A 57,059-nucleotide genomic window follows, 5' to 3' on the forward strand; every position below is an offset into this window, starting at 1 on the left:
GCCTCGGCGGCGTCGCGGATGCGCTCGGCTTCGGTACGGTTCAGGGCGAAGGGCTTCTCGACGAGCACGTGCTTGCCGGCCTCCAGCGCGGCGACGGCGTTCTCCGCGTGCAGCGGGTGCGGCGTCGCCACGTAGACGACGTCGACCTCCGGGTCCGCGTACAGGGCCTCGTACCCCGCGTGCGCCGTGGGGATGCCGAACTCCTGCGCGAAGGCGGCGGCCGACGCCGCGCTCCGCGAGCCGACGGCGCGCACGTCGAAGCCGGCGAGCTTCAGGTCGGCAGTGAAGAGGCGGGCGATGCCACCCGTCGCGAGGATGCCCCAGCGGAGTCGATCGGTCATGGACAAAGCCTAGGCCCGCCCGCCCTCGGCAGAGCCCACGACCGCCGGCTCCGCCCCTGCCCCCAGATCGGGGAGGCTGCGGATTCGGGCGGGCTCGCCTAGCGTGCAGGGCATTCCCGTCCTCCGCGGGAACGTGCGAACGGCCCGGCGATCCCGGGCCTTTCGTCGTGGCCCCTCGGGTGCGGCAGAGCTCCGCGGAGACGAAACGGCCCTCCCACGTCGTGGGAGGGCCGTTTGCGAGCTGGAGCCGCCTGTGGGAATCGAACCCACGACCTATTCATTACGAGTGAATCGCTCTGCCGACTGAGCTAAGGCGGCGTGACGGCCGCGGCGCGAGCGCTGCGGTGGCACGAGAGTCAATAGTAGCGGATGCCGAGCGCTCCCGATGACCACGGCACGAACCCCGCGGCGGCGCCGCGGGCGCACCCGCGGCACCAGCACCGAGACGTCAGCGCCGAGACCTCAATGCCGCCGGGTTCGCCCGGTCAGCACTTGGGGTCGCTCGCCGGCACCGTGCCGTCGATGAAGTACTGCTCGACGGCGTCGTTCACGCAGGCGTTCGACTTGTTGTACGCCGTGTGCCCCTCGCCCTCGTAGCTCACGAGCACACCGGAGTCGAGCTGCTCGGCGAGCGAGACGGCCCACTCGTACGGGGTGGCCGGGTCGCCGGTCGTGCCGATGACGAGGATCGGGTCGGCCCCTTCGGCGTGGATCTCGGCGCGCGTCGCATCACCCTGCACCGGCCACAAGTCGCAGCCGCCGCCCGTGTCGTAGCCCCAGTACGGACCGATCACCGGCGCCGCCACGGTGATCTCGGCCGCTTCGGCCTCGAGGTCGCCCTCGCCGTCGCGGAGCGGGTAGTCGAGGCAGTTGATCGCCCGGAACGCCTCGGTCGAGTTGTCGCTGTAGGTGCCGTCGGGGTTGCGGCCGTAGTAGAAGTCGGCGAGTGTGAGCGCCATGTCGGCGTCCCCGAGCATGACGGAGTCGAACATCTGCGAGAGGTACGTCCACGAGTCGGGGCTGTACAGCGCCGCGATGATCGCCGTGAGGTAGGTGTCGGCCCCGACCATCCGCCCGTCGCTGCCGCGCAGCGGGCTGGCGTCGAGCGACGCCGCGAGCGCGCCGACCTCGGCCATGCCGGCGTCGACGTCGCCCGAGAACGGGCAGTCGGCGGAGCTCTGGCAGTCGGCCATGTAGGCGCGCAGCGCCTGCTCGAAACCGATCGCCTGCGCCTTCGAGACCTCGAACTCGCTGGCCGCGGGGTCGATCGCGCCGTCGAGCACGAGTCGGCCGACCTTGTCGGGGTAGAGCCCGGCGAACGTCGCGCCGAGGAAGGTGCCGTAGGAGTAGCCGAGGTAGTTCAGCTTCGTGTCGCCGAGGATCGCCCGCAGCAGATCGAGGTCGCGCGCCGCGCTCACCGTGTCGACGTAGCCCAGCAGCTCGCCCGTGTTCTGGGCGCAGGCGGCGCCGAAGTCCTCGAAGTTCTTCGAGGAGGCCGCGATCCACTCGGCGCTGCCGCGCTCGCCCGGCGGGATGGAGAACAGCGCCTCGTCCATGCCTGCGGCGTCGTAGCAGACGACCGAGCTCGACTGGCCGACGCCGCGGGGGTCGAAGCCGACGATGTCGAAGCGCTCCTGCAGCGGCTGGCCGACGGCGAAGTCGAGCGAGTCGGAGACGAGGTCGACGCCGGACGCGCCGGGTCCGCCGGGGTTCACGAGCAGGGAGCCGATGCGCTCGCCCGTGGCACGGTGCCGCACGAGGGCGAGCTCGATCTCGCCCGCCGCCGGGTCGTCCCAGTCGAGCGGCGCCTTCGCGGTCGAGCACTCGAGCTTCTCGCCGCAGCCCTTCCACTCGAGGATCTGCGAATAGAACGGCTGCAGCTCGGCCGAGACCCGCTCGCCCGTCGGCGTCGAGGTGGCCGCTGGCTTCGGGAACAGCCCGCCGAGGTCGGGGAAGCAGCCGCTCAAGAGCAGCGCCACCGCGGCCACGAGGCCGACGGCCCCGATGCGTCTGCGAGCGCGAGCGCCCCCTGTCGTGCCGGTGCGGATCATGCGGCCCCCCGTTCGGTCCCTGGTCGTCTGATGGCGCTCACGAGCATCGCCTCGAGCGCGAGCGCCGGTGCGACGTTGCCCTCGATGCGGGTGCGGGCGAGCTGGATGGCGTCGAGCGTCGCCAGTGTGCGCGCCGGAGTGGCGGCCGCAGCGGCCGCACCGAGCTCGGCCTCGATCTCGCGGTTCACGAGCGGCACTCGGGCGTCGAGCTGCAGCAGCAGCACGTCGCGGTAGAGCGAGGCGAGGTCGACGAGGATGCGGTCGATGCCGTCGCGCAGGCTCCGCGTCGCCCGCCGCTTCTGCTCGTCCTCGAGCGCCTTGATCTGCGAGCGCAGCGCGGGCGGGATGGCTTGCCCGGGCGCCAGGCCGAGTGAGCGCAGCGCGTGCTCGCGCTCCTCCTGGTCGCGCAGCTCGGTGATGGCCTTCGCGTCGTCGCCGGCGATCTCGAGGAGCCGCGCGGCGGTCATCACCGCGGTCGCGGCCGAGCGGACGCCGAGGGCGAGGCGGAGCGTCTCCGCGCGACGGTTGCGCGCCTCCTCGCTGGTGGCGAGCCGGTGCGCCATGCCGATGTGGCTCTGCGCCTCGCGGGCGGCGCGCTCCGCGAGGCCCGGCTCGACGCCGTCGCGGCGCACGAGCAGCTCGGCGACGTCGGCGATGCTCGGCACCTGCAGGCGCACGGACCGCACGCGCGAGCGGATCGTCGGGATGAGGTCGGCCTCGCTCGGGGCGCAGAGGATCCACACGGTGCGCTCCGGCGGCTCCTCGAGCTCCTTCAGGAGCACGTTGGAGGTCTGCTCGGTCATGCGGTCGGCGTCCTCGACGACGATCACCCGGTGCCGGCCGACGGACGGGGCGTAGTGCGAGCGCTTCACGATGTCGCGGACGTCGGCGACCTTGATGATGACGCCCTCGGTCGTGAGCACGTGCAGATCGGGGTGGCTGCGCGCCTCGACCTGGATGCGGGTCGGTTCGTCGCCGTCGGCGTCGCCCGCGATGAGCGCCGTCGCGAAGGCGTAGGCGAGGTTCGAGCGACCGGAGCCCGGCGGGCCGGTGATGAGCCAGGAATGCGTCATGCTGCGCGCGTCCGGCGCGGCGGACGCGTCGTCGCCGTCAGCCGGAGCGCCGGCGCGGACGGTCGACGCCGAGGCGGCCGCGCGGAACACGGCGATGGCGGCGTCCTGCCCCGTCAGTTCGCTCCACACGCTCACCCTGTCACGCTACCTTGCGCCGCCGACGCGGCTCGAGGCATCCGCTCCCCCGCCCGAGCCATCTAGAGCAGCGGCTCGATCCGGGCGCGCAGTTCGGCGGCGATCTGCTCGGCGGGCTGCGCGGCGTCGACGACGACGACCCGCTCCGGCTCGGCCGCCGCGATCTGGAGGTACGCCTCCCGCACGCGTCGGTGGAACTCGGATGCCTCGGCCTCGAGCCGGTCGTAGCGGGTGCGCGAGGCGTCGAGGCGACCGCGGGCGGCCTCGGGGTCGAGATCGAGCAGCACGGTGAGGTCGGGGGCAAGGTCCTCGGTGGCCCACTCCGAGAGGGCGCGGACCTCGCGGCTGTCGAGCACGCGGCCGGCGCCCTGGTACGCGACCGAGGAGTCGATGTATCGGTCCTGCAGCACCACCGCGCCGCGCTCGAGCGCCGGTCGCACGAGGGTCGCGACGTGGTGGGCCCGGTCGGCCGCGTACAGCAGCGCCTCCGCGCGCGGGCTGATGTCGCCGCGGTGGTGCAGCACGATCTCGCGGACCTCGACGCCGACCTCGGTGCCGCCGGGCTCGCGAGTGCGGACCACCTCGCGGCCGAGGCCGCCGAGCCACTCCCGGAGGAGCTCGGCCTGCGTGGTCTTGCCTGCACCGTCGCCGCCCTCGAGGGTGATGAACAGGCCCCGGGTCACGCCTGGCTCTTCTTCGAGGTGCCGGTCTTCTTGGCCGCCGCGGGCTTCTTCGGCGCCGCCTTCTTCGCGGTCGTCGTGCGCTTCGCCTTGGGCTTGGCGGGGCCCTTCTCGCGCTTCAGCTGCAGCAGCTCGACCGCGCGCTCGAAGGTGATGTCCTCGACCGACTCGGCGCGCGGGATCGTCGCGTTCGTCTCGCCGTCGGTGACGTACGGGCCGAAGCGGCCGTCCTTCACCTTGATCGGCTTGCCGCTCACGGGATCGGCGTCGAACTCCTTCAGGGCGCTCGACGCCCGCCGGGCGCCGTACTTTGGCTGGGCGAGCAGCTCGAGCGCGCCGGGCAGGTCGAGGTCGAAGATCGCGTCCTCGCTCGGCAGCGTGCGCGTCTCGGCGCCCTTCTTCAGGTAGGGCCCGTAGCGGCCGTTCTGCGCCGTGATCTCCTCGCCCGACTCGGGGTCGAGGCCGACGACGCGGGGCAGCTCGAGCAGCCGGATCGCCGTGTCGAGGTCGACCTCGGCGGGATCCATCGACTTGAACAGGGAGGCGGTGCGCGGCTTGGCGGCCGCCGCCTTCTTCGCGCCGCGCTTCGGCTTCGCCTCGACGACTTCGCCCGTGGCCTGGTCGACGGTCGCCTCCGCGGCCTGGGGCTCCGGCTCGAGCTCGGTGACGTACGGGCCGAATCGGCCGTCCTTCACGACGATCTGCTTGCCGTTGGCGGGGTTCTGCCCGAGCACCCGGTCGCTCTGCACCGGTGCATCGATGAGCTCGCGGGCCTTCTCGATCGTGAGCTCGTCGGGCGCGAGCTCGGGCGGCAGATTCACGCGGCGCGGGGTCGCGTCGGGCGCCGCGCCCTCCTCGACGACCTCGAGGTAGGGCCCGTACTTGCCGATGCGCAGCGTCACGTCGGGCGCGATCGCCATCGAGTTGATCTCGCGGGCGTCGATCTCGCCGAGGTTGTCGACGACCTGGCGGAGCCCGCGGTGCCGCTCGCTGCCGAAGTAGAACTCGTTCAGCCAGTCGACGCGGTCGGCCTCGCCCGCGGCGATGCGGTCGAGGTCGTCCTCCATCTCGGCGGTGAAGTCGTACTCGACGAGGTCGCCGAAGTGCTCTTCGAGCAGCCGCACGACGGAGAAGGCGGTCCAGCTCGGCACGAGCGCCTGGCCCCGCTGGGTCACGTAGCCGCGGTCGAGGATGGTCGAGATGATCGACACGAAGGTCGAGGGACGGCCGATACCGAGCTCCTCGAGGCGCTTCGTGAGGCTCGCCTCCGTGTAGCGCGGCGGCGGGCTCGTCTCATGGCCCTTGGCCTCGAGTTCGGCGAGTTCGACCGACTGTCCCTCGGTCAGCTGCGGGAGCTTGGCGTCGCCGGAGTCGTCGGCGTTGCGCTCTTCGTCGCGTCCCTCTTCATAGGCGGCGAGGAAGCCGCGGAAGGTGATCACGGTGCCGCTCGCGGTGAATTCCGCGGTGGTCCCGCCGACCGGGGCGGTCGGCTCGGCCGGCGCGGCAGCGGATGCCGCGGTCGGCCCGACCTCGATCGTGACGGTCGCCGTGTGCCCCTTGGCGTCGGCCATCTGCGAGGCGACGGTGCGCTTCCAGATGAGGTCGTAGAGGTCGAACTCGCGCCCGCGCAGCGAGCCCTGCAGCGAGGAGGGCGTGCGGAAGACCTCGCCGGACGGGCGGATCGCCTCGTGCGCCTCCTGGGCGTTCTTCGACTTGCCGGCGTAGACCCGGGGCTTGTCGGGCAGCGAGTCCGCGCCGTAGAGCTTCGTCGCCTGCGCCCGGGCGGCCGCGATCGCCTGCTGCGACAGCGAGTTCGAGTCGGTACGCATATAGGTGATGTAGCCGTTCTCGTAGAGCGACTGCGCCACGCGCATGGTGTCCTTCGCGGAGAGGCGGAGCTTGCGGGCCGCCTCCTGCTGCAGGGTGGAGGTCGTGAACGGCGCGGCCGGACGGCGAGAGTACGGCTTCGACTCGACCTTGGCGACGCGGCGGGCGACGGTGTCGTCGCGGAGGGCCGCCGCGAGTGCCGTCGCGGTGGGCTCGTCCAGCACCACCGCGGAGGACGTCAGCTTGCCGTCGTCGTCGAAGTCGCGACCGGTGGCGATGCGCTTGCCGCCCACACGGACGAGCTTCGCCGCGAAGGCGCTGTTCGGGGCGTCGGTCGCGAAGGTGCCGACGAGGTCCCAGTACCCCGCGGCGACGAACGCGAGGCGCTCCCGCTCGCGGTCGACCACGAGGCGGGTCGCCGCCGACTGCACGCGGCCCGCGGAGAGGCCGGGGCCCACCTTGCGCCAGAGCACGGGCGAAACCTCGTAGCCGTAGAGCCGGTCGAGGATGCGCCGCGTCTCCTGCGCGTCGACGAGCGAGGTGTCGAGCTCGCGGGTGTTGTCCTTCGCCGCGAGGATCGCGTCCTTCGTGATCTCGTGGAAGACCATGCGGCGCACGGGCACCTTCGGCTTCAGCTCCTGCAGCAGGTGCCAGGCGATCGCCTCGCCCTCGCGGTCTTCATCGGTGGCGAGCAGGAGCTCGTCCGCCCCCTTCAGCGCGCGCTTGAGTTCGGCGACGGTCTTCTTCTTCGCGTCGGACACGACGTAGTACGGCTCGAAGCCGTTGTCGACGTCGACGGAGAACTTGCCGAGCGGGCCTTTCTTCAGCTCCGGCGGGAGGTTCTTCGGCTCGACCAGGTCGCGGATGTGCCCGACGGACGACAGCACCTCGTATCCGTCGCCGAGATACGCGGCGATGGACTTCATCTTGGTCGGCGACTCGACGATCACCAACTTCTTGCCTGACACCAGACTCCTCTATTGCTTCGAGACGAGAGTGCAGCGGAACGCCGCGCCCCCGAGCGGTGTGCTGTCCGCCGGCGCCGAGCGCCGACAGCCACACGATACACACCCTGGCCGGGAGCGCACCTCCGCCACGGTGGCGTATCCACCCCTTGCGGTTCGACACGGGCGGAGGAGAATGACCGCATGGACACGTCATCCTCCGGCTCGTACACCGCCAAGCTGATCGACGGGCCACTCGAAGGCAAGACCGTCGCGACCGCCTTCCTCGACAGCGGCGACCCTCGCCCCCGTATCGAGTTGAACGCGGATGCCGGCAAGCGCTATGTCTACGCGCGCGGCGCCGGCCTCGAATTCGACGGGCCGGGCGACGCCCGTCCGACCGCGGTCGACTACCGCTTCATCGAGACCGTCTTCGACTGAGGCGTCCGCGCGCGACGTCGAAGTGCCCGCCGGGGGCGGCCCGGCTTTCGCCCGCGCCCCCACCGAGCCGAGCGGCAGCCCGATCTCGACGGCGACGGTCGCGATCGCCCCATCGGCTTCGCACGCGGTGAGACTCGCCCCGTTGCGGCGAGCGAGTTCGGCGGCCAGCTCGCACGGCACGCCGGGGACCGCACCGCTCACGGCATCGGCCGCGGCGAGCGCTGCGGCGTCCGCCGCGTGCGCGGCGCGCTGATGCTCGACGTGCACGCCGAGCAGCGGCAGCACGACGAGCGCGCTCGCGGCGCACGCGCCGACGACGCCGACCGCGAGCACGGAGCCGGACATCAGCGCCCTCCCGCGAGCGCGCAGGAGGACGCCCGCAGCTCGATGGCGGCGAGGAGCCCGGCGGCGGGAGCGCGCAGCGTCGCGCACACGAAGGTGCCGTCGTCCGTGGAGCCGAGCGACACGGCTCCCCCGGACACCCGCGCGGCGATCGCCGCGGCGGACGAGGCGGACTCGCCGCGTCCGAGCGCCCGGGCCGCGTCGGCGGCGCCGTCGCTCAGGCGCACCTGCTGCGCGGCGAGCAGCACGGCGCCGAGGCAGAGTGCGAGCACCGCCGCGACCGCGGGCAGCGCGACCGCGAGCTCCGCGGTCACGCTGCCGCGCTCGCGCCGCGTCTCAGCCGACGCTGAGCGCATTCCGCACGAGTTCGGTGAGGATGCCGCGCACCTCGTCTCCGCGCAGGATGACGACGAGGAGCCCGGCGAAGCCGACCGCGGCCATGGTGGCGACCGCGTACTCCGCGGTCGCGGCGCCCCGCTCGCCGGCGAGCCGGCGCCGGACGCCCCGCAGACGATGCCGTCGTGCCGGGCCGCCCCCTGCGGCACCGTCGGCCCTCAGCACCCCCGCCTCGGCTGAGCTCCCGTGGGGACGCGTTCGATGATTCATGAGCTACCTCTCTTCTTGTCTGGCCGCAGCGGCGGCCGGCGGTGGCACGAGCGGGACGGTCATCCGGCGCCTGCGAAGGTGCCGGAGACGACCGAGATGACGAGCGGTGCGACGCCCAGCAGGACGAAGGCGGGGAGCACGCAGACGCCGAGCGGGATCATCAGCCGCACCCCGAGGGCCGCGGCCCGGGCCACGCCTCGCGCCCGCGTCGCGCGACGGACCCGGAACGCCTCGGCCCGCAGCAGCTCGGCGACCGGCGCGCCCGCGGCGGCCGCGAGTCCGATGATGCGATCGATCTCGCGGCCGTCACGGCCGCCGTCGTGATCCGGCAGCGCCCCTTCGACGAGCGTTCGCGCCCGATCGAGGGAGACCCCGCCCGTCAGCGCGATCGCCAGCAAGTCGTACTCGAGTCCGGCATCCGCGGCGCCGTGAGCGGCCCGCGCGGCGAGCGCCCGGTTCCACCGCCGCCCGGCCCAGAGCAGGGCGAGCCCGGCGAACAGGCAACCGAGGCCGAGCGGGGAGCCGAGCAGGACCCGAGCGGTATCGAACCCGAGCAGCACGCCGAAGCCGATCGCGACGACGGGGAGCCAGGCCACAAGGCGCGCGCTCGCGTTCGGCCCGGCGAGCGCGGTGCGCACCTCGCGCCGCAGCTGGGCCTCGTCGCGCAGCGCCGCGGCGAGCTCCCGCAGGCTGCCGGCGAGCGGCGCGCCGCACGCGGCGGCGATCTCCCAGGCCGCCGCGAGCGTGCCCCAGGGCCCGCTCGAGCCGCTCCGCCGCAGTGCCTCGTGCACCGGCAGCCCTTCGCGGGCGGCGGCTGCGGCCACCACGACGGGGTCCGGCTCCGGACCGCCGGCGCGGGCGGAGCCGACTGCGCTCGTCGCGCGGCCCGCAGCGGAGCCGGCATCGGGCACGAGGTGCGACCAGGCCGCTCCGACACCGACTCCTGCGGAGAGCAGGGTCGCCAGCTGCTCGGCGACGGCCGCCGCTCGTTCGATCGCCGATTCCTCGGCGGCACCGTTCGGCCGGCGGATGACCGCGAATCGGCGCCTCGCGCAGGTGGTCCACCACCGGGCGGTCATGCGGCCGCCGCCACACTGAGCCGATCGTGGTCGAGGACGAGGCGGCCGATCGCGGCGAGCCTGCGCACCCCGGCGCGTCGCTCGAGGTGCAGCACGAGGTCGAACGCACTCACCGCCTGCCGGGCGACGGCGTCCGCGGAGAGCCCCGCCGACGCGCCGAGCGCCTCGAGGCGGGCCGGCACGTCGGCGAGCGAGTTCGCGTGCATCGTGCCGGCGCCCCCGTCGTGGCCGGTGTTCAGCGCCGAGAGGAGCTCCCGCAACTCGGCGCCGCGGCATTCGCCGACCACGAGCCGATCCGGGCGCATGCGGAGCGCCTCGCGCACCAGCGCATCGAGCCCGATGCGCCCGGCGCCCTCGAGGTTCGGCTGTCGCGCTTCGAGCGAGACGACGTGCGGGTGCTCGATGACCGCCTCGCCCACGTCTTCGATGACGACGATGCGCTCGTGCGGCGGGGCGGAGCCGAGCATCGCGGCCAGGAGCGTCGTCTTGCCGGTGCCGCCCGCGCCGGTGATGAGCAGGTTCTCGCGCTCGGCGACGGCGCGCCGCACTCGGGCCAGCTGGGCGTCGTCGAGCATGCCGAGTCGGGCGAGCCCGCCGAGCGAGTGCCCGGCCGCACGGGGGATGCGCACCGAGAGCAGCGTGCCCGCCGTCGAGATCGGCGGAAGGACCGCGTGGACCCGGATCCCGGAGCCCAGCCGGACGTCGACCGCCGGACTCGCCTCGTCGAGGTGCCGCCCGCCGCGGGCGACGAGGCGCACCGCGAGTGCACGCACCTCGGCCTCGGCGGCGGCCCACGCCGGTTCGTGGACGGCGCCCGCGCCGCGGTCGATCCAGAGCCCCCGCTCGCTGTTGACGAAGAGGTCGGTGACGTCGGAAACGCCCGCGAAGGGCGCGAGCTCGCCGAGGAGGTCGAGCTCGAGCACCCGTGGGAGGGACGGCGGGAGCTCGTGGGGTTCGCTCGGATGCGGAGGATCCGGGCGCTCCCCCGGCGCCACGGCCTCCGCGGCCTCGGCAGCGGCCTCGGGCAGCCACGAGGGGGTGGCGACGAACGGAACGGTCATGCCGGCGAGCGTACGGAGCCTGGCGCGTCCGCGGGACGGCTCGACCGGGGCCGGGGAGAGCGCTCCTCCTCCACGCCGTTGTGGAGGAGGACCGCCGCCCCGGAGCCGATGGCACCGCTCGACAGCACCGCTCAACGGCACTGGCACGGCTTCGGCGCCCGCACCGCTTAAAAGAAGGGGGCGGCACCCATTGGGGGGAACAGGTGCCGCCTCGGCAGCGTACCGATTGGGGGGAATGCGGCACGCTGCAGGCCTCGAAACGAGTGTTCGGGCGGTACCCAGTGTAGGGCTTCTCGATTCATGCGCAAGTACTTTTTGTCCTCATTTGTGCGGACAGACAGAATTCTCTGCGCGAACCCTCAGACAGTTGTAGATGACCCGAGATCGGCCGGCCGCATGACGCCGACCGACACAGTGTACGACGGGCTTCCAGGCTGGCGGTAGGGTGCTGGGTGGGGCAGGCGAACCCATCCGATCCATGCACATCGCGAAGGAGCGACCGAGAACCATGACCGCACAGATCGATCACGCGCTCGAGGAGATCCGGCGTTTCCGCCCGAGCCCCGAGTTCGCCGCCCAGGCCGTCGCCGACGAGAGCCTGTACCGCCGCGCCGCCGAGGACCGCCTGGGCTTCTGGGCCGAGCAGGCCCGTGAGCTCATCCAGTGGGAGACGCCCTTCACCGAGGTGCTCGACTGGACGAACCCGCCCTTCGCGCGCTGGTTCGGCGACGGCCGGCTCAACGTCGCCGCCAACTGCCTCGACCGGCACGTCGACGCCGGCTACGGCGACCGCATCGCCATCCACTGGGAGGGCGAACCGGGCGACAGCCGCAGCATCACCTACGCGCAGCTGACCGACGAGGTCAAGCGTGCGGCGAACGTGCTCGCAGGCCTCGGCGTCGGCCAGGGCGATCGCGTCGCCATCTACCTGCCGATGATCCCCGAGGCGGTCGTGGCGATGCTCGCCGTGGCCCGCCTCGGCGCCATCCACTCCGTCGTCTTCGGCGGCTTCAGCGCCGACAGCCTCGCCTCCCGCATCGACGACGCCGAGGCGAAGCTCGTCATCACGGCCGACGGCGGCTACCGCAAGGGCAAGGTGTTCCCGCTGAAGCCCGTCGTCGACGACGCGCTCGACCGCGCCACCGGCGGCACTGTGCAGAACGTGCTCGTCGTGCAGCGCGGCGGCAACGAGGTCGGCTGGACCGAGGGCCGCGACCAGTGGTGGCACGACACGGTCGCGGCGGCCTCGGCCGAGCACACCGCGGAGGCCTTCGACGCCGAGAACCCGCTGTTCATCCTCTACACCTCGGGCACCACCGGCAAGCCGAAGGGCATCCTGCACACCTCGGGCGGCTACCTCACCCAGGCGGCGTTCACTCACAAGAACGTCTTCGACCTGCACCCCGAGACCGACGTCTACTGGTGCACCGCCGACGTCGGCTGGATCACCGGCCACTCCTACGTCGTCTACGGCCCCCTCGCGAACGGCGCCACCCAGGTGCTCTACGAGGGCACGCCGGACAGCCCGCACCCGGGCCGCTGGTGGGAGATCGTCGAGAAGTACCGGGTCTCGATCCTGTACACGGCGCCCACCGCCATCCGCTCCTTCATGAAGCTCGGCCGGCAGATCCCGCACGAGTTCAACCTGCGCTCGCTGCGGGTGCTCGGCTCGGTCGGCGAGCCGATCAACCCCGAGGCGTGGATCTGGTACCGCCACGTCATCGGCGGCGGCTCGATCCCCGTGGTCGACACCTGGTGGCAGACCGAGACCGGCGCCATCATGATCTCCGCGCTCCCCGGCGTGACCGATCTGAAGCCCGGCAGCGCGCAGGTGCCGGTGCCCGGCATCTCCGTCGACATCCTCGACGACGACGGCAAGCCGGTCGGCGGCGAGGACGGCGGCCTGCTCGTCATCACCGAGCCGTGGCCGTCGATGCTCCGCGGCATCTGGGGCGACCCCGAGCGGTTCAAGGAGACCTACTGGGAGAAGTTCGGCGACAAGTACTTCGCCGGCGACGGCGCCCGCCGCGACGAGGACGGCGACATCTGGCTGCTCGGCCGCGTCGACGACGTCATGAACGTCTCCGGGCACCGGCTCTCGACGGCCGAGATCGAGTCCTCGCTCGTCGCCCACCCGTGGACGGCCGAGGCCGCCGTCGTCGGTGCCGCCGACGAGACGACCGGGCAGGCCGTGGTGGCGTTCGTCATCCTGAAGGCCAGCCAGGCCGACCGGGTGACCGACGTGGCCGAGGCCTCGGAAGAACTGCGCCGCCACGTCGCGACCCAGATCGGCGCGATCGCGCGGCCGCGCCAGGTCTTCATCGTCAACGAGTTGCCGAAGACCCGCTCGGGCAAGATCATGCGCCGACTGCTCCGCGACCTCGCCGAGGGCCGCCAGGTCGGCGACACCACCACGCTCGCCGACACCTCGGTGATGACGGCGATCACCGAGCAGGTGCGCTAGGCCTCGGCTCGGCTCGGAACGACGGATGGCCCGGCGGGAAGCTTCCCGCCGGGGCATCCGTCTGTCCGGTGCGACTCAGGCGAACTCGACCACGAGCTCCAGCTCGACCGGCGCGTCGAGCGGCAGCACGGCGACGCCGACGGCCGAGCGCGCGTGCCGGCCCGCCTCGCCGAAGATCTCGCCGAGCAGCTCCGAGGCGCCGTTGATGACGCCGGGCTGGCCGGAGAACGCGGGGTCCGAGGAGACGAAGCCCACGAGCTTCACGATGCGGGAGATCCGATCGAGCGAGCCGATCTCGGCGCGCACGGCGGCCAGCGCGTTGAGCACCGCAGTGCGGGCGTAGGCCTTCGCGTCGTCGGCCGGCACCAGGCCGTGCCCGTCGCCGACCTTGCCGGTCGCAGGCAGCGCGCCCGAGACGAACGGCAGCTGCCCGCTCGTGTAGACGTAGGAGCCGGTGACGACCGCGGGGACGTAGGCGGCGACGGGCGGTGCGACCTCGGGCAGCTCGATGCCGAGCTCGGTCAGACGTGCTTCGTAGGACATGTTCAGGCCTCTCCCTCGAACTGCTTGGCGGCCTGGGCGGCGGCCGCGGCTCCGGCGCTCGCGGCGGCCGAGGCCTCCCCGCCGACCGGGCGCTTCAGGTAGGCGACGAGCCCGCCCTCGGGGCCCTGCACGATCTGCACGAGCTCCCAGCCCTCCGATCCCCAGTTGTTCAGGATCGCGGCCGTGTTGTGGATCAGCAGCGGGGTGGTGATGTACTCCCAGGTCGTCATAGCGCTCCAGAGCTCGATCTGCGGGGGTGATGGGTGAGAAGGCGCTCCGGGCCGGCATTCCGGCATCCGATCGTGCCGAATCCGGCGTGTCAGCCGCGGAATTCCGGCACACCCGCGTAGCGGGGTTTTGCCAGCCTTCTCCGTTAGGCTCCACTATATGTCTGCCAAAAATCGTACGGCGAGCGGCGCCGCCGGGGGCCTGCTCGGCTTCATCGGCATGAGCGCGCTCGCCGGTGTGCTCGTCACGGCCGCCGTGACGCCGGCGCTCGCCGTGACCGGCATGGCCGCCAATAACAGCATCACGATGTTCGAGAACCTGCCCGGGTACCTCGAGATCGACCCGCTCGCCCAGAAGTCCACCATCTACGCCCTGAAGCCAGACGGCACGCCGTCGGCCATGGCGTACTTCTACGACGACAACCGTGAAGAGGTCGCGTTCGACTACATGTCGCAGTACCTCAAGGACGCGGCCGTCGCCGGCGAGGACCCGCGGTTCTACGAGCACGGCGGCGTCGACGTCGTCGGCACCGTGCGCGGTGCGTTGAGCACCCTCGGCGGCAACACGCAGGGCGGTTCGTCGATCACGCAGCAGTACGTCAAGAACGTGCTCGTGAACAACGACATGTCCAAGGCGAAGACCGAGGAAGAGCGGCAGGCGGCGTGGGAGGAGCACACCAAGACCACCGTCGACCGCAAGCTCAAGGAGATGCGCTACGCGATCTCGGTCGAGAAGAAGTACACCAAGGACGAGATCCTCAGCGGCTACCTGAACATCGCCGGCTTCGGCGGGCAGGTCTACGGAGTGCAGGCGGCCGCGCAGTACTACTTCGGCAGCAACGCCCGTGACCTCTCCCTCGCCCAGGCCGCGAGCCTCATCGCGATCGTCAACTGGCCTGAGAAGTTCCGCCTTGACATGCCCGACAGCGAGACGAACGGCGCGAACAGCGTCGACAAGCAGGGCAACGTCGTGCCGTACCTCGAGAACAAGGAGCGGCGCGACTACATCCTCGGCAAGATGCTCGAGGAGAAGAAGATCACGCAGGAGGAGCACGACGCCGCCGTCGCTGAGCCCGTCGCCCCGAAGATCACGCCGCCCTCGCACGGCTGCCAGGCCTCGCCGAGCTACGCCTACTTCTGCGACTACGTGACGTGGGAGATCAAGAACAAGTTCGACGACCCCGCCACCGATGACGTCAACGAGGGCGCGCGCCTGCTCGCCCGCGGCGGCCTCGACATCTACACGACCATCGACATGGACCTGCAGAACGCCGCGAACTCGGCGATCCACGAGTACGTGCCAGGCAGCATCCCCGAGGCGAACATCGGCAGCTCGGCGGTCTCCGTCGAGGTCGGCACCGGCCGTATCCTCGCGATGGCCCAGAACACCACGTACAACGTCGACCCCGACGTCACGGGCGACCAGTACGACGCGGTGAACTACAACGCGACGATCGACTACGGCAGCTCGCACGGCTTCCAGCCCGGATCGACCTTCAAGATCTTCACGCTCGGCGAGTGGCTCATCGAGGGGCACTCGGTGAACGAGACGGTCGACGCGCGCCGCCGCTCCGATTGGGGCACCTTCAAGAACACCTGCGGTGGCGACATCAACGCCGGCGACTGGAACCCGCGCAACGACGAGGGTGAGCCAGGCGGCAATTGGAGCGCGCTCTACAACACCCAACAGTCAAAGAACACCGGCTTCGTCGCGATGGCCAAGCAGCTCGATCTCTGCGGCATCAAGAACACCGCGACCGCCCTCATGAGCGCTGGCCGCGCCGACGGCAAGCCGCTCGGCGAAGGACTGAACGAGAACGGCGACCAGATCACCTTCGGTCCCTCGGCCGTGCTCGGCACCGAGGAGATCGCCCCCATCTCGATGGCCACGGCCTTCGCCGCGGTCGCCGGCAAGGGCAAGTCCTGCACGCCCATCGCGATCGACCGCATCACCGACGGCAAGGGCGAGGCGGTCGAGGTGCCGAAGTCCACGTGCACCCAGGCCGTGACTGAAGACGTCGCGGCGGGCATGACGTACGCGCTCCAGCGAGTGATGACCGGCGGCACCGGCTCGACGTCGTTGTACCGGATGGACACCTCGGGCACGCCGATGATCGGCAAGACCGGTACCACCGACGACGCCGAGGCGACGTGGATGAGCGGCGCCTCGTCGAAGGTCGCCACGGTGGTCGGCGTCTACAACGTCACCGGCCACACGAACCTGCGTGAGACGTACATCGACGGCACCCAGGCGGCGGGGATCAGACACTACATCTGGCCGCGCATCATGGACGTCGCGAATTCCAAGTACGGCGGCGACGAGTTCCCCGACCCGAAGGACGAGTACCTGGTCACCCCGACCGCGAACGTGCCGAACGTGCTGGGCCTCGCCCCCGACGCGGCACAGAAGGCGCTCGAGGACGCCGGCTTCGCCTGGACGATGGACGGCGAGGTCGACTCCGACCAGCCCAAGGGCACGATCGGTTCGCAGAGCCTCAGCGGCTCGGCCCCGCGCGGCTCGGCGATCTCGCTGAAGATCAGCCGCGGCAATGTCACGGCGGTGCCGAACGTGGTGGGCGCCCAGGCCGATCAGGCCGAGGCGGCGCTCACCGCCGCCGGGTACCGGGTCGACCGCAAGGAGCAGGACGCGACCGACCCGAGCCAGGTGGGCCTCGTGCTCTCGCAGTCGCCGGGTGGCGGCGAGAAGGCGAAGCCGGGCACCAAGGTCACCATCGTGATCGGCAAGGCCAAGGACGGCAACAACGGCAACGGCGAAGGCGGAGGCGACGGTTGACCGGAGCACGCGGGCCGGCGCCCGCCGCGCGGATCGCTCTGGCGGTCGGCGCGGCGGGCGCCGCCGTCTTCGCCTACGGTGCGCTCGTCGAGCGCCGGAACTACACGCTGCGCACCGCCTCGGTGCCCGTGCTGCCGGCCGGTGCCGCGCCGATCAAGGTACTGCACCTGAGCGATCTGCACATGGCCCCGTGGCAGCGCGACAAACAGGCCTGGGTGCGCGAGCTCGCCCGACTGCAGCCCGACCTCATCGTCGACACCGGCGACAACCTCGGCCACCGCGACGGGCTCACCGGCATCCGCGCGGCCTTCGCCCCCTTCGCCGGGGTTCCCGGCGTCTTCGTGAACGGCTCGAACGACTACTTCGGCCCGCAGGCCAAGAACCCCTTCGCCTACTTCGGCGGTCCGAGCCGGCACCGCCGGCGGGCCGAACGGCTCGACATCAGCGCGCTACACGCCTACTTCGCGGAACTCGGCTGGATCGACCTCGACAACGCGGCTGCCGCGCTCGAGATCAACGGCACCCGGCTCGAGTTCTTCGGCGTCGACGACCCGCACCGCGGCTACGACCGGCTCGACGTCATCACCGCCGCGATCGACGAACTCCGCGCCGACGATCCGCTCGGCGACGAGAGCTGGCCCGACGTCGACGCGGACGCGGCCGCGCGCCCCACCGTGACGATCGGGGTGTCGCATGCGCCGTACCAGCGGGTGCTGAACTCCTTCGTGAACCACGGCGCGCAGCTCATCCTGGCCGGCCACACCCACGGCGGGCAGGTCTGCGTTCCCGGCGTCGGCGCGCTCGTCACGAACTGCGACATCCCCCGCGCCCAGGTGAAGGGGCTGAGCGTCTGGCGTCACGGGCTGCGCTCGGCGTATCTCAACGTCTCGGCCGGCCTCGGCACCTCGATCTACGCTCCGGTGCGCTTCGCGTGCCCGCCGGAGGCGACCCTGCTGACGCTCACGCCGGTCGCGTAGCGCAGCGAAACGCGGGCCGATCCGACGCTTCGGATCGGCCCGCGCGGCACGAGTAGGAGTCAGTTCTGGAAGAACCCTACCCGTACGGCCTGGTTGAAATACTTCCAACTGTTGGCACCCATCACGCCATCGATCGGACCCGCGTACCCCTGCGTAGCCGCCCAGCGCTGCATCGCCTTATAGGTGTTCGTTCCCGGCGCACCGTCGACCGGTCCGCCGTACTGCCAGAACCGCTTCAGATACGCCTGGAGGCCCTTCCAGCTGTTTGTCCCCATCACTCCGTCGACGGCGCCGTTGTACTTGTACTCCGGCCCACCCCCTGCGGCCGGCCCGGCTTGGATCCGACACTGGGCGGTCTGGCTAAGGTAGGTGTCGTACGGAACTCCGTCTCGCACGTGGTCGCGACAGTACTGCGTCCACGTCAGCGCACTCGCGGGTGCCGTCACCCCACCGACGGCCAGCGCCACCCCCAGGCCCATGGCCGCAATGCCGCCAATCACCTTTCGCTTCATCATCCCCCTCGTCTCCGGTCGTCGACATCGACGACCACGAGGCCCAGCTTCCAGGGATGTGCATCGCCGCACAATGTGCCAAAGGATGTGTATTTCCCTCCCGCCACGAGTGGTCAGCGGCCCTCGAAATATCGGCTATCCTTGTTGAGGCTCAGCGGGAACGCTCGGCCACCGGGGTGTGGCGCAGCTTGGTAGCGCGCTTCGTTCGGGACGAAGAGGTCGCAGGTTCAAATCCTGTCACCCCGACCAATGCAAGAACCCCCTCCGCGAGGAGGGGGTTCTTCGTTTCTCCGGCTGCCGCAGTGCTCCGGCTGCCGCGCTGCTTCGGCTGCCGCAGTGCTCCGGCTGCCGCGCTGCTCCGGAACTGCCGCGCTAGGGGCGCCCGATCCCCCGGTACGTCCAGCCCGCCTCGCGCCAGCGCGCCGCGTCGAGCACGTTGCGGCCGTCGATGATCGACCGCCCGGCGACGAGCTCGGCCGCCGCCACCGGATCGAGGGCGCGGAACTCGCGCCATTCAGTGACGAGCACCACGAGATCCGCACCGCGCAGTGCCTCGGCCGTCGAGCTCGTGTAGTCGAGCTGCGGATGCCGCATCCTCGCGTTGGCGATGCCTTCCGGATCGGTCGCTACGACCTCGGCGCCGAGGCCCTTCAGGGCGACCGCGACGTCGAGCGCCGGCGAGTCCCGCACGTCGTCGGAGTCGGGCTTGAACGTCACCCCGAGAATGGCGATGCGCCGCTCATGCACCTGTCCGCCGAGCGCTTCGACCGCGAGGTCGACGACGCGCTGCCGCTGCCGCAGGTTCACGGCGTCGACCTCCCGCAGGAAGGCGAGCGCCTCGCCCCGACCGAGCTCCTCGGCGCGCGCGACGAAGCCGCGGATGTCCTTGGGCAGGCACCCGCCACCGAAGCCGACGCCGGCGTTCAGGAAGCGGCGGCCGATGCGCGCGTCGTGCCCGATGGCGTCGGCGAGCGCCGTGACGTCCGCCCCGGTAACCTCGGCGATTTCGCTCATCGCGTTGATGAAGCTGATCTTCGTGGCGAGGAACGCGTTCGCGGACACCTTCACGAGCTCCGCCGTGGCGTAGTCGGTCACGATGCGCGGGGTGCCGGCCTCGACCGCGGCGCGGTACACCTGATCGAGTACGGCGGCCTGCGCCCGCCCGAGCTCGTCGTGCTCACCGCCGGAGACGCCGTAGACGAGCCGGTCGGGCTCGAGCGTGTCCTGCACCGCGAAGCCCTCGCGGAGGAACTCCGGGTTCCAGGCGAGGCTCGCGTGCGGCGCCCGCTGCGCGAGCCGTGCGGCGAGGCCGGCCGCGGTGCCGACCGGCACCGTGCTCTTGCCGACGACGATCGCGCCGGGGGCGAGGTGCGGCAGCAGGGCGTCGAACGCGGCGTCCACGTAGCTGAGGTCGGCGGCGTCCGAGCGCGCCTGCTGGGGGGTGCCGACCGCGAGGAAGTGCACCTCCGCACCGGCCGCGTCAGCGGGGTCGGTGCTGAAGCGCAGCCGGCCGCTCGCGATCGCGGAGCTGAGCAGTTCGCCCAGACGGGGCTCGAAGAAGGGCGGGCGTCCGGCCGCGAGCTCGGCGATCTTGCGCGCGTCGATGTCGATCCCGACGACGGTGTGGCCGAGCTCGGCCATCGCGGCGGCGTGCACGGCGCCGAGGTAGCCGCAGCCGATCACGGAGACGTTCATCTGAGTCCTCCCGCGACCATTCTCGCAGTCGCTCCCGGGCGGCCCGCGCCACCGGGGGTGAACACGGGATGGCGAACCGTGCTCAGCGGACGACCACCGTCGGGGCCTCGAGGTGCGCGAGCACTCCGTGGCTCACCGAGCCGAGCAGGAATCGGGCGATCGCCCCGCGCCCCTGGCTGCCGACGACGAGCAGGCGCGCGTCGTCGGCCGCGTCGGCGAGCGCCTGCACCGGGTCCCCGGCGACGACCTCGCGACGGATCTCGAGCTCGGGGTGCGCCGCCTCGGTGGAGGCGAGCGCCTCGTCGAGCAGTTCGGCGGCCGAGGCCTGCAGGTCGTCGCTCGCGATCATCGCGACCCCGTAGCCGTACTCGCCGCCGACCATGACGGCGACGTCCCACGAGTGGACGGCGATGAGCGGCTCGCCGGTGCGGGTCGCCTCCTCGGCCGCGAACGCCAGGGCGCGGGCGGATGCCTCGGAGCCGTCGACGCCGACCACGACGCCCCGACGGGCGGAGACGTCGATGTCGGGGATCACGGCGACCGGGCTGTGGCTGCCGGCGGCGATGCGCAGGCTGTGCACGCCGCGCCGGCTCGCGCGCTTGCCGCCGTGCCAGTCGCTGCCGACCACGAGCAGGGCGGCCTCCTTCGAGAGCCTGGAGAAGACCTCGACGGGCGAACCCTGTTCGAGCAGCTGAGTGGCGGCGAGGCCCGGCGTCACGCGCTCCACGGTCGCGGCGGCGCTGTCGAGGCATCCCTGTGCGGCCGTCTGCGCGGCCAGCAGCAGCTCCGCGTCACCCGTGGCGGGGATGGCGTCGTCGACGACGTGGACGAGCCGCAGCGCGGCCCCGGTGGCCCTGGCGCGTTCGGCCGCCCAGGCGACCGCGGCGTCCGTGGCGGCTCCGGCGGCGCTCACACCCACGATGATGTCGTTCATTGGGGCCTCCGATCTCGGCGTGCTTCCATCCTGCCGCGGATCGGCCCTCACGTCACGGTCCCGTGCGCGGCCGCTGCGTCAGTGGCGGCCGTTCAGCACGCCCCCGGACTCCTGCAGGTAGCAGACCCCGCACAGCGATTCGTACTCGACCTCGACCTGGACTCCGCCGCCGACGGGGCCCGCCGAGGTGTCGATCGCCACCTGGTCGCCGTCGAAGACGTAGCGACCGCCGATCCGCCGCCCGTTGAAGATGGCCTTGCGGCCGCAGCGGCAGATCGTCTTCAGCTCCTCGAGGCTGTGCGACACCTCGAGGAGGCGGCGGCTGCCGGGGAACGCGACGGTCTGGAAGTCGGTGCGGATGCCGTAGGCGAGCACCGGGATGCCGTCGAGGAGCGCGATGCGGAGCAGGTCATCGACCTGCTCGGAGGTGAGGAACTGCGCCTCGTCGATGAGCAGGCAACTGACGTCGCGGCCCGCCCGATCGACCTTGCCGCTGCGCACCCGGTGCTGCTCGAAGACCTCGCGCACCGCTTCGGTGGGCGAGATCGTGAAGTCGACCTCGCGGGTCACCCCGAGCCGGGAGATGATCTCGCGATCCCCCTTCGTGTCCACCGCGGGCTTCGCGAGCAGCACCCGATGGCCTCGCTCCTCGTAGTTGAAGGCGGCCTGCAGCAGCGCCGTCGACTTGCCCGAATTCATGGCGCCGTAGCGGAAATAGAGCTTGGCCACGGGGCTGCCTCCAGGAGGGACGGGCCGGCATCGCCGGCGACTCGGGGTTCGGCGCTCAGCCGACGGGGTAGTTCAACTCGACGATCGTACGCTCCCGCGAGATCGTCGACTCGGTGCGGAAGCCGACGGCGCGGGCGATGGCCACGATCCGCTCGAGATCGCGGTGTCGCGGCGGACCCTGCGCGGGGATCGCGGTGACCTCGATGCGTCCGGAGCCGGCCCCCTCGACGACGGCGACGCGCACCTCGGACGAGCGGGTGCTGCCGCCGAGCCAGGAGATGATCGCGGTGAGTGCGGTGCGCTGATCGCTCGAGAGCCGGGCCGCGGCGCCGCTCGGGTCGTCGACGAGCATCTCGATGCCCGGTCCGGCGCCGCCGGAGCGCAGCGCGTCGGCGAGATCGTCGAGCCAGGTCGCCTCGATGCCGGCCTTCATCGCGGCCTGCACCCCTTCGGCGAGCTCTCGGGCGCGATCGACGTCGGCGACTGAGAGGCGCTCGGCGGCGACCACCGAGGCGAGGAAGGGCAGCACCTCGCGGGCCACGAGGGCGACGCGCGGCGAGCCGCCGATGGTCGGCCCCGGGAACGGGGCGGCATCCCCCGGCTCCTCGGCGACCTCCTGCTCCAGCGCCTCCCGGTTGACCTCGCGCTGCCAGCGCAGGATCGAGCCGACGATCGAGTAGGAGTACGAGGCGCCCGCCGCCGCGAGCGCGACGATGGCGACCGAGCCGACGAGCACCAGGGAGGCGACGGGCTGCGAGACGCTCGCGGCCGCGGCGTTGCCGGCGACGAGGATCGCGAGCACGCCCGAGGAGAGCCCGGCGGCGATGAGCAGCGCCGCCCAGCTCGCATAGGGGGCCATGCAGAGCAGGAGCACGCCGATGGTGATCGGCCCGTAGTCGTCGTAGAGCACGGCGTCGTTGCCCATGGTGCTGACGTACTCGGCGACCGCGGCGGCCGTCGCGATCGTCACGACGAGCCAGACGCGTTCGCTCGCGAAGCTGCCCCGCGACGGGAGGATGCCGGTCACGAGCGCGATCGCGGCCGCGACGAGGAGCAGGATGCCGAGGACCGCCGCGAATGGCGAGACGATCTCGGCGCGATGGGCGAAGGTCGACACGACGGAGATGGCGACGGCGGTGCCGGCGCCGATCGCGACGAGCGGGGCCGCCGTGCTGCCGCCGATCGGATCGGCCTCCTGTTGGGTGAGGCTGAATCTGCCGCTCATCGCTCCGTCCTCGGCATGGTGAGCACGATGGTGGTGCCGACGCCGGGTTTCGACCAGAGCCGCACCGTGCCGCCCTCGTGCTCGACCCGGGCTCGGATCGAGGTGCGCAGGCCGATGCGGTCGGCGGGGACGCGCGACTCGTCGAACCCGACGCCGGTGTCGATGACGGCGACGGTGAGCTCGTCGGCCCCTCCGCCGATCATGACCTCGGCCGAGGACACGCCGGCGTGCCGCACGACGTTCACGAGGCATTGGGCGACGGCGGAGTCGAGCGCGTCGAGCCGGGAGGGTGCGAGCTGGGCGAGCTGCGCCAGCGCACCGCTCACCCGCACCGCGAGGCCGCCGTTGCTCGCGGCCTCGTGCGCGGTCGGCAGCACCTGGGCGAATCCGCCGGGTGCCGTGCTCCGTGCGCCGTCGGCCGCTGCGCCCGTCTGGGGTTCGTTGCGCGCCCCGCTCGGGCCACCGCTCGGCGGCACCGCCGATGGCACGGCCGCCTCCGCCCGGTGGGCCGGCGAACTCGGCGCGAGCGCCTCGGCGGGCCCCGCGCCGGCTTCGGGCGCGTTGGCCGGAGCTCCGGCGGTGCCACTCCGTGCGCCGCCGCGCTCGGCGATCGAGGCCGCCCAGTCGGGCCCGATCGCGAGGCTCAGCTCGCGGTCGATCTCCTGGCGCAGACGGTCGTCGATCGTGCCGGAGCCGGCCTCGGCGACCCTGGTCAGGTGCTGCAGCGCGAGCTCGTTCAGCCGCACGGAGGCGCGGAGCGCGAAGTCCCGGCGCATGGCGGCGGCTGTCGGCTCCCCGCCTGCGGCCGGACCGGGCCGGGCGCGGCCGTTGAACCGCCGGTTGAGCCCGTCGAAGCCGCGGACGAGGACGACGATGGCGAGTGCGAACGCGGCGGCGAGGTTGGGGACCCACATCGTGCCGACCATCGCGGCACCGACGACCGTGGCGAGCTCGCCGAAGAGCCAGCCGGCACCGGCCCAGCCGATCGCCCACCAGGTGCCGCTGGCCGCCCCGCCGATGAGCACGAGGGCGACCCTCGGGAGCGCCGAGATGCTGTTGTTCGTCGTCTCGAAGGCGCCCGAGCCGCTCAGGATCGGCACGAGCAGGAACACGCTCGCCGTGCCGACTGCGAGCGCGAGGAGCGCGGTGAAGAGGTTCGGCCGCACGGCGTGCACCGCGAGCGCGGCGGCCTGCGCGGCGACGAGCCCCGCGCCGATCCAGCCGTTCGTCGCGCCCAGGTACAACCCGGCGAGGATGCCGATGGCGATGCCCACGGACAGGCAGACGAAGGCGGCGGCATGGCCTGCGTTGATGAGCGCCCGATGTTCGGCCGCGCGCGTCAATGGTGCGGGCAAGCCATGGGTCATCGCCGCACCTCCCGAACGCACCGCCGAGCGCAGGGAAAATCGACGGGCTGCAGCGAGAGTACCGCAGGGCGCGGGCGCGATGTCGCGCATCCGGGGCTCAGAACAGCGTGTCGCCGAGCGGAGTCGGAAGCGCCGCCGCGCCGCCCGCCGACGAGGCTCCGGCGAACTGCGGACCGGCGAAGCGACCGGGCACGCCGTGCCCGGCGGCGGCGGACGCAGAACGAGCCGCCGCCAAGGCGGAGGAGCGCACGCCCCCGGTGACCGGGTCTTCGCTGCCGTAGCGCAATCCGTGCGCGCGGATCATCGGCCTGATGCGCGCCGTGAGCCACTGCCGGTACGCCTTCGGCGCGTAGCTGTTCGTGCCGTAGTACATCGAACGGTACTTCGGCACGAGCTCGGGGTGGTGCGCCTCGAGCCACTGCATGAACCAGGGCTTGACTCCGGGCCGGAGGTGCAGCGCCCCGTGCAGTACCGAGGTGGCCCCGGCCGCCTTGATCTGCCGCAGCGCCTCGTCGAGGTGGGCCCGGGTGTCGGTGAGGTCGGGCAGGATCGGCATGAGGAACACGGTGCAGTCGAAGCCCGCCTCGCGGATCGCCGTGACCGTGGCCAGCCTCGCCTTCGTGCTGGGTGTGCCGGGCTCGACGGCCTGCTGCAGCTCGTGGTCGTACACGGCGATCGACATCGCGAGGTCGACGGGGACCCGTTCGGCGGCGCGGGCGAGCAGCGGCAGATCGCGGCGCAGCAGCGTGCCCTTCGTCAGCACGCTGATCGGGGTGCCGCTGTCGGCGAGCGCCTCGATGATGCCCGGCATGAGCTCGTAGCGCCCCTCGGCCCGTTGATAGGGATCGGTGTTCGTGCCGAGGGCGACCGGCTCGTGCCGCCAGGAGGGCCGCGCCAGCTCTTTGCGCAGCACCTCGGCGACGTTCACCTTGACGACGATCTGCCGGTCGAAGTCGTCGCCGGCGTCGAGATCGAGGTAGGTGTGCGTCGGCCTCGCGAAGCAGTAGACGCACGCGTGCGAGCAGCCGCGGTAGGGATTGATGGTCCACCCGAACGGCATCGACGACGACCCCGGCACCTTGTTCAGCGCGGACTTCGCGAGCACCTCGTGGAAGGTCACCCCCGCGAACTCGGGCGTCTGCACCGATCGCACGAGGCTGCTCAGTTTGGCGAGCCCCGGCAGCGTCGAGCCCTGCTCGACCTCGAGTTCCTGCCCGCTCCACCGCATGCTCATATTCGAACATACCTTCGATACATCCGCAACCCGCCCACCCAACCCAGGGTTGCCCGACTTTCATGAAAGTCGGGCAACCCTGGGGTGGAGGCGGGTGGGGCGCCGCGCCGTCAGGCGGCGGTGCGGGCGAGCGGGCGGCCGGCGGCGAGCCGCAGCTCCTCCCCCGCCCAGCGCCGGCGCATCCAGCGGTCATGGCTCGCGATGAGCACGGCCCCCGGATACCCGCCGAGCGCCGCCTCGAGTTCCGTCGCGAGCGCGAGCGAGAGGTGGTTCGTCGGCTCGTCGAGCAGGAACACGTGCGGCGGCTTCGCGATCACGAGGGCGAGCGCGAGCCGCCGCTGCTGCCCGACGGACAGGCCGCCGAGCGGACGGTCCAGGTCCCGCCTGGGCATGAGACCGAGGCTCGGCAGCGGCACGAGCGCCGCGCGCTGCTCCCCCAGCACCCGCTCGTAGAGCGCCCGCGGCGAGGCATCCGGGTCCTCGAAACGGACGTCCTGCTCGAGGAGTCCGACCCGGAGCCCACGGCGACGGCGCACCGTGCCGGCGTCCGGTGCGATGCGACCGGCGAGCAGGCCGAGCAGCGTCGACTTGCCGGCGCCGTTCGCCCCGGTGATCAGCACCCGGTCGAGCGCCTCCACCCGGAAGGTCTCGAGCCGCAGCCGCTCGCCGACCGCCGCCCCGGCGAGCTGGATGAGCGGTCCGCCCTCCTCGCCGAGCGCCTGGGCTCCGGTCGGGATGCCGGTGAACTCCAGCGCGGCGGGCGGCTTGCGCAGCTGCTCGCGCTCGAGCGTCTCGAGCCGGAGCTCCGCATTGTGCACCCGCCGCGCGATCGCCTGATCGGTGCGCCCCTGCTTGAACTTGGTGATGAACTTGTCGTTGTCGCTCGGGCCCCTCCGGTGCGACACGTTCCGCGCGGTCTCGCGCACGGCCTCGCGGAGCGCCCGCAGCTCGCCCTGCTCCGCCTCGTACTGCCGCTGCCAACGCGCTCGCGCGTCGGCCTTGGCCTCGAGGTACTCGCTGAACGAGCCGCCGAAGACCGTGCCGCCCGAGGCATCGAGCGGCACGCCGGCGGCGGACTGCGCCGGGTCGAGGTCGAGCAGGCCCGTCGCGACCCGGTCGAGGAACTCCCGGTCGTGGCTGGCGAAGACGACCGGGCCCCGCCAGGCACGCAGGCGCGCCTCCAGGAACTCGGCCGCGGCGTCGTCGAGGTGGTTCGTCGGCTCGTCGAGCAGCAGCGCGTCGGGTGCGCCGAGCAGCAGCGCCGCGAGGGCGAAGCGGCTGCGCTGCCCTCCCGACATCTCGCCGATGCGGCGGTCGAGGCCGATGCCGGACACGCCGAGCCCGTCGAGGAGCTCGTCGCGCCGGGCCTCGACCGACCAGACCTCGGCCCGTTCGGCCGCATCGAGCGCGGCGGCGTAGCGCTCCTCGGCCTCCGGCGTGGCCTCGACGAGCGCCGCGGCCGCGGCATCCAGCTCGCGCTCGATGCCGCGCACCTCGGCGATGCGCGCCTCGATGACGTCGTCGATGCGCTCGTCGTCGGCGAAGGGCAGCTCCTGCAGGAGGAGCCCGATCCGGGCCGGGCGGGTGAGTCGGCCGTCGGCCTGCAGCCGCGCGGGCGCCTCGCCGGCGAGCACCCGCAGCAGGGCGGACTTGCCGACGCCGTTCTCGCCGATGAGGCCGAGCCGCTGCCCGGGAGAGACGGTGAAGTCGAGATCGCGCAGCACGTCGCGATCCGCGTAGCCGGCCGAGAGGTGCTCGGCGCGGAGATAGGAGTTGGTGGAGTGATGGACGGTCAAGGGGGACCCCCGTTCGCGAAGATGCCCGGGGTCGCCGCTGACGCGGCGGCGACACCGCACGCGCGTCGGCGCGGTGCGGCGATCGGCGCGGTGCGGACGCGTCGACCCCGGGACGAAGGGATGACTCCCGCCGGGCATCTGCCGAGACAGTGGGGGTGCGCGAGACGCTGTCGCGATCAACGAAAAGAGCACACCCGATGTCGACGGCGCCTCAGGCGCGGGACGAAGGGATGTGCTCAGATCATTGCGGGTCGAGGCTAGCAGGCTCGACCCGCACGGCGCAAGACGCAGTCGGGGTGGCGGGCGCGGCGACGCTCAGGCGCTGAGGTGCAGCGCCTTCGCCGTCGCCGCGAGGCTGGCGGCGGCGACCTCGGGGTCGTCCGACAGCCGGGTGCCGTAGCTCGGCACCATCTCGCGGATCTTCGGCTCCCACTCGGCCATGCGCTCGGGGAAGCAGCGCCCGAGCAGGTCGAGCATGATCGGCGCGGCGGTCGAGGCGCCGGGCGAGGCGCCGAGCAGGCCGGCGATCGTGCCGTCGGCGCCCGTGATGACCTCGGTGCCGAACTGCAGCACGCCGCCCTTCGCGCCGTCCTTCTTCATGACCTGCACGCGCTGACCGGCCGTGATGAGCTCCCAGTCGCCCGTCTTCGCGGTCGGCATGAACTCGCGCAGCGCCTGCATCTTCTTCTCGCGGTTGGCGAGTAGCTCGCCGACGAGGTACTTCACGAGATCGAAGTTGCGTGCGGCGACCTGCAGCATCGGCCACAGGTTGTGCAGCCGCACCGAGAAGGGCAGGTCGAACCAGGTCGAGGTCTTCAGGAACTTCGGCGTGAAGCCGGCGTAGGGGCCGAACAGCAGCGCCGTCTCGCCGTCGACGACGCGGGTGTCGAGGTGCGGCACCGACATCGGCGGGGCGCCGACCGCGGCCTTGCCGTAGACCTTGGCCTGGTGCTGCGCGACGATCTTGGGATCGGTGGTGCGCAGGAACTGGCCGGAGATGGGGAAGCCGCCGAAGCCCTTGATCTCGGGGATGCCGGAGTGCTGCAGCAGCGCGAGCGCGCCGCCGCCGGCTCCGACGAAGACGAAGCGGGCGTTGACGGTCTTCGGGGTGCCGCCGACGAGGTGGCGGAGCTTCAGGTGCCAGCTGCCGTCCTTGCGGCGCTTCAGCCGGGTGACCTGGTGGTTCACGTTGACCTCGCCGCCGCGGCGCTCGAGGTCGTCGAAGAGGTAGCGGGTCAGGGCGCCGAAGTCGACGTCGGTGCCGGCGGCGATGCGCGTCGCGGCGACCTTCTGCTTCGGGTTGCGCTTCTTCGCGAGCAGCGGGGTCCACTCGGCGATGCGCTCGAGGTCCTCGGTGTACTCCAGGTCGGCGAACAGCGGCTGGTCGGCGAGTGCGGCGACGCGCTTGCGCAGGTACTCGATGTTCGCCGCCCCGTGCACGAAGGTCATGTGCGGGGTCGAGTTGATGAAGTTGTGCGGCTCGGGCAGCTCGCCCTGCTCGACGAGGTGGGCCCAGTACTGCCGGCTGATCTGGAACTGCTCGTTGATGGAGACGGCCTTCTCGGCCGTGACCGTGCCGTCGGCCGCCTCGGGCATGTAGTTCAGCTCGCAGAGCGCCGCATGGCCGGTGCCCGCGTTGTTCCACGCGTTGGAGGACTCTTGCGCGACCTCGCCGAGGCGTTCGTACACGCGGATGCTCCAGTCCGGCTGGAGCCGGGAGATGAGGGAGCCGAGCGTCGCGCTCATGATGCCCCCGCCGATGAGCACGACGTCGACGGTTTCCTCTGAAGTCACGCCCACAGTCTATGACCGCTCAGCAGGCCTCCTTGACCATCGTCCAGGCGTCGGCTATACGCGGTGTCCAGCCGGGTCATCCTGCCAGCGCCGTCCGCGCCCTCGCGAGCGCCTCCTCCCCCGCCCCGGCGCTCGCGAGCGCGAGCAGCGCGGCGCCCACGATGGGCGGCTGCTCGACGATCGCGAGCGTCGCCAGCGGGGCGATCTCGGCGACGCCGCGCTCGATCGGTTCGAGCAGCAGCGGGTCCCGCGCCGCGAGGATGCCGCCGCCGAGCACGATCGGAACCGGCCGGTCGAGGAGTTCGAGGCGCACGAGGCACGCCCGGGCGAACGCGACGATCTCCTCGGCCTGCCGGGCGACGAGCGACGCGCCGACCGCGTCACCGCGGCGGGCCGCCTCGAAGACGAGCGGCGCGAGCACGGCGAGCGAGCTCTCCTGGCGCCGGCCGAAGTGCAGCTGTTCGATGAGCTCCTGCACCGAGTCGAGCTGCAGCAGCTCGAGGATCGCGCCGGTGAGCCAGGTCGCGGGCCCCCGTCCGTCGGCGTCGCGGGCGGCGTGCCAGAGCGCCTCGGCCCCGAGCCCCGAGCCGCCGCCCCAGTCGCCGGAGATCGCGCCCAAGGAGGGGAATCGCACGACCCGTCCGTCGGCGCGCACCCCGGCCGCGTTCACGCCGGTGCCGCAGACGATGACGACCGCGTCCGGCTCGTCGGTGCCGGCCCGCAGCAGCGCGAAGAGGTCGTTCGCCACGACCGTCGAGGGGCCCGCCCATCGGCGCCCGGCGAGCTCCGCGCGGAACTCGTCGAGCTCGCGGTCGAGGTCGAGCCCCGAGAGGTACAGGTTCGCCTGCGCGACCGGCGCACCCCCGGACACCTCGCCGACGAGCGCGTCGATCGTCTCGACCGAGCTGGCGAGGCCGTCGAAGTGCGGGCTCGACCCCCCGCCGCGACGGCGGGCGACAACCCGGCCGTCGAGTGAGAGGGCGATGGCGTCGGTCTTCGAGCCGCCGCCGTCGACCGCGACGACGACCGCGGGCGCTGCGGTGCCGTCGGCGGCCGCGGGGTCCGGCGGGATCACGGTGCGTCCCGGCCGCGCGCCGGTCACGCCCACTCCAGGAAGCGCGCGTTCTCGGCGAGCAGCAGCTCGGTGAGCCGTTCGGCCCGCTCGTGCTGCAGCACGAGCGGGTGGGCCCGCATCGCGCGCAGCACCCGGTCGCGGCCGCCGTGCACGGCCGCGTCGAGCGCGAGCCGCTCGTAGCCGGCGACCGCGGCGACGAGGCCGGCGAAGTCGTCCGGCAGCGCCGCCACCTCCTCCGCGACGAAGCGGCCGTCGACGTAGCGGGCCGGCACCTCGATGACGTGGTCGTCGGGGAGGAACGGCAGCACGCCGTCGTTGCGCAGGTTCACGACCCGCGGCACCGCGTCGCCGCCCTGCATCGCGGCGAGCAGCTCGATGGCGGCCTCCGAGTAGAACGCGCCACCGCGCCCCTCGAGGGCCTCCGGCTTGGTGTCGACGTGCGGATCGGCGTAGAGCTCGAGCAGTTCGTGCTCGATCGCCCGCACCGCCTCCGCGCGGGTCGGCTCGGCGAGCTGCTCGGCGAGCACCTCGTCGTGCGCGTAGTAGTAGCGCAGGTAGTACGAGGGCAGCGCGCCGAGCTGCGCGACGAGCGCGGGCGCGAGGTGCACCTCCTCGGCGAGCTCGCCGAGGCGGGCGTCGATGAGCTCGGGCAGGCGGTCGCGGCCGTCGATGGTCACGCTCCGCTCCCACGTGAGGTGGTTGAGCCCGACGTGGCCGAGGCGCACCTCGTCGTGGCCGACGTCGAGGAGCCGCGCGAATCGGCGTTGGAAGCCGATCGCGACGTTGCAGAGCCCGACCGCGCGATGACCGTGCTCGAGCAGCGCCCGGGTCACGATGCCGACGGGGTTCGTGAAGTCGACGATCCAGGCGTCGGGCTTCGCGTGGCGGCGCACGGCCTCCGCGATCCGCAGCACGACCGGCACGGTGCGCAGCGCCTTCGCGAGGCCGCCCGGTCCCGTCGTCTCCTGCCCGATGCAGCCCGCCTCGTGCGGCCAGGTCTCGTCGGCCTGCCTCGCGTCCTGCCCGCCGACGCGCAGCTGCACGAGCACCGCGTCGGCGTCCGAGACGCCGGCGACGAGGTCGCTCGTGCCGACGACGCGGGCGGGGTGGCCCGCCCGCGCGAGCATCCTGGCCGCCATCCCGGCGACGAGCCGCAGGCGGTCCGGGTCCGGGTCGACGAGGTGGATCTCGGTGAGCGGCAGCTGCGCGCGGAGGCGCGCGAAGCCGTCGATGAGTTCTGGGGTGTAGGTCGATCCGCCGCCGACGATGGTGAGCTTCATGGGGTCCTTCTCTCGAGCACGGCGGGGATGCCCCGGCCGGAGTGCTGGTCAGTGGGGTCGCGGCACGCCGCCCGATCCGGGCGTCGTTCGCGGGAGGAGGTGGGTGGCGCGCTCAGACGAGCGGCAGGATGTCGGCCTCGAGCCGGTCGCGGATCTGCTGCACGAGCTGCTGTCTGGCGCCGAGCAGCACCGGCTGCGGGCCGGTGCCGCTCGAGCGCACGACGAGCTTCGGGTGCGCCGCCCGGTCGATCCGCTCGGCGACGAGCTCGGCGAGGGCGTCGCCGCCCGCGCTGCCGCTCGGCCCGCCGAGCACGAGCATCGCCGGATCGAGCAGGGCGAGCACCGGGTGGGCGGCCATCGCGATGCGCTCGGCGAGCGCGTCGAGCAGGGCCGGGTCGCCGTCGAGCCGCTCCAGCGCGGACGCGAGCGGTTCGCTCGGTGCGCCGCCGAGCAGCCGGACGATCGCCGGACCACCGAGGAGGTCGGTGAAGTCGTTCGCCTCCGGGGCGAAGGCCGCCGCCGTCTTCGGCACCGGCAGGTAGCCGATCTCGCCCGCGCCGCCCGAGGCGCCGCGGTGGACGGCACCGCCGAGGTCGATGCCGACGCCGAGGCCGTCGCCGATCCAGAAGAGCGCGAAGCTCGAGGCGTCCTTGGCCACGCCCGCCGCCCGCTCGGCCATCGCCGCAAGGTTCACGTCGTTGCCGAGCGTGACATCGATGCCGAGCTCGCGGGTGATCCGCGCCTCCGAGCCGACCGCGGGCCAGCCGGGGAGGGTGTCGGTGAGGGAGAGCTCGTCCTCCTCGCCGAAGAAGGCCGCCTGCACGCCGATGACGACGCGGCTGACGCCGGCCGGATCGGCCCCGGCGGCCGCGCAGGCCGCCTGGATCGCCGCCTGCACGTCTCCCTCCGGGGAGCGATCCCCCGGCGGGACGATCTCGGCCACCGGGTGCTCGCCGCCGAGCGCGTCCACGACGACCGCCTGGATCGAGTGCGCGAGCACCGAGATCGCGACGCCGGTGATGCGGTCGACGCGGACGCCGTAGCTCACGGCGTTCGGGCCGCGGCCTCCGGAGACCTCGCCGACGGGGTGGATGAGCCCGAGCCGCTCGAGGCGCTGCAGCATCTGCGTCGCGGTCGGCTTGGAGAGGCCGGAGAGGGCGCCGAGCCGCGAGCGCGTGAGCGGGCCGTGCTCGAGCAGGAGCCGGAAGGCGGTGCGGTCGTTGCGCGCCGCCAGCCAGGCCGGTGTACCGGGATCGATCGCGCTCATCTCCACCTCCTCCCCTGGGGTCGCGCTGGTCACTCTAGTCGAGCGGATTCGCTCTCGAACGCTCATCCCGCCTCCCGCCGTACCTCGTCGCGGAGCTGTCCGAGGCGGTCGGGATCGGCCGCCGCGTCGAGCAGGGTCTTCGTGTAGTCGTGCTGCGGATCGAGGATGACCCGCTCGCTCGGCCCGCGCTCAACGATCTCCCCGCGGTACATCACGAGGATCTCGTCGGAGAAGTGCCGCGCGGTCGCCAGATCGTGCGTGATGTACAGCACGCCGAGCCGTTCCTGGCGCTGCAGCTCGGCGAGCAGGTTCAGCACGCCGAGGCGGATCGAGACGTCGAGCATCGACACCGGCTCGTCGGCGATGATGAACCGCGCCCCGGGGGCGAGCGCCCGGGCGATCGCGACCCGCTGACGCTGCCCGCCGGACAGCTCGTGCGGGCGGCGGTCGGCGAACTTCGCCGCGGGCGAGAGCCGCACGCGCTCGAGCAGCTCTTCGGCCCGCTCGCGCACCTCGGCGCCCGAGAGGCCGGGGTGGTGCAGCCGGATCGGCCGCTCCAGGTGGTGCACGATCGAGTGGAACGGGTTCAGCGAGCCGAACGGGTCCTGGAACACCATCTGCACGTCGCGCCGGTATGCGGCGAGCCCGCGCCCCCGGGTCGCGCTCGGTGCGCCGTCGAGCAGGATCCGCCCGCCCGTCGGGGTCTCGAGCTTCGCGAACATCCGCGCGATCGTCGACTTGCCGGAGCCGCTCTCGCCGACGAGGGCCACGGTGCGTCCCGGCTCGAGCTCGAGCGAGACGCCGCGCACCGCGTGCAGCGTGCGCACCTTCAGGCCGCTGCGCAGCCGGAAGTCCTTCTGCAGCCCCTCGGCGCGGAGCGAGCCGGCCTCCACGGCGGGCCGCGTCGCCTGGGCGGTCATGCGGCGCCTCCCTCGCCTGCGGCGAGCGCCGCGTCGGGCTCCGTGACGGCGGCGGTCGCCCCCGTCAGCCCGGTGCGGATGAACGCGCCGCCTTCGCCGCGCAGGCTCGGGAAGCTCTGCAGCAGACGCCTGGTGTAGGGATGCCTCGGATCGCGGAAGATGCTCGCGGCATCCCCCTGCTCGACGATCTCGCCCTCCAGCATGATCGCGATGCGGTCGCTGATCTCGATGAGCAGCGGCAGGTCGTGCGTGATGAAGATCACCGCGAAGCCGAGCCGTTCGCGCAGCCGCATGATCTCCCGCACGATGCCGCGCTGCACGACGACGTCGAGCGCGGTGGTCGGTTCGTCCATGATCATCACCTGCGGGTCGAGCGCGAGCGCCATGGCGATCATGACGCGCTGGCGCATCCCGCCGGACAGCTCGTGCGGGAAGCTCGACAGCCGCGCCGGGTCGACGCCGACGAGGGAGAGCAGCTCGGCGCTGCGCGCCTCGCGATCCGCCTTCGGCATCCCCTTGCGGTGCGTCGTGAAGACGTCGTGGAGCTGCGTGCGCACGTTCATCACCGGGTTCAGGGAGTTCATCGAGCCCTGGAACACCATCGACACCTTGTCCCAGCGATACGAGCGCAGCGCCTCCCCGTCCAGCTGCACGACGTCGACGTCGCGGCCGCTCGCGTCGTGGAACACGACGTCGCCGCCCGTCATCACCGCCGGCGCCTTCAGCAGCCGATTGAGCCCGTAGGCGAGGGTCGTCTTGCCGCAGCCCGACTCCCCCGCGAGTCCCAGGATCTCGCCGCGGTGCAGGGTGAGCGAGGCGCCGCGCACCGCCTGCACGGGCGGGTCGACCTCGTAGTCGATCGAGACGTTCGTGGCGGTGAGGACCGCCTGGCCGAGTGCCGTCATGCGAATGCTCCTGTGTCCGCGACGCCCTTGCCCGCCTTGGTCGCCTTGCGCTGCCGCTTGGCGTTCTCCGGTGCGAGCCTGAGCTTGGGGTTCACGACCTCGTCGATCGCGAAGTTGATGAGCGAGAGCCCGGCGCCGAGCGCCGCGATGATCGCCCCTGGCGGCACGAACCACCACCAGGCGCCCGTGCCGACGGCCTGCCCGGTCTGTGCGTCGTTCAGCATGGTGCCGAGCGTGATCGAACCGGTCGGGCCGAGGCCCAGGTAGGAGAGGCCGGCTTCGCCGAGCACCGCGAGGATGACGCCGAAGATGAACTGCGCGGCGAGCAGCGGCACGAGGTTCGGCAGGATCTCGACGAAGATGATCCGCGCCGGCCGCTCGCCGGCGACCCGGGCGGCGGCGACGTACTCGCGGGTGCGGAGCGAGCGGGCCTGCGCGCGCAGCACGACCGCCGATCCCGCCCAGCTCGTGATGCCGAGCACGAGGGCGACGAGCAGCGAGCTGCGGGCGAGCGGCCCGAGGCCGTCCGCGTTCTGCACGTAGGCGGCGATCACCATGACGACGGGCAGCCCCGGGATGACGAGCACGATGTTCGTGATGAGGGTCAGCACCTCGTCCGCGATGCCGCCGAAATATCCGGCGAAGACGCCGAACAGCACCCCGAGCACGAGCGCCACGAGCCCGGCGACGAGGCCGATGAACAGCGAGCCCTGGGTGCCGTAGGCGAGTTGGGAGAACACGTCGTAGCCGAGCTTCGTGGTGCCGAGCCAGTGCTCGGGCCCGGGCGGCAGCAGCGCGGGGTTGTTCGAGTCCCGCGGCGGCTGCGCGATGAGCGGGCCGAGCAGACCGAACAGGGTGATCGCCCCGACGATGACGAGGCCCGTCACGAGCTTGCCCGAGCGCCGCGGCAGGAGCCCGCGGAAGCGCCCGCCCCGCCGCACGGCGGCGGCGCTCGCGGCGGCGACGGCCGCGGTGGCCGTCGCCTCCCTGGCGCTCTCCCGCGAGGCCTCCGCGCCGATCGGGGCGCCGAAGGGCAGGTCGGGGGCGGTCTCGGCGCCGGCGCCGGGCAGTTCGCCGCCGGAGCCGGACTCGGTGAGGGTCTGCCGGTCAGCCATTGTGCCGCACTCTCGGGTCGATGAAGCCGTAGATGAGGTCCATGACGAAGTTCGCCGCGAGCACCGTGAGGGTGATCACGAGGAACACGCCCTGCATGAGCGCGTAGTCGAGGCCCTGCACGGCCTGGATCATGAGCTTGCCGATGCCGGGGTAGCTGAACACCTGCTCCATCACGATCGAACCGGCGACGACGAAGCCGAGCGCGATGCCGAAGCCCGCGAGACTCGGGATCGCCGCGTTCCGCGAGGCGTACTTCGTGCGGATCCGGCGCGGCGTGAGGCCCTTGGCCTCGGCGGTCACGATGAAGTCCTCCGACATCGTCGACACCATCATGTTGCGCATGCCGAGCAGCCAGCCGCCGATCGAGGAGAGCACGATCGTCGTCGCCGGCAGGATCGCGTGCCAGATCGCGCTGCCGAGGAACGCCCAGCTCCACTCCGGCCCGGCGGGGAAGTCGAAGACGTCGTACCCGCCGATGATCGGGAATATCCCGAGCTGCACGGAGAAGACGGCGACGAGCACGAGGGCGAGCCAGAAGTACGGGATCGACTGGAACACCGTCGTGATCGGCACGAGGTGGTCGAGCCAGGTGCCGCGCCGCCAGCCGACCCAGGCGCCGACGACGATGCCGAGCACGAAGGAGATGACGGTCGCGGTGCCGACCAGGATGATCGTCCACGGCAGCGCCGCGGCGATGAGGTCGGCGACCGGGGCCGGATACCTCGTGGAGGAGACGCCGAGGTCTCCCTGAAGCAGCCGGCCCCAGTACGCCAGGTACTGGTCCCAGAGACTCATCCCCTTCTCCGCGCCGAGGATCGAGGTGATCGCCTGCACCGTCTCCTCGGAGAGCGGCCGTCCGCCGTTCGCGCGGCGGAGCTTGCCGAGCATGATCGCGGCGGGATCGCCGGGCAGGAGCCGGGGCAGCAGGAAGTTGAGCGAGATCGCCGCCCAGAAGGTCACCAGGTAGAAGGCGACCCGTCGGAGGTAGAAGCTCATTCCTGCACCGCCCGGGGGAAGGGGTGTCGTCTCATCGGGACCACGCGCCTACTCGGTCGGCTTCAGGTGCGTGAGCACGACCGCGTTCGCCACCGAGAGGTAGGGCAGCGGCGCCGCGTAGAGGTCGTCCTCGGACGGCCATCCGCTGAACTTCTTCGTGTTGAAGAAGGACTGCGAGGCGTTCAGCACGACCGGGATGTACGGCAGGTCGCGGGCGATCTCCGTCTGGATCGTCGCGTAGGCGGCCTGCTTCGTCGGCACGTCCTCCGTGCCGCCCGCGGCGAGCACCGCGGCATCGACCTTCGGGTTCGAGTAGCGCGAGTAGTTCTGCCCGACGAGCGGGGTCTCGCCGACCTTCGCGGTCGAGGTGCCGGCGAAGTACTCGTGGTAGTTCGAGTAGGGGTCGGCGACGAGGCTCTGCGTGAGGCCGTAGAGCGTCATCTGGAAGTCACCCGACTGGATCGGGGTCCAGTACTCGGCGTCCGAGACGGTGCGGGCGTTGATCCGGATGCCGGCTTCCGCCGCCTGCTCGGAGATGAGCTTCGCGGCGTCGTTGTAGTCGGTCCAGCCGTCGGGCGAGAAGAGGTCGATCTCGAAGGAGGCGCCGTCCTTGCCGTAGAAGCCGTCGGACTGCTTCGTGTAGCCCGCCGCCTCGAGGATCTGCTGCGCCTTCGCGACGTCGGGGTCCTGCGGGCTCGTGGTGAGAGCGGGGTCGCTCAGCCACTGCTCGTCGCGCGGCAGCAGCATGAAGGAGGGCGAGGACTCGCCGGCGAGCCCGGCGAAGGCCTTCTCACGGATGGTGGAGCGGTTGATCGCGACGTCGATCGCCTGGCGCACCGCGGGGTCGGTCTGCGGGCCGGTGCAGCCGAGCGCGGCGTTCGCGCAGGTCGTGATCGTCGTCGGGTCCTGCTGCAGGTTGAGCGTGGCGATCTTGCCCGAGCCGGTGACGGCGTCGGGGTTCGCGATGAACTGGCCGACCCAGTCGATCTTGCCGGTGGTGAGCAGGTCCTGCGCGGACTGGTTCGAGTCGAGGCCGAGGTACTGCACCTGCTTCACGGCGGGGGCGCCGTCGCGGAACAGCTCGTTGGCCTCGACGGTGTAGGCGGCCTCGGTGAAGCTCTTGAGCTTGTAGGGGCCGGAGCCGACCGGCTCGGGGTTCGTCTCCGCCATGAAGTCGTCGATCTTCTCCCACACGTGCTTGGGGATGATCCAGGTCGAGCCGAGGGTGAGCGAGGCGCTCGTGAACTGCGGTTCGGTGTACGTGAGCACGACGGTGGTGTCATCGGTGGCCTCGGCCGAGACGAACTGCTCGCTGACGTTCGAGCCGTAGCCGAAGGTGAAGGCGACGTCCTCGGCGGTGAGGGGCTCGCCGTCGTTCCACTTGAGATCGGGCTTGATCTTCACGGTGAGGGTCTTGCCGTCTTCGCTGTACTCGTAGCTGTCGCCGATCATGCCGGTGGGCGGGTCGGCGGAGAGCTGGTTGAAGAAGAACAGCGGCTCGTAGATGGCGCCGAAGGTCGCGTGCACGGCGGTGTCGACGGCGAAGGGGTTGAAGTTGTTGTTGATCGGGGTAGCGCTGCCGGCCCAGACCCGCAGGATCGCGTCGTCGCCGCCCGAGGAGCCGCCCGAGGAGCCGCCCGAGGGCGAGCAGCCGGACAGCCCGAGGGCGAGGGCCGAGGCGCCCGCGGCGAGCGCGAGCACCAGTCGGCGCTTGGTTCGAATCATCGTTCGTGTTTCCTCTCTGGCTTCATTGCGTGGAAGAACAGCGACGTCGCGCAGGATCTCGGTGGCGAGCGTTACCGGAAACGAAGCTAACAGAAAACCTTCTATCCGGAAAGAACCAATTCAGTTAATTCCGACTCAGGACCGTCGCGCCGGCATCCCCGTCGTTCCGCGCCCCTCGTCCGGGGTCGGACCCCATATCCGCCGGATGTTCCTGAAGAGTCGGGGCCCTAGACTGACCGAACCGGGGGAAGGACGCGGCGATGACGGCATCGGGAGTCGGCGAGCGGTCGCGCGCCCGCCGCGCCGTGCTCGCGAGCGGCGCGATCGCGCTCCTCGCCCTGCTCACCGCCTGCGCCCCGGCCGCCGCCGGCTCCCCCTTCGCCGGTCGCACGCTCTACCGCTCCCCCGACTCCTCGGCCGCGATCGCCGCCCGCACCGGCGCCACCGCCGCCGAACGCGAGGCCGCCGCCCGGCTCGCCGCGCGCCCCACCGCCACCTGGCTCGTCCCCGAGCGCCTGCCCGCCGGCGAGGTCGGCCCCGCCGTCGACGCGCTCCTCGACGACGCCGCCGGCGCCGCAGCGCTGCCGGTGCTCGTCGTCTACGGCATCCCCGACCGCGACTGCGGCGGCCACAGCGCCGGCGGCCTCGCCCGCACGCCCTACCTCGCCTGGATCGACGAGATCGCGGCCGCCATCGGCGAGCAGTCCGCCGTCGTCGTCCTCGAACCGGACGCGCTCGCGCTCGCCGAGGCCTGCCCCGACGCGGCCACCCGGCCGGCCCTCGTCCGCGAGGCGGCCGCCCGCCTTCCGGCGACCACCGCCGTCTACCTCGACGGCGGCCACTCCGCCTGGCTGCCGGCCGAGCGCATGGCCGAGCTGCTGCGGGCCGCCGGCGTCGACCGCGTGCGCGGCTTCGCCACGAACGTCTCGAACACGCGCACGACGAGCGAGGAGCGCGACTACGCGCACCGCGTCGCCGCGGCCCTCGGCGGCGGCCACGCCGTCATCGACGTCTCGCGCAACGGCTCGGGACCGCCGGCGGATGCCTCCTGGTGCAACGTGCCCGGGCGCACGGTCGGCGAGGACCCGGGCCCGCTCGACGACGAGGTCGTCGACGCGGTGCTGTGGCTGAAGCCCCCGGGCGAGAGCGACGGCACCTGCAACGGCGGCCCGACCGCCGGACAGTGGTGGCCGGAGGCGGCGATCGCCCTCACGGGCGGCGGCTGACGAGTGGTGCCGCGGGCGACGGGACGCCCGGCGGCGGCAGCAGACGACGGGCGACGGGACGCCCGGAACGAAGGAAGATCGGGGAACATGACGGCGAACCAGGCGAACGGCGAACGCACCGCGGTGATCATCGAGGACGACCTCGACATCCGGCAGCTGCTCGTGGAGGTGCTCGAACAGGGCGGCTTCGAGACGCACAGCGCGGGCAACGGGCTCGACGGCATCGAGCTCGTGCGCCGCCACGACCCCATCGTGACGACGCTCGACGTCAGCATGCCGGGCATCGACGGCTTCGAGGCCGCCCGGCGCATCCGGGCGTTCAGCGGCACCTACCTCATCATGCTGACCGCGCTGGGCGAGGAGGCCGACACACTGATCGGCCTGCAGTCCGGCGCCGACGACTACCTCGTGAAGCCCTTCCGCCCGCGGGAGCTGCGCGCCCGCATCGACGCGATGCTGCGCCGGCGCGAGCGGGAACGGGAGAGCGCCGACGCGACCCCCGCAGCCGTCGCGACGGCGGATGCCTCGGCCGCAGCCGGCATCCGGGCGACCACGGCTGCGGCCGAGGCATCCGCTCCGACCGCGCCGGAGCCGCTCGCCGCAGAGCCCGCCCTGCCCGAGCCCACCGCACCCGAGGAGGCGACCGCTCCCGCCCCCGTCGCGGCAGCCGCCGACGGACACGACGGCTGGTACGAGCACCGCGGCCTCCGGCTGCAGCCCGAGATGCACCTCGCCTCGCTCGACGGCGAGCAGCTCGAGCTCACCCGCAGCGAGTTCGAGCTGCTGCGGTTGCTGATGGACTCCGGACGGCGGGTGCGCAGCAAGGCCGATCTGGCGCTCTCGCTCCGAGGGGAGAGCTACGTCACCTCGTACTACGTGAGCGACGCCGACAAGCGGGCGATCGAGGTGCACCTCGCGAACCTGCGGCGCAAGCTCGGCGAGAGCGCCACGCAGCCGAACTGGATCGAGACGGTGCGCGGCGTCGGCTATCGGATGACCGCCGAGGACTGACCGCGCGCCCGCCGGCCCGCCCGTCGGCGCGCTCCGCTCGGACCGGGCGAGCCTCAGACGCGGTAGCCGTGCTGGCGACGAACGAGCTTGCCGAACATGCCGAGCGTCTGCAGCACCGTGATCGTGCCGAGCACGGGCCAGCCGATCCAGAGGATCGAGGACTGCACGACGGGGCTCAGCTGCGTCCAGATCGCGACCATCGCGATGACGATCGCGAGGCCGACGAGGAGCGGGGTCAGGTATGCGTGGCCGCCGCCGCGCTCGGCCTTCGCCTGCTCGGCCCAGTTGTCGACCTGCTTGCGCGAGGCGAACTTGACCCAGGCACGGGCGAAGTGGCCGAGCCGGATCCACATGTAGACCTCGGCGGGCACGAGGAGCGCCGCGAACAGGATGTCCTTCGCCGTGCGGTGCTTCATCGAGAGCGCGATGCGCACGTTCAGCAGGATCGCGACCACGGGCGGGATCAGCCAGATCGGGCTGAACACGAAGGCGTTGATCGAGAGCGAGCCGGCGAGCAGCACGAGGAACAGGATGCGCGTGATCGCGTTCGTCGCCATCGAGAGGTTCTCGAGCCAGCGCAGGCGCAGGTTCGGGTGGAACGGCTGCCCCTTGGTGTCGCCGCGCTGGCCGGGCCACATGAGCTCGATGGCGCCGTAGTTCCACTTCACCTGCTGCGCGTCGAGCGAGCGGAGGGTGGTCATGCCGCCGACGTCGGCGCGGGCGCGGGCGGAGATCTTCGTCAGGTAGCCGGCGCTCTTGATCTGCAGCGAGAGCAGGGAGTCCTCGACCTCGCTGTCCTTCACCCAGGGGGTGACCTGGCGGTTCGCGGTCATCGCGTCGCGCAGGGCCTTGGTGGAGAAGATCGAGTACTGACCGCCGAGCACGGCCATGTTGCGGCCGCGCAGCATGTTCTGCATGTTGAAGGCCGCGAACTGGGCGCGCTGGCCGGCGATGAGGAACGGCGCGACGACGCCGGAGAAGGGGCGGTCGTCGATCGAGTAGATCGCCGAGATGCCGCCGATGCGGCTGTCCGAGGCGATCTCGGCCTCGAGGAACTCGACGGCCTGCGGGTCGGCGACGGTGTCGCCGTCGACGCCGAGCATGAAGTCCATGCCCTCGACGAGCGAGTAGCCGTAGTTCAGCGCGCCGACCTTCTTGTCGGGGTTCTCGCCGATGTCGTGGATGAACACCTCGGTGAACTGCTCCACGCCATCGTCCTCGCGGACGTGCAGGCCGGCGTAGGCGGCGGCTCGCTCGACCGTGCGGTCGGTCGAGTTGTTCACCACGACGTGGATGACGTCGGGCAGTCGGGTCTGCCCGAGGAGCGACTCGAGCACCTGCCCGATCGACTCCTCCTCGTTGTAGGCGGGGACGATGCAGCCGATGCTCGCCCGTGACACCGTGATGGTGTCGACGACGGCGGCGAAGTCATCGAACTGCGGAGCGACTTCGGGTGTGTCGGTGTGCAGCGGCCGCGCTCGGGTCGCCGACACCGCGGCATCGGCCCCGGGGGTGGGCCGGTGGAGTGCGGTGTCGGTCATGACGTGGCCTTTCGTTCGACTTCGTGGGTATTCATCGGCTGCAGCGTCCCCGCTCCAACAGGATCGAGTCTGGCGGGCCGACCGCAGCGGGACCCTTGGGATGCGATAGCGTCGCCTCAAGATCTGCTCAAGATTCGGGACTCTGGGGGACGGATGCGATCGAGCGCGCGCGAATTCGGCCGGGCACGGCGGGCGTCCGCCGTCGTCGCGATCTCGGCGGCGGCCCTCGTCACCGCGGGCTGCCAGGCCCCGCCCTGGCTGGACCCCACGGATGCCCCGGCCTCGACGCCACCCGCGACAACCGCGCCGCCCGCACCGATCCAGAACGACCTCGCCTCCGGTTCGGCGACGCGCACGATGGAGGTCGGCGCGATCACCCTGACCGCGGACTACTGGTCGACGCTCTCGATGGACCGCTGGACCGCGGCGGCGCAGAAGCCGCTGACCTTCTCGCTGCGCTCGACGGTGACCCCGTCCGACGGGCAGAAGGTGTACCTGTCGCGCGTCACGGCGACGCCGGTGGTGCGCGCCGCCGACGGCAGTGAGCTGCCCGGCTTCGACCCCATCGTCGACCAGGCGACGGTCGCGCCGGGCTACCTCGTGCTCGATCCCTACACCTACAGCCAGACCTTCACGCTGCCGCCGCTCGACCCGCAGGCCGCGAGTGTCGAGCTCTCGATGCGCTACGAGCTGCTGCTGCAGTCGACGCCGACCTCGAGCGACTACGCGAAGCAGACGGCGGTGGACACGCTCGTCATCGCGATCGCCGGCGAGGACGCAGCGGCCGAGCCGTCGGCGACGCCCGCGCCTTAGTCGGCGATCGCGTCGCCGCCGGACTCGCGGGCCCGTTCGACCGCATCCCCCGACGCCGCCAGCAGCCGGTCGAAGTCGTAGCCCACGGCGTCGCTGCCGGCCATCCCGATGCTCGCCGAGAGCCGCAGCCCGTCCGCCTCGACCATGGTCTGCTCGCCGATGCCCGCCTGCAGGGCGATCGCGGCCCGCCGTGCGTCGGCCATCCGCGGGAACGGGGCGACCACCAGCAGCTCGCCGCTCCCGTCGAAGGTGCCGATCGCGGCCGTCGGCGGGGCGTAGCGCCGCACGGCCGCGGTGAAGCGGTCCGCGAGGGCCGCGCCGGCCGAACGCCCGAAGGCCGTGTAGATCGACTCGACCTCGTCGAGGCCGACCCGGAGGAAGACGAGCTGCTCGTCGTGGAAGTTCGCCCGCTCGAGCTGGTCCTCGACCACGCGCCGCAGCGCAGACGCGGCGAGCACCTCGCCGTCGGACCAGTGCGAGGCGCCCTCCCCGCCGGAGCCGGCAACCCGGTCGGAGCGGAGGATGACGAGGCTCACCGTCATCACGATGATGAGCGTCATCATGACGAACGCCGCGGCCTCGCTGCCGAAGAAGGTGCGGAACAGCGGAGCCTCGGAGCCGAGCGTGAAGTACGCCACGGTGCGGAAGGCGTAGAAGAGCGCGACGACGATGAACGAGACGGTGAGCCCCCGAGCGGCCCAGTGGCTGCGCATCGGCTTGCGGAGCGACTCGGCGGCGCCCAGGCCCGAGAACGCCGCGAGCGAGAGGAAGAGCACGGGCGCCCCCGCCCAGTCGCCGCCGTCGGGCCCCTCGGCGAGCACCGCGACACCGGCCCCCGTGGCGACGACGAGCGGCACCCAGAGCAGGTCGTTGCGCGCGTTGAAGGCGCGCGCGCCGCACCACAGCAGCCCGGCGGTCAGCACCATCGCCCCGTTGCCGACGGCGACCGCCCACCAGGCGCCCGGCACGAGGATCCACACGGCGTACGAGATCGAGGTGAGCATCCCGCCCATGAAGGAGACCGCCCAGAGCCGGCCGGCGGTGTCGGGGCGGCGCAGCACCGTCTCGAGGATGAACATCAGCCCCGCGATGATCGTCACCGTGCTCGTCGCGAGCTGCACCGTGTACAGGTCGATCGTCATGCGTCCTCCGGGCCCGCGACGGGCAGGGTCACGATGACGGTCGTGCCGCTGCCCTCCTCGCTGTCGATGTGGATCTCCCCGCCGTGGCGTTCGACGAGCTCGCGCGCGATGCCGAGGCCGAGGCCGCTGCCGTGCACGGTGCCCTGCCGAACGCCGCCCGAGCGGAAGAAGCGCTCGAACACCTTCGGCAGCTCCACCTCGGGGATGCCGATGCCGGTGTCGCGGACGACCACCCACGCCATCCCCTCGTCGACGGTCGCGCCGACCATGACCTCACCGCCCTGGCGGTTGTACTTCACGGCGTTGGAGACGAGGTTGTCGACGACCTGCCGCAGCCGGAAGCCGTCGGCGCGCACCACCGCGGGTTCGCTCGTCGTGATGGTGAGTCGGATGTCGCGCTCGTCGGCGCGGGCCTGGGCGGCTTCGACGGCGTCGCGGAGGATCTCGCGCAGGTCCACCTCGGCCAGGGCGAGCGGGACCGGCGCCTCCGCGTGCTTCGCCGACTGCAGGATCGAGGCGATCAGCTCGAGCATGCGATCGCCGTTGCGCTGCATGATCTCGAGGTTGCGGACGACGTTCGGCGGCAGCCCCTCGGCGTCGAGCGAGAGGTCGATGTAGCCGAGCACCGAGGTCATGGGCGTGCGCAACTCGTGCGAGACCGAGGCGACGAGGTCGTCGCGGGCACGCACCGCGTTGCGCTCCTCGGTGATGTCGCGCGCGACGAGCACGCTGCCCTCGTGGCCGCCGTCCTCGTCGTAGAGCCGCCGGGCGGTGACCGAGACGGCGCGCAGCTCGCTGCCCTCGGCCGGGATCCAGGTGACCTCGTCGTCGAACTCCTCGCCGGCGGCGGCCCGGTTGAACGGCAACTCGCCCCGGCTGAGCGGGGTCGCCCGGTCCGCGGCGAAGGCGACGCCGTCGCGGGCGGCGTCGGGGTCGGCGACGTCGAGGCCGTAGAGCCTCGCGTACGCGGTGTTCATGACGCCGCCTCGGCCGTCGCGATCGAGGCGCACGACGCCGAAGTCGACGGCGTTCAGCACCTCGGCGAGCCGCTCCTCCTGCTTGTTGGCGCGGCGGAGCGCCCGCTCCAGCTGCTTCGCCTGCGTGCGCAGCAGCACCCGCTGCGCACCGGCCCGGCGCGAGCTCAGCACCGTGCTCGTGGCGATGAAGCTGAGCGCGATTGGCAGCAGCACCACCGAGGGGACGCTGATCGGGGTGAACGCCCGTTCGCTCACGAGCTCGGAGATCCAGACGAGCACCGAGGAGGAGCTCACGGCGATGATCGCCCCGGTGAGCCCGAAGTAGCTCGCGAGCCAGATCGTGGGGAAGAACCAGAGCAGGCCGACGCCCGCGGCCGGCTCGGCGATGCGGATGAGGCCGATCGCGAGGATGTCGACGATCGGCAGCGCCATGACGAACGCGCGCGGGAAGCGGTGCCACGGCAGGATGATCGCGACGCCGGTCGCCGTGAAGACGATCGCGACGGCGACGATCGCGATCGGCTTCGTGAGCGCCGAGGGCGAGAACAGCAGCAGGGTGAACACGGCGGTCACGAGGACCGCGCCGAAGAGCAGCTGCGAGAGGACGACGGAGCGGTCGAACGTGGCGCCGGCGCGCCGCGAGTCCCCCGGTCCCGACATGCTCAGAGCCTAGCGCCCCGGATGCGCGCAGACGCGCGCATCCGGGGCCGCGCCTCAGGCGATCCCGGGGCCGCGCCTCAGGCGATCCCGCCGCCGTCGACGACGAGCGCGGAGCCCGTCACGTAGCTCGACTCGTCGCTCGCGAGCCAGACCACCGCCGAGGCGATCTCGCGGGGTTCGCCCATGCGGCGCAGCGGCCGGTCGGCGGCCTCGGCGAGGAAGCCGTCCTCGGCCTGGCCGAGCTGGCGCGCCTCATCGCGGAGCATGCCGGTGTTCACATCGCCCGGGTTCACCGAGTTCACCCGGATGCCCTGCGGACCGTGGTCGATCGCGAGCGCCCGGGTCATGTTCACGACCGCCCCCTTCGAGGCGCAGTACGAGATCGCCTGCCCGCCGCCCTTCAGCCCCCAGCCGGAACCGGTGTTCACGATCGAGCCGCCACCCGCCGCGGCCATGACGGGGACGACGTGCTTGCACATGAGGAAGATCGATCGCACGTTCACCCCGAACACCCGGTCCCACTCCTCGACCGTCGTCTCGACGGCGGTGGTGCGGCGGATGATGCCGGCGTTGTTGAAGACGACGTCGATGCCGCCGAACGCCGCCTGCGTCTCGCGCACGACCCGCTCGATGTCAGGCTCGCTCGACACGTCGGCGGCGATCGCGATGGCCTCGCCGCCCGCTGCGCGGATCTCCTCGGCGACGCGCTCGGCGGCGGCGCCGTCGAGGTCGACGACGGCGACCCTCGCCCCCTCCGCCGCGAGGGCGAGCGAGGAGGCGCGGCCGATGCCGCCCGCGCCGCCCGTGACGATGGCCTGCTTGTTCTCAAGGCGCATGGCCTTCTCCTTCGGTTCGCGAGGCGGAGGATGCCTCGGCGTCTGGTGCGTTGACAGGGTAGATGCTGCTGGTGCCCGGCCCGGTGACGACGCGGACCAAGCCCGCGAGGGCGCGGTCGACGACCGGGTCGCCGGTGTCGACGAGCAACGGCTGCCCGCCGAGCTCGACGAGCTTCTGCTCGGGGGCGACGACGAGCAGGGGCTCCTCGCCGAGGGCGCGGAGCACACGCGCGGAGAGCTGCTGGTTGCCGCGTCCGAGCAGGAAGCCCTGCCCGCCGATGATCGAGACGACCGCCCGGGCGGGCCCGGCGGCGACCTCGTCGAGGAGCTCCGACTCGCTCGCAGCGGCGCGGACGACCCGGCCGTCGAGCACGACGTCGACCCCGAGCCGGGTCTTCGGCAGGCCGAGCCGACGCGCGAGCTCCGCAGTCGTGCCGCCGGGGCCGAGCAGGTACCGCACTCCCGGCCGCAGCAGCCGGAGCACGCCGTCGACCGCCGCCGAGACGGCCGCCGCCTCGCTCGCCGGGGTCGCCGCTTTGCGCGCCTGCGTCCGGCCCTGGCGTACCGGCACCGGCATGGCGGCGTGCAGTCGCGGCTCGACCCGGCCGAGACGCAGCGCGTCCTCGTCGAGGTCGAGCACCTCGCGCTCCTCGACCGGCAGCCCGCCGTCGAGCCACGCCGCGGCGAGCGCGCCCGCCGCCCGCGGACTCACGGCGAAGACCGGCGAGTACATCTTGACCCCGGCGGGGATGCCGAGCGCGGCGACGCGGGCGCCTCCGCCGGCGCCGACCGCGTCGAGGCCCCTGGCGACGTCACGGGCCGTGCCGTCGCCGCCAGCGAAGAGCACGAGCGTGGCGCCCGCTTCCACGAGGGCACGCACGGCCGCCACGGTGTCGGCCGCGCTCGTCGCGGCGCCCAGTCGCACGACGATCCGCGGCACGAGGCGGGCCGCGCGAACGGCCTCCTCTCCCATCGGCCCGGCCGCCGTCAGCACTTCGAGCGGCCCGCCGATGGCCTCGCGGACGAGCTCGAGGGCGCACCGCGCACGCTCCCCCGCCCGCGGCTGCGCGCCGCGCTCGACCGCGCCGGCCTGCGCGGCCGCCCCGTCGGAGCCGCCGAGCCCTGCCGGGCCGCCGACCCCCGCGACGGGGTTCACCACGAGGCCGAGCACGGTCAGGCCGCTGAGGCGTCGGCCGCCGACTCGGGCTCACCCGCCAGACGGGCGGCCACCTCGGGATACTTCCGCAGGTACGCACGCCACGTCACGGCCCAGCGCTCGGGGTCGTCGAGATCGTCGTGGTGGGTGTGGTGCACGCTCTGCCGGTGGGGGGCGGTGCGCACGATCTCCGGGCTCTCCCGGGCCTCGCGGGCCACCTCGGCGAGCGCGGCGACGTACTCGTCGAGCTCAGCCTTCGAGTACGACTCGGTCGGCTCGAGAGTGAACGGCTGGGGCACCACGTAGGGGTGGTGGCTGGTCCAGTAGTGCATGCCGAAGTCCGACATCCGCACTCCGATCTCCTCCGAGGTGATGCCCGTCTCCTCGTACAGCTCCTGCCAGGAGTAGCGCACCTGCTCGATGCGACGGCGACCGCTCGCGTACGGCGCCGAGGCCCCCGGGATCTCGAGCACCTTGGCGAGCAGGTAGTTGTTGTTCAGCACGGCGGTCTCGGCGGCGGCGAGGAGCCCCTCCGCACCGAGCGCCATGATCCAGGCGTACGCGCGGACCAGGTTCGGCACGACGCCGAAGAACGGCGCGACCGTGCCGATCGACTGCGGGCCGGCGTCGCGCACCTCGAAGCGCACGTCGTCGCCCTCGCCGATCCGCACGATCCGCGGGCCGGGCAGGAACGGCGCCAGCGCCGCGCTCACCGCGTTCGCGCCGGAGCCGGGGCCGCCGCAGCCGTGCGGGGTCGAGAAGGTCTTGTGCAGGTTGAAGTGGCAGACGTCGAAGCCGGCGTCGCGGGCGCGGGTGATGCCGAGGATGCCGTTGGCGTTCGCCTGGTCGTAGGAGGCGAGGGCGCCCACGGCGTGCGCGGCATCCACCCACTCAGTGATCGCCGGGTTGTAGATGCCGGTGTCCTCGGGGTTCGTGACCATGATCGCCGCGGTCCGCGGCGAGAGCGCCGCCTTCAGGGCAGCGAGGTCCGGGTAGCCGTCGGCGTCGGGGTGGACGGTGATGACCTCGTAGCCGGCGGCCTTCGCGGCGGCGGCGTTCGAGGGGTGGCTGAAGATGGTGGTGATGACCTCGCGGCGCTGCTCGCCCTCGCCGTTCGCCTCGTGGTAGGCGCGGATCATGGCGATGTTCGCCCAGATCGCGGCGGAACCGCCCTGGGTCTGCAGCGAGACCTCGTCCATGCCGGAGATCTCCGCGAGCATCCGTTCGAGCCGCCACACGATCTCGAGCACGCCCTGCGCGTCGGCCGGGTCCTGCAGCGGGTGCATCGCGGTGAGCTGCGGGGTGGCGACGAGCTGGTCGTTGATCTTGGGCGAGTACTTCATGGTGCAGGTGCCCTGGCCGATATCGACGTTCAGGTCGGCGCCGAGGTTCTCCTGCGAGAGCCGCAGGTAGTGCTTCAGCACCCGCATCTGCGCCATCTCGGGCAGCGCCGGCGGAGCCGCCCGGCGGAGGCCGGCGGGAAGCTCGGCGAGCACGTCGCCGACGGCGTCGCGGACACCGGGCTCGACTGCCGGCACGAGCACGCCGCGCTCGCCGGGTGTCGACAGCTCGAAGATGACGGGTTCGTCCCAGCGGGCCTGGTGGAACCGACGGATGGCGGGCTTCGGGGCGAGAGGGAGGCTCATGCGCGCTGCTCCTGGGGGATCTGACGGTCGGATGCGGTGCCGCAGGCGGCGGCGAGGGAGGTCGCGAGGCGGTCGATGTCGGCCTGGCCGGTGAGCTCGGTGACGCAGACGAGCAGCAGCTGCTCGCCGACGACGACGCCCGGCTCGATGCCCTCGGCGCGCAGCGCGGCGACGAGCTCGGCGGCGGTGCGCCCCGTGCCGGACACGTCGATGGTGAACTCCCGCAGGTGCAACGCCTCGTCGCCGAGGCGCACGCCGGGCACGGCGGCGAGTCGCTGCTGGGCGTAGCGGGTACGGGCGAGCAGCAGTTCGCCGAGATCGGCCATGCCGGCCGGGCCCATCAGCGCGAGGTAGACGCCCGCGGCGATGCCCCAGAGGGCGGCAGCGGTGCCGACCCACTCCTTGCCCTCCTCGCGGCGGGCGAACGAGGTGCGCTCGTACGCGACGTCGCCGAAGCCGACCTCGCCGGGCACGTCGGTGCTCGCGAGCCCGAACAGTCGCGAGGGCAGCTCCATGACGAGGGCTTCGTCGTCGGCGACGGCGATGAAGCCGCCGTGCGCGCCGCCGAACCACTGGTGCAGACCGAGCGACTGGATGTCGCCGCAGACGAGATCGGCCCCCTGCTCCGCGGGCGGGGTCAGCACGCCGTAGCCGATCGGGTCGGTGCCGACGACGAGCAGCGCGCCCGCCGCGTGCGCCGCGGTCGCAAGGGCGGGCAGCGCCGCTTCCACCGCGCCCGTCGCGCTCGGCGTCTCGACCCAGATCGCGGCGACGTCGTCGCCGAGCCGGGCGGCGGCGGCCGCGACATCGGCGGTGCCGCCCGAGGTCGGGACGAGCTCGAGCTCGAGGTGCACGCGCACGAAGTCGTGCACCTTCGAGTGCTTCTCGGGCAGCACGTCGCTCACGACGAGCACCCGGCGGCGGCCCGTGAGCCGCCCGGCCATGGCGAGCGCGGTCGCGGTCGCCTGGTAGCCGTCGTAGGTCGGCACGTTGACGACGTCCATGGCGAGCAGCTCGGCCATGAGCGACTGGTACTGGAACAGCGCCTGGAAGCGGCCGTGATCCTCGTAGGGCTCCCCCGCGTACGCGGTGAGGAACTCGCTGCGGTTGATCACCTCGTCGACGACGGCGGGCACATAGTGCCGGTAGGTGCCGTGGCCGAGGAAGCTCAGCCGCTCCTCGGTGGAGCGGTTCTTCGCGAGGAGGCCGCGCACGTGCCGGGCGAGGTCCTGCTCGGCGAGCAGCGGCGCGGGCAGCTCGAGCGGGCGAGCGAGGCGGAGCGCCTCCGGCACGTCGGCGTAGAACTCGTCGACGGATGCCGCGCCGACGGCGTCGAGCATCTCGCGACGCACCTCGGGGGCGGAGTTGGGCAGGTACGGGTGCACGAAGGCAGCCGATGGCTCGGTCATGTGGGTCCTCAGTCCTCGGGGGCGGAGATGGTGATGAACGGCGGCTCGGCCGCACGCGGGGTGGCGAGCACGGCGGCGCCGAAGCGGGGCAGGGTGAGCGTCGTGCCGAGCGCGGCGCCGTCGCCGAGCAGGTCGTGCGCGCCCTGGGGCACGTCGACCGTGAGCTCGCCGCGCCCGTGGTTCAGCACGAAGGTGTAGTCGGTGTCGTCGCCGGCGCGGGTGACGGCCTCGAGCATCGGCTCGGTGCGCTCGCGGGCAGGCAGCCCGGCCGCCGCGAGCACCTGCCGGAAGAGGGCGACGAGCCCTCGGGGCTCGAGCACGCAGCTCACGTACCAGGCCGAGCCGGCCGAGGCATCCGCTCCGCGTCGAGTGACGGCCGGCCGCCCGGCGAGCTCGCCCGAGTCGTACACCGCGACCGTCTCGGCGCCCGCCGCTTCGAGCCACTCGCCCCAGACCGGCGAGTCGAACGTGGCGCCGCCGGCGAGGGCGACGCGCTCGGCGCGGCCGTCGGCCACGGGCCAGACCTCGTCGACCTCGACGCCGAGGAGTTCGCGCAAGGGGCCGGGGGCTCCCCCGTCGTGCACGTGCTCGTTCGCGTCGACCACGCCGGAGAACGGCCCGACGACGAGCTGCCCGCCGCGAGCGACGAACGCGCTGAGCGCTGCGGCCTGCGTGGCGTCGGCGACATAGAGGTTCGGGGCGACGACGAGTTCGTAGCCGTCGAACGGCCCGCTCGCAGGCACGGTGTCGACGGGGTGGCCGAGTTCGTGCAGAGCCGCGTGCCAGGCGCGGGCCTGGGCGAGCCAGTTCAGCCGCTGCGAGGGCAGCGACTCGGCCGCCGAGCTGCCCCACCAGGAGTCGTAGTCGACGACGAGCGCGATCCGGGAGCGCACCCTGGTGCCGCGCACCGGCTCGAGTCGGCGAAGCTCGGCGCCGAAGGCCTTCGCCTCCTGGAAGGTGCGGGAGGCCTCGCCGCGGTGGCCGAGCATCGCGGAGTGGAACTTCTCCTGGCCGTACTTCGCCTGCCGCCATTGGAAGCACATCGCCCCGTCGGAGCCGTGCGCGATCGCCTGCAGGCTCCCGATGCGCATCTGGCCGGGCGCCTTCGGCACGTTGACGTCGCGCCAGCTGACGCCGCTGGGCGCCTGCTCGAGCAGCAGCCAGGGCCGCCCACCCTTCAGCGAGCGCATCGAGCCGTAGTTCAGCGCGGCGGGCACATGCGCGAGCGGATCGGCGGGGTCGGGGTAGGCGTCGTCGGTGACGAGGTCCTCGACGGCGGCGAAGTCCCAGTAGTCGAGGTCGCGCAGCAGGCTCATGAAGTTCGTCGTGACCGCGACCTCGGGCGTGACCTCGCGCAGCACGTCGATCTCGAGCTGGAAGAGCTCCAGCAGCGCGTCGGAGGAGAAGCGCTCAAAGTCGAGCAGCTGGGTGGGGTTCACCGGCCCGGTCGCGCGTCGCGGTGGCTCGATCTGCTCCCATGCGGTGTAACGCTGGCCCCAGACGTTCACGCCCCAGGCCGCGTTCAGCCCGTCGAGCCCGCCGTAGCGGGCTTCGAGCCAGCGGCGGAAGTGCCGGGCCGACTCGGGGCACCAGCAGCGCGCGACGTGGTCACCGTACTCGTTCGAGATGTGCCACAGGGCGAGGCCGGGGTACTCGCCATAGCGTTCGGCCATCGCCCGGGCCATCCGGGCGACGTGCTCGCGCCAGACCGGCGAGCTCGGGCAGTACGCCTGCCGGGAGCCGAACTCGAGGCGCTGGCCGTCCTCGTTCCAGGGCAGCATCTCGGGATGGCTGCGCACGAGCCACGCGGGCGGGGTGGCGGTCGCTGTGGCGAGGTCGATGCGGATGCCGGCGTCGCTCAGGATCTCGAGCACGCGATCGAGCCAGCCCCACTCGTACACCCCGGGTGCGACCTCGAGCTGCGGCCAGCTGAACACCGGGAGGCTGACGAGGTTGACGCCCGCCTCCCGCATGAGCCGGGCGTCCTCGAGCCAGACCTCCTCCGACCACTGGTCGGGGTTGTAGTCGCCACCGTAGGCGAGGGCATCGAGTCGGATGCCGCGGGGCGCGTCGTCTGCCACACCTGCTCCTCTCTGAGTGGGTCGGTTCGGGTTCGCGGGCCACCGCCTCGATGGGTGTACACCGCGAGCTGCAGAATGTATTCTGTATACACACCGTAAACCGGATGCCGGAACCGGTCAAGCCCCGCGCCACCCCCTAGGCTTGCCCGCGACGGCCGAACGGCCCGGAGGGCGAAGATGGCGATCGAACGCAAGAACCTGCGCTCACAGGTGCGCGAGGAGCTGCTCACGCGCATGCGGGCAGGAGCCGTGCAGCCCGGCGAGGGCATCAACGAGGTGCAGCTCGCCGCGGAGCTCGGCGTCAGCCGCACCCCGCTCCGCGAGGCGCTCATCGCGCTCGAGAGCGAGGGCCAGATCACGAGCGAGAACGGCAAGGGCTTCCGCTTCATGCCGCTGAGCGCGAGCGAGTTCGAAGATCTCGCCCCCGTGCTCGCCGCCCTCGAGAGCCTCGCGCTCGAACTCAGCCCGGTCGAGGAGCTGCAGCGCATCGGCGTGCGCCTCGCCGCCCTCGCGGCGGAGTTCGACCAGGAGCTCGTCGAGCACGCCTTCATCGTCGCGAAGGACGACGAGTGGCACGGCCTCATGCTCTCGGCCTGCCCGAACCAGCGACTGCTCGACGTCATCGCGAGCGTGCGCGGCTCCTTCCACCGGTACGAATCGCTGCTCGTGCCGAACGACGCCATGGTCGAGCGGGTCGCCGCCGAGCACGCCGCGGTCGCCGCCCGTCTCGTCGAGGGTGACGTGCCCGGCGCGATCGTCGCACTCAAGGTGAACTGGATGCACGGCATGCGCCGCATCCTCGACAACGCCTCCAGCCCGTACTTCACCGCCTGAGCCCCACCGCCGCCTCTCGGCCGGGCGGAGATCGGCACGCTCGGAGGTCACCCCGCCGAGTCCGCTCCTCCCGCGCCGCGATCCTCCTCCGCATCCGCGCCGAGCTCGACGGCGAGGTCGAGGAACAGGGCCGCCGACCATCCGAAGGCCGTCGTCGCCGTGCGGGCCTTCCGCCCGGTCTCCGGGTTGAAGTACTCGTGCGGACCGCCGCCGTGCACCACGAGGGCCACCGTGCGTTCAGCGAGCTCGCGAGCGAGCTCCGGCCGCTCGGAGCGGCGCAATCCTTCCACGATGAGCCGGTTCGTGTTCACCCAGACGGGCCCGCGCCACATCCGCTCCGGCGAGAAGTCCGGATCGGCGGCCGAGACCGTCGGCACCGCCCACGGTGTCGCGTAGCGCGCAGGATCGCTGAGCGCCGCCTCGAGTGCGGCGAGCACCGGCGCGGGCAGTTCGCCCGTGAGCAGCGGCATGAAGCCCACAATGGCGTCGCTGACGACCCGTTCACCCGCCGCCCGTGCCGTGAAGCGGCCGCGCTCGGCGTCCCAGAGTTCGAGCAGGCGCTCCATCGTCGCCGCGGCGCGCTCACGATGCGCCGCGGGTTCGCCCGCGGCATCCGCGCCGTAGCGCTCCGCCAGCCGGGCGAGCTCGAGGTCCTGCAGCACGAGGTAGGCGCCGAGATCGGGCGCCGTCGTCGGCAGCGGTCCGTCGAAGATCGGGCTGTCGTCGAGCCCCGAGGAGTACGGGTGCCCGTACTCGGGCAGACCGTCGCCGTCGAGGTCACTTCCTGCGAACCACCAGTCCTGCGAACGGCGGATGACCGCGAGCTGCTCGCGCGCCCACTCCGGGCGGTCCTCGACCTCGAGCACCTTCGCGAGCGCCCAGGCCGCGAGCGGCGGCTTCGTGAGCGGCACGGGCGCGGCCGGGTCGGCGATGTCGGAGCCCGCGCGGCGGAGCCGGTCGCGATCGGCCTGCGGCAGATCGTCGCTCGTGGCGAGCACGCCCTCCTCGTGCACGACGTCCGGCAGCTGGCCGTCGGGGCTCGGGAAGCGGAACGCGATCTCGAGCTGCTCGCGCGCGAGCGCCGGGTCGCCGTGCCGCAGGCCCAGCGCGATGAAGTACGCATCCCACTGCCAGACGCCGACGTAGCCGATCTTCGAGGGCACGACGCCCCGCGCCGCGCCGAGCGCGGGCAGCTCCACGATGTTCGCACCGAGCACCCACCAGCAGAAGGCCGCCATCGGCTGCAGCTCCGGGCGCACGATGGGACACTTCGCGAACCAGTCGAGCCAGACCGTCTCGCTCTCGGCGAGCTCGGCGAGGTGCGCGGCGGACGCCTCGGCGCGCACGCCGCGGTCCGCGCCGACCGTCAGCCGGACGGCGTCGCCCGGCCCGCCGAGCCTGCGCCGCTCTCGGACGCCGTCGGGGAGCCGCCACTCGACGGACAACGGAGCATCGCCCGAGGCCTCGACCGTGAGCGCCGCGGCGCCCGCGAAACCGAGCGCCGCCGCTCCCCCGCCGAACTCGATCGCGTGCGGCAGCACCCCGGTGACGGGGAGCGCTTCGCCCGCGGCATCCAGCACGCGCAGCTCGTCGAGCACCCGGCACTCGTCGAGGCCGCGCTCGTACTCCGAGGTGTGCACCCGCAGCGCGGTCGCGGGGACGGGCGCCGCGCCCGCACCGAGCAGTTCCGCAGCGGCCTCGCGGTCGGCCCGGAACACGAGCACCCGCGAGCGCGGCAGCGTAAACGGCGCCCGCGCCAGGTCGAGGTGCCCGCCGGCGAGGCCGGCCAGGGCCGCGGCATCCGGCCGTGCGGTCATCGTCCCCCCAACCCCGAGGCGGCCATGCTGTTCAGGATGCGGCGCTGCCCGATGACGAACACGATGAGCATCGGGATCGTCGAGATCGCGCTGGCCGCCATCACGAGGCCGTAGTTGATCGAGCCGAACTGCCCCTGGAACGCCGAGAGCAGCAGCGGAACCGTGAAGAGATCGGGCGTGTTCAGCAGCACGAGCGGGAACAGGAAGGCGTTCCACACGTCGAGCGCGACGATGATGCTGAGCGCCGCGAGCCCGGGCTTCAGGTTCGGCAGGATGATGCTCCAGAAAATCCGCCAGCGGCCGGCCCCGTCGACGATCGCGGCCTCCTCGAGCTCCTTCGGCAGCGAGAGCACGAACTGCCGCATGAGGAACACCGCGAAGGGGTTCGCCAGCAGCCCCGGCACGATCAGTGCGAGGTGCGAGTCGACCCAGCCGAGCTGCGTCATCAGCAGGTAGAACGGGATCAGCGTCACCTGCTTCGGGATCATCTGCGTCGCGAGGAACAGGATGAAGATCACCTTCGCCCCGCGGAAGCGGATCCGCGCGAAGGCGTAGCCCGCCATCGACGCCGTGAGCAGGGTGCCCGCGACGACGAGCGCCGCGATGTAGAGGCTGTTGAGGTACGCCTGGCCGAATGGCACCGCGTTCCACGCATCGGCGTAGTTGTCGAAGGTCCACGGCTGCGGCAGCACCGACAGCGGGTCCTTCAGCAACTGCGGCAGCGTCTTGAACGAGGTGAGCAGCATCCAGAGGAACGGGAACACCATGGCGAGCCCGCCGACGACGAGCAGCGCGTGCAGCATCGTCTGACCGAGCCGCCGCTTGCCCTTGCCGGTGCGCGGCGCGCGGGGCCGGTACCCCGGGGCGCTCAGCGCGATGGTCGAGTCGGTCGGCGGCAGCTGGGTGCCGTCGATGAGGCTGGGGTTCGTGAGACTCATGCGGCGTCGTCCTCGTAGTGCACGAACTTCTTCTGGGCCCCGAACTGGATCGCCGTGATGACGAGGGTCAGCAGGAGCAGGATCACGCTCGCCGCGCTCGACGGGCCGATCTGGAACTTGCCGAAGCCGAGATCGTAGATGTGGTAGACGATCGTGCGGGTCGCGTTGTCGGGGCCCGCGTTCGAAACCAGCACGTACACCGTGTCGAAGGTCTGCAGCGAGGAGATGAAGGCGACGACCGAGGAGAAGAACACGATCGGCGAGAGCAGCGGCAGGCGGATGCTGCGGAACAGCCGCCAGGCGCCGGCGCCGTCGATGCGGGCCGCCTCGATCACCGAGGGCGAGATGTTCTGCAGCCCGGCAAGGAAGATGACGACGTTCAGGCCGAGCGAGGACCAGATCGTCACGATGCACACGGCGAGGAGGGCGAGCTTCGGGTCACCCAGCCAATCCGGCGGGTCGATGCCGAAGACGTTCGCGATCGTCGTGGAGAGCACGCCGTCGGCGCGGAACATCTGCTGCCAGATCATCGCCACCGCGACCGTCGAGGTGACGACCGGGGCGAAGAACAGCACGAGGTAGAGGGTGCGGGTCTTCAGGCGCTCGAGCGCGACCGCGATGACGACCGCGAGGCCGAGGCCGATCGGCACCGTGACGACGGCGATGATCAGCGTGTTCACGATCGAGCGCCAGAGGAGCTCGTCCTGGAACTGGGCGGTGAAGTTCTCGAAGCCGACCCAGCTGAGCTCGCCGAGGCCGTCCCAGCTCGCGAAGGCGAGCACGAGGCTCGCGGCGAACGGCAGCACGACGAAGACCG

At 72.2% G+C, this 57,059-nt stretch carries 46 protein-coding genes, 2 tRNA genes and 1 pseudogene (2 of these 49 running past the window's edge); 8 read left to right on the top strand and 41 right to left on the bottom strand.

The window, feature by feature from the left end:
- The 11 genes and pseudogenes from ACFWE1_RS03370 to ACFWE1_RS03420 form a co-directional block, all read right to left on the bottom strand.
- Positions 1–341: the 5' portion of a Gfo/Idh/MocA family protein gene (locus ACFWE1_RS03370; RefSeq protein WP_376932122.1), read on the bottom strand. It extends 646 nt beyond the left edge of the window; only the first 341 of its 987 coding nucleotides appear in the window; it begins with the start codon at positions 339–341; its stop codon lies beyond the left edge, outside the window.
- Between the two features lie 242 nt (positions 342–583).
- Positions 584–659: transfer RNA gene (locus tag ACFWE1_RS03375), tRNA-Thr, on the bottom strand.
- A 167-nt stretch (positions 660–826) separates the two neighbouring features.
- Positions 827–2,392: an alpha/beta hydrolase gene (locus ACFWE1_RS03380; protein ID WP_376932123.1), complete on the bottom strand. Its 1,566-nt coding sequence runs from the start codon at positions 2,390–2,392 to the stop codon at positions 827–829.
- The gene (locus ACFWE1_RS03385; RefSeq protein WP_376932124.1) at positions 2,389–3,600 is read right to left on the bottom strand and encodes a DNA polymerase III subunit delta'; all 1,212 of its coding nucleotides are present in this window, start codon (positions 3,598–3,600) and stop codon (positions 2,389–2,391) included. The genes ACFWE1_RS03380 and ACFWE1_RS03385 overlap by 4 nt, the downstream gene beginning before the upstream one ends.
- 62 nt (positions 3,601–3,662) lie before the next feature.
- Positions 3,663–4,283 (bottom strand): dTMP kinase, encoded by a 621-nt coding sequence (gene tmk / locus ACFWE1_RS03390; RefSeq protein WP_376932125.1) that lies wholly within the window; start codon positions 4,281–4,283, stop codon positions 3,663–3,665.
- A pseudogene (gene topA / locus ACFWE1_RS03395) lies at positions 4,283–7,078 on the bottom strand (type I DNA topoisomerase); the annotation flags it as partial. The gene tmk and the pseudogene topA, both read right to left, overlap by 1 nt.
- Positions 7,079–7,264: 186 nt before the next feature.
- Entirely contained in the window at positions 7,265–7,837 is a 573-nt protein-coding gene (locus tag ACFWE1_RS03400; protein WP_376932126.1) for an Rv3654c family TadE-like protein, read from the bottom strand.
- Positions 7,837–8,148: a TadE family type IV pilus minor pilin gene (locus ACFWE1_RS03405; RefSeq protein ID WP_376932127.1), complete on the bottom strand. Its 312-nt coding sequence runs from the start codon at positions 8,146–8,148 to the stop codon at positions 7,837–7,839. The genes ACFWE1_RS03400 and ACFWE1_RS03405 overlap by 1 nt, the downstream gene beginning before the upstream one ends.
- 22 nt (positions 8,149–8,170) lie before the next feature.
- The gene (locus ACFWE1_RS03410) at positions 8,171–8,395 is read right to left on the bottom strand and encodes a DUF4244 domain-containing protein (RefSeq protein ID WP_376932128.1); all 225 of its coding nucleotides are present in this window, start codon (positions 8,393–8,395) and stop codon (positions 8,171–8,173) included.
- A gap of 104 nt (positions 8,396–8,499) precedes the next feature.
- Positions 8,500–9,519, bottom strand: coding sequence for a type II secretion system F family protein (locus tag ACFWE1_RS03415; RefSeq protein ID WP_376932129.1), 1,020 nt, complete (start codon positions 9,517–9,519; stop codon positions 8,500–8,502).
- Positions 9,516–10,580, bottom strand: coding sequence for a TadA family conjugal transfer-associated ATPase (locus ACFWE1_RS03420; RefSeq protein ID WP_376932130.1), 1,065 nt, complete (start codon positions 10,578–10,580; stop codon positions 9,516–9,518). The genes ACFWE1_RS03415 and ACFWE1_RS03420 overlap by 4 nt, the downstream gene beginning before the upstream one ends.
- A 508-nt stretch (positions 10,581–11,088) precedes the next feature.
- Between ACFWE1_RS03420 and acs the strand changes: the two genes are divergently transcribed.
- On the top strand, positions 11,089–13,044 hold the full coding sequence (acs, locus tag ACFWE1_RS03425) for an acetate--CoA ligase (protein ID WP_376932131.1): 1,956 nt from the start codon (positions 11,089–11,091) through the stop codon (positions 13,042–13,044).
- Between the two features lie 75 nt (positions 13,045–13,119).
- Here acs and ACFWE1_RS03430 read toward each other — a convergent pair whose 3' ends face one another.
- Both ACFWE1_RS03430 and ACFWE1_RS03435 read right to left on the bottom strand, forming a co-directional pair.
- On the bottom strand, positions 13,120–13,587 hold the full coding sequence (locus ACFWE1_RS03430) for a RidA family protein (RefSeq protein WP_376932132.1): 468 nt from the start codon (positions 13,585–13,587) through the stop codon (positions 13,120–13,122).
- A 2-nt stretch (positions 13,588–13,589) separates the two neighbouring features.
- Complete coding sequence (locus ACFWE1_RS03435) at positions 13,590–13,817, bottom strand: hypothetical protein (RefSeq protein WP_376932133.1); 228 nt, start codon at positions 13,815–13,817, stop codon at positions 13,590–13,592.
- Positions 13,818–13,974: 157 nt separating this feature from the next.
- Here ACFWE1_RS03435 and ACFWE1_RS03440 point away from each other — a divergent pair, with 157 nt between their 5' ends.
- Both ACFWE1_RS03440 and ACFWE1_RS03445 read left to right on the top strand, forming a co-directional pair.
- Positions 13,975–16,608 carry a transglycosylase domain-containing protein gene (locus ACFWE1_RS03440; RefSeq protein WP_376932134.1) on the top strand — a complete coding sequence of 878 codons (2,634 nt, stop codon included), beginning with the start codon at positions 13,975–13,977 and terminating at the stop codon, positions 16,606–16,608.
- Complete coding sequence (locus tag ACFWE1_RS03445; RefSeq protein WP_376932135.1) at positions 16,605–17,585, top strand: metallophosphoesterase; 981 nt, start codon at positions 16,605–16,607, stop codon at positions 17,583–17,585. The genes ACFWE1_RS03440 and ACFWE1_RS03445 overlap by 4 nt, the downstream gene beginning before the upstream one ends.
- Before the next feature lie 59 nt (positions 17,586–17,644).
- Here the strand turns inward: ACFWE1_RS03445 and ACFWE1_RS03450 are convergent, their stop codons facing one another.
- Positions 17,645–18,100 (bottom strand): peptidoglycan-binding domain-containing protein, encoded by a 456-nt coding sequence (locus ACFWE1_RS03450; protein ID WP_376932136.1) that lies wholly within the window; start codon positions 18,098–18,100, stop codon positions 17,645–17,647.
- A 169-nt stretch (positions 18,101–18,269) separates the two neighbouring features.
- Here ACFWE1_RS03450 and ACFWE1_RS03455 point away from each other — a divergent pair.
- Positions 18,270–18,346, top strand: a tRNA-Pro gene (locus tag ACFWE1_RS03455).
- A gap of 123 nt (positions 18,347–18,469) precedes the next feature.
- Here ACFWE1_RS03455 and ACFWE1_RS03460 read toward each other — a convergent pair.
- The 16 genes from ACFWE1_RS03460 to ACFWE1_RS03535 all read right to left on the bottom strand — a co-directional run bounded on the left by ACFWE1_RS03460 (position 18,470) and on the right by ACFWE1_RS03535 (position 38,155).
- Positions 18,470–19,792: a UDP-glucose dehydrogenase family protein gene (locus ACFWE1_RS03460; protein WP_376932137.1), complete on the bottom strand. Its 1,323-nt coding sequence runs from the start codon at positions 19,790–19,792 to the stop codon at positions 18,470–18,472.
- Between the two features lie 82 nt (positions 19,793–19,874).
- Positions 19,875–20,726 (bottom strand): universal stress protein, encoded by an 852-nt coding sequence (locus ACFWE1_RS03465; RefSeq protein WP_376932138.1) that lies wholly within the window; start codon positions 20,724–20,726, stop codon positions 19,875–19,877.
- 78 nt (positions 20,727–20,804) lie between these two features.
- Complete coding sequence (locus ACFWE1_RS03470; RefSeq protein WP_376932139.1) at positions 20,805–21,455, bottom strand: thymidine kinase; 651 nt, start codon at positions 21,453–21,455, stop codon at positions 20,805–20,807.
- A gap of 55 nt (positions 21,456–21,510) precedes the next feature.
- On the bottom strand, positions 21,511–22,680 hold the full coding sequence (locus ACFWE1_RS03475) for a hypothetical protein (protein ID WP_376932140.1): 1,170 nt from the start codon (positions 22,678–22,680) through the stop codon (positions 21,511–21,513).
- Complete coding sequence (locus ACFWE1_RS03480) at positions 22,677–24,047, bottom strand: ATP-binding protein (RefSeq protein ID WP_376932141.1); 1,371 nt, start codon at positions 24,045–24,047, stop codon at positions 22,677–22,679. Before ACFWE1_RS03480 ends, ACFWE1_RS03475 begins: the two co-directional genes overlap by 4 nt.
- A 97-nt stretch (positions 24,048–24,144) precedes the next feature.
- Entirely contained in the window at positions 24,145–25,275 is a 1,131-nt protein-coding gene (locus ACFWE1_RS03485; protein WP_376932142.1) for an Rv2578c family radical SAM protein, read from the bottom strand.
- Positions 25,276–25,391: 116 nt separating this feature from the next.
- Entirely contained in the window at positions 25,392–27,077 is a 1,686-nt protein-coding gene (locus ACFWE1_RS03490) for an ABC-F family ATP-binding cassette domain-containing protein (protein ID WP_376932143.1), read from the bottom strand.
- A 315-nt stretch (positions 27,078–27,392) separates the two neighbouring features.
- Positions 27,393–28,877, bottom strand: coding sequence for a malate:quinone oxidoreductase (locus ACFWE1_RS03495; RefSeq protein WP_376932144.1), 1,485 nt, complete (start codon positions 28,875–28,877; stop codon positions 27,393–27,395).
- Between the two features lie 70 nt (positions 28,878–28,947).
- The gene (locus ACFWE1_RS03500) at positions 28,948–29,973 is read right to left on the bottom strand and encodes an N-acetylglucosamine kinase (protein WP_376932145.1); all 1,026 of its coding nucleotides are present in this window, start codon (positions 29,971–29,973) and stop codon (positions 28,948–28,950) included.
- Complete coding sequence (locus tag ACFWE1_RS03505) at positions 29,970–31,226, bottom strand: 6-phospho-beta-glucosidase (protein ID WP_376932146.1); 1,257 nt, start codon at positions 31,224–31,226, stop codon at positions 29,970–29,972. The genes ACFWE1_RS03500 and ACFWE1_RS03505 overlap by 4 nt, the downstream gene beginning before the upstream one ends.
- A gap of 112 nt (positions 31,227–31,338) precedes the next feature.
- On the bottom strand, positions 31,339–32,493 hold the full coding sequence (locus tag ACFWE1_RS03510; protein WP_376932147.1) for an ROK family protein: 1,155 nt from the start codon (positions 32,491–32,493) through the stop codon (positions 31,339–31,341).
- Between the two features lie 62 nt (positions 32,494–32,555).
- Positions 32,556–33,413, bottom strand: a complete 858-nt coding sequence (locus ACFWE1_RS03515; protein ID WP_376932148.1) for an ABC transporter ATP-binding protein — start codon at positions 33,411–33,413, stop codon at positions 32,556–32,558.
- On the bottom strand, positions 33,410–34,318 hold the full coding sequence (locus tag ACFWE1_RS03520; RefSeq protein ID WP_376932149.1) for an ABC transporter ATP-binding protein: 909 nt from the start codon (positions 34,316–34,318) through the stop codon (positions 33,410–33,412). The genes ACFWE1_RS03515 and ACFWE1_RS03520 overlap by 4 nt, the downstream gene beginning before the upstream one ends.
- A complete protein-coding gene (locus ACFWE1_RS03525) occupies positions 34,315–35,433 on the bottom strand; it encodes an ABC transporter permease (protein WP_376932150.1) in 1,119 nt (372 codons plus the stop codon). The genes ACFWE1_RS03520 and ACFWE1_RS03525 overlap by 4 nt, the downstream gene beginning before the upstream one ends.
- A complete protein-coding gene (locus ACFWE1_RS03530) occupies positions 35,426–36,430 on the bottom strand; it encodes an ABC transporter permease (RefSeq protein WP_376932151.1) in 1,005 nt (334 codons plus the stop codon). Before ACFWE1_RS03530 ends, ACFWE1_RS03525 begins: the two co-directional genes overlap by 8 nt.
- 48 nt (positions 36,431–36,478) lie before the next feature.
- Entirely contained in the window at positions 36,479–38,155 is a 1,677-nt protein-coding gene (locus tag ACFWE1_RS03535) for an ABC transporter substrate-binding protein (protein WP_376932152.1), read from the bottom strand.
- A 260-nt stretch (positions 38,156–38,415) separates the two neighbouring features.
- On the opposite strand from ACFWE1_RS03535, the gene ACFWE1_RS03540 reads away from it, so the two are divergent.
- Both ACFWE1_RS03540 and ACFWE1_RS03545 read left to right on the top strand, forming a co-directional pair.
- The gene (locus tag ACFWE1_RS03540) at positions 38,416–39,381 is read left to right on the top strand and encodes a glycoside hydrolase family 6 protein (RefSeq protein WP_376932153.1); all 966 of its coding nucleotides are present in this window, start codon (positions 38,416–38,418) and stop codon (positions 39,379–39,381) included.
- A gap of 87 nt (positions 39,382–39,468) precedes the next feature.
- Complete coding sequence (locus tag ACFWE1_RS03545; protein WP_376932154.1) at positions 39,469–40,392, top strand: response regulator transcription factor; 924 nt, start codon at positions 39,469–39,471, stop codon at positions 40,390–40,392.
- 53 nt (positions 40,393–40,445) lie between these two features.
- Here the strand turns inward: ACFWE1_RS03545 and ACFWE1_RS03550 are convergent, their stop codons facing one another.
- Complete coding sequence (locus ACFWE1_RS03550) at positions 40,446–41,933, bottom strand: glycosyltransferase family 2 protein (RefSeq protein WP_189084412.1); 1,488 nt, start codon at positions 41,931–41,933, stop codon at positions 40,446–40,448.
- Between the two features lie 153 nt (positions 41,934–42,086).
- Here ACFWE1_RS03550 and ACFWE1_RS03555 point away from each other — a divergent pair, with 153 nt between their 5' ends.
- Positions 42,087–42,746: a hypothetical protein gene (locus ACFWE1_RS03555; protein WP_376932155.1), complete on the top strand. Its 660-nt coding sequence runs from the start codon at positions 42,087–42,089 to the stop codon at positions 42,744–42,746.
- On the opposite strand, the gene ACFWE1_RS03560 is transcribed toward ACFWE1_RS03555, so the two are convergent.
- The 7 genes from ACFWE1_RS03560 to ACFWE1_RS03590 form a co-directional block, all read right to left on the bottom strand.
- On the bottom strand, positions 42,743–43,888 hold the full coding sequence (locus tag ACFWE1_RS03560) for a hypothetical protein (protein ID WP_376932156.1): 1,146 nt from the start codon (positions 43,886–43,888) through the stop codon (positions 42,743–42,745). The genes ACFWE1_RS03555 and ACFWE1_RS03560 overlap by 4 nt on opposite strands.
- A complete protein-coding gene (locus tag ACFWE1_RS03565) occupies positions 43,885–45,525 on the bottom strand; it encodes a sensor histidine kinase (RefSeq protein ID WP_376932157.1) in 1,641 nt (546 codons plus the stop codon). The genes ACFWE1_RS03560 and ACFWE1_RS03565 overlap by 4 nt, the downstream gene beginning before the upstream one ends.
- Positions 45,526–45,602: 77 nt before the next feature.
- Positions 45,603–46,361 carry an SDR family NAD(P)-dependent oxidoreductase gene (locus ACFWE1_RS03570; RefSeq protein WP_376932158.1) on the bottom strand — a complete coding sequence of 253 codons (759 nt, stop codon included), beginning with the start codon at positions 46,359–46,361 and terminating at the stop codon, positions 45,603–45,605.
- Positions 46,351–47,532 carry an ATP-NAD kinase family protein gene (locus ACFWE1_RS03575; protein ID WP_376932159.1) on the bottom strand — a complete coding sequence of 394 codons (1,182 nt, stop codon included), beginning with the start codon at positions 47,530–47,532 and terminating at the stop codon, positions 46,351–46,353. Before ACFWE1_RS03575 ends, ACFWE1_RS03570 begins: the two co-directional genes overlap by 11 nt.
- Before the next feature lie 2 nt (positions 47,533–47,534).
- Positions 47,535–49,163, bottom strand: a complete 1,629-nt coding sequence (gene gcvPB, locus ACFWE1_RS03580; RefSeq protein WP_376932160.1) for an aminomethyl-transferring glycine dehydrogenase subunit GcvPB — start codon at positions 49,161–49,163, stop codon at positions 47,535–47,537.
- Positions 49,160–50,572 (bottom strand): aminomethyl-transferring glycine dehydrogenase subunit GcvPA, encoded by a 1,413-nt coding sequence (gene gcvPA, locus ACFWE1_RS03585; RefSeq protein ID WP_376932161.1) that lies wholly within the window; start codon positions 50,570–50,572, stop codon positions 49,160–49,162. The genes gcvPB and gcvPA overlap by 4 nt, the downstream gene beginning before the upstream one ends.
- A gap of 8 nt (positions 50,573–50,580) precedes the next feature.
- Positions 50,581–52,653: a beta-galactosidase gene (locus ACFWE1_RS03590; RefSeq protein WP_376932162.1), complete on the bottom strand. Its 2,073-nt coding sequence runs from the start codon at positions 52,651–52,653 to the stop codon at positions 50,581–50,583.
- Positions 52,654–52,830: 177 nt separating this feature from the next.
- Between ACFWE1_RS03590 and ACFWE1_RS03595 the strand changes: the two genes are divergently transcribed.
- Positions 52,831–53,487: a GntR family transcriptional regulator gene (locus ACFWE1_RS03595; RefSeq protein ID WP_376932163.1), complete on the top strand. Its 657-nt coding sequence runs from the start codon at positions 52,831–52,833 to the stop codon at positions 53,485–53,487.
- Between the two features lie 47 nt (positions 53,488–53,534).
- Here ACFWE1_RS03595 and ACFWE1_RS03600 read toward each other — a convergent pair whose 3' ends face one another.
- The 3 genes in view from ACFWE1_RS03600 to ACFWE1_RS03610 are tightly spaced (each overlapping or abutting the next) and all read right to left on the bottom strand, a layout consistent with a single transcriptional unit that may run on beyond the window.
- Entirely contained in the window at positions 53,535–55,304 is a 1,770-nt protein-coding gene (locus tag ACFWE1_RS03600; RefSeq protein ID WP_376932164.1) for an amylo-alpha-1,6-glucosidase, read from the bottom strand.
- Entirely contained in the window at positions 55,301–56,242 is a 942-nt protein-coding gene (locus ACFWE1_RS03605; RefSeq protein WP_376932165.1) for a carbohydrate ABC transporter permease, read from the bottom strand. The genes ACFWE1_RS03600 and ACFWE1_RS03605 overlap by 4 nt, the downstream gene beginning before the upstream one ends.
- Positions 56,239–57,059, bottom strand: the 3' portion of a protein-coding gene (locus ACFWE1_RS03610; protein ID WP_376932166.1) for a carbohydrate ABC transporter permease. It continues 151 nt past the right edge of the window; the window shows 821 of its 972 coding nt (coding positions 152–972); the start codon falls outside the window, past its right edge — the gene reads right to left on this strand; the stop codon is at positions 56,239–56,241. Before ACFWE1_RS03610 ends, ACFWE1_RS03605 begins: the two co-directional genes overlap by 4 nt.

Source organism: Agromyces sp. NPDC060279, assembly GCF_042726785.1.
GTDB lineage: Bacteria > Actinomycetota > Actinomycetes > Actinomycetales > Microbacteriaceae > Agromyces.

What these genes read in the sequence shown, in the direction of transcription:
- ACFWE1_RS03380 (WP_376932123.1), bottom strand. Translation starts at nt 2,392, where the DNA reads ATGATCCGCACCGGCACGACAGGGGGCGCTCGCGCTCGCAGACGCATC.
- ACFWE1_RS03400 (WP_376932126.1), bottom strand. Translation starts at nt 7,837, where the DNA reads ATGTCCGGCTCCGTGCTCGCGGTCGGCGTCGTCGGCGCGTGCGCCGCG.
- ACFWE1_RS03415 (WP_376932129.1), bottom strand. Translation starts at nt 9,519, where the DNA reads ATGACCGCCCGGTGGTGGACCACCTGCGCGAGGCGCCGATTCGCGGTC.
- ACFWE1_RS03420 (WP_376932130.1), bottom strand. Translation starts at nt 10,580, where the DNA reads ATGACCGTTCCGTTCGTCGCCACCCCCTCGTGGCTGCCCGAGGCCGCT.
- acs (WP_376932131.1), top strand. Translation starts at nt 11,089, where the DNA reads ATGACCGCACAGATCGATCACGCGCTCGAGGAGATCCGGCGTTTCCGC.
- ACFWE1_RS03430 (WP_376932132.1), bottom strand. Translation starts at nt 13,587, where the DNA reads ATGTCCTACGAAGCACGTCTGACCGAGCTCGGCATCGAGCTGCCCGAG.
- ACFWE1_RS03435 (WP_376932133.1), bottom strand. Translation starts at nt 13,817, where the DNA reads ATGACGACCTGGGAGTACATCACCACCCCGCTGCTGATCCACAACACG.
- ACFWE1_RS03440 (WP_376932134.1), top strand. Translation starts at nt 13,975, where the DNA reads ATGTCTGCCAAAAATCGTACGGCGAGCGGCGCCGCCGGGGGCCTGCTC.
- ACFWE1_RS03450 (WP_376932136.1), bottom strand. Translation starts at nt 18,100, where the DNA reads ATGATGAAGCGAAAGGTGATTGGCGGCATTGCGGCCATGGGCCTGGGG.
- ACFWE1_RS03460 (WP_376932137.1), bottom strand. Translation starts at nt 19,792, where the DNA reads ATGAACGTCTCCGTGATCGGCTGCGGCTACCTCGGCGCCGTGCACGCC.
- ACFWE1_RS03465 (WP_376932138.1), bottom strand. Translation starts at nt 20,726, where the DNA reads ATGAACGACATCATCGTGGGTGTGAGCGCCGCCGGAGCCGCCACGGAC.
- ACFWE1_RS03475 (WP_376932140.1), bottom strand. Translation starts at nt 22,680, where the DNA reads ATGAGCGGCAGATTCAGCCTCACCCAACAGGAGGCCGATCCGATCGGC.
- ACFWE1_RS03480 (WP_376932141.1), bottom strand. Translation starts at nt 24,047, where the DNA reads ATGACCCATGGCTTGCCCGCACCATTGACGCGCGCGGCCGAACATCGG.
- ACFWE1_RS03485 (WP_376932142.1), bottom strand. Translation starts at nt 25,275, where the DNA reads ATGCGGTGGAGCGGGCAGGAACTCGAGGTCGAGCAGGGCTCGACGCTG.
- ACFWE1_RS03505 (WP_376932146.1), bottom strand. Translation starts at nt 31,226, where the DNA reads ATGAAGCTCACCATCGTCGGCGGCGGATCGACCTACACCCCAGAACTC.
- ACFWE1_RS03510 (WP_376932147.1), bottom strand. Translation starts at nt 32,493, where the DNA reads ATGAGCGCGATCGATCCCGGTACACCGGCCTGGCTGGCGGCGCGCAAC.
- ACFWE1_RS03515 (WP_376932148.1), bottom strand. Translation starts at nt 33,413, where the DNA reads ATGACCGCCCAGGCGACGCGGCCCGCCGTGGAGGCCGGCTCGCTCCGC.
- ACFWE1_RS03520 (WP_376932149.1), bottom strand. Translation starts at nt 34,318, where the DNA reads ATGACGGCACTCGGCCAGGCGGTCCTCACCGCCACGAACGTCTCGATC.
- ACFWE1_RS03525 (WP_376932150.1), bottom strand. Translation starts at nt 35,433, where the DNA reads ATGGCTGACCGGCAGACCCTCACCGAGTCCGGCTCCGGCGGCGAACTG.
- ACFWE1_RS03530 (WP_376932151.1), bottom strand. Translation starts at nt 36,430, where the DNA reads ATGAGCTTCTACCTCCGACGGGTCGCCTTCTACCTGGTGACCTTCTGG.
- ACFWE1_RS03535 (WP_376932152.1), bottom strand. Translation starts at nt 38,155, where the DNA reads ATGATTCGAACCAAGCGCCGACTGGTGCTCGCGCTCGCCGCGGGCGCC.
- ACFWE1_RS03540 (WP_376932153.1), top strand. Translation starts at nt 38,416, where the DNA reads ATGACGGCATCGGGAGTCGGCGAGCGGTCGCGCGCCCGCCGCGCCGTG.
- ACFWE1_RS03545 (WP_376932154.1), top strand. Translation starts at nt 39,469, where the DNA reads ATGACGGCGAACCAGGCGAACGGCGAACGCACCGCGGTGATCATCGAG.
- ACFWE1_RS03550 (WP_189084412.1), bottom strand. Translation starts at nt 41,933, where the DNA reads ATGACCGACACCGCACTCCACCGGCCCACCCCCGGGGCCGATGCCGCG.
- ACFWE1_RS03555 (WP_376932155.1), top strand. Translation starts at nt 42,087, where the DNA reads ATGCGATCGAGCGCGCGCGAATTCGGCCGGGCACGGCGGGCGTCCGCC.
- ACFWE1_RS03560 (WP_376932156.1), bottom strand. Translation starts at nt 43,888, where the DNA reads ATGACGATCGACCTGTACACGGTGCAGCTCGCGACGAGCACGGTGACG.
- ACFWE1_RS03565 (WP_376932157.1), bottom strand. Translation starts at nt 45,525, where the DNA reads ATGTCGGGACCGGGGGACTCGCGGCGCGCCGGCGCCACGTTCGACCGC.
- ACFWE1_RS03570 (WP_376932158.1), bottom strand. Translation starts at nt 46,361, where the DNA reads ATGCGCCTTGAGAACAAGCAGGCCATCGTCACGGGCGGCGCGGGCGGC.
- gcvPB (WP_376932160.1), bottom strand. Translation starts at nt 49,163, where the DNA reads ATGAGCCTCCCTCTCGCCCCGAAGCCCGCCATCCGTCGGTTCCACCAG.
- gcvPA (WP_376932161.1), bottom strand. Translation starts at nt 50,572, where the DNA reads ATGACCGAGCCATCGGCTGCCTTCGTGCACCCGTACCTGCCCAACTCC.
- ACFWE1_RS03595 (WP_376932163.1), top strand. Translation starts at nt 52,831, where the DNA reads ATGGCGATCGAACGCAAGAACCTGCGCTCACAGGTGCGCGAGGAGCTG.
- ACFWE1_RS03600 (WP_376932164.1), bottom strand. Translation starts at nt 55,304, where the DNA reads ATGACCGCACGGCCGGATGCCGCGGCCCTGGCCGGCCTCGCCGGCGGG.
- ACFWE1_RS03605 (WP_376932165.1), bottom strand. Translation starts at nt 56,242, where the DNA reads ATGAGTCTCACGAACCCCAGCCTCATCGACGGCACCCAGCTGCCGCCG.